This is a genomic window from Chryseobacterium joostei (assembly GCF_003815775.1).
GTDB classification, from domain to species: Bacteria; Bacteroidota; Bacteroidia; order Flavobacteriales; family Weeksellaceae; genus Chryseobacterium; species Chryseobacterium joostei.
Genome location: NZ_CP033926.1, coordinates 4208127 through 4265797, shown reverse-complemented (window position 1 = coordinate 4265797; position 57671 = coordinate 4208127). Strand labels below are relative to the sequence as shown.

At 35.9% G+C, this 57671-nt stretch carries 60 protein-coding genes (2 of these 60 cut by a window edge); 41 read left to right on the top strand and 19 right to left on the bottom strand.

The window, feature by feature from the left end; genetic code table 11:
* The 8 genes from EG359_RS19485 to EG359_RS19450 all read left to right on the top strand — a co-directional run.
* On the top strand, window positions 1-221 hold the end of the coding sequence (locus tag EG359_RS19485; protein ID WP_076356591.1) for a succinate CoA transferase. It extends 1291 nt beyond the left edge of the window; 221 of the gene's 1512 nt are visible here — the last part of the coding sequence; the start codon falls outside the window, past its left edge; its stop codon occupies window positions 219-221.
* A gap of 222 nt (window positions 222-443) precedes the next feature.
* Window positions 444-1718, top strand: a complete 1275-nt coding sequence (locus tag EG359_RS19480) for an acetyl-CoA hydrolase/transferase family protein (RefSeq protein ID WP_076356589.1) — start codon at window positions 444-446, stop codon at window positions 1716-1718.
* A 137-nt stretch (window positions 1719-1855) separates the two neighbouring features.
* On the top strand, window positions 1856-2647 hold the full coding sequence (locus EG359_RS19475) for a hypothetical protein (RefSeq protein WP_076356587.1): 792 nt from the start codon (window positions 1856-1858) through the stop codon (window positions 2645-2647).
* Between the two features lie 238 nt (window positions 2648-2885).
* On the top strand, window positions 2886-4016 hold the full coding sequence (gene hppD, locus EG359_RS19470; RefSeq protein ID WP_076356585.1) for a 4-hydroxyphenylpyruvate dioxygenase: 1131 nt from the start codon (window positions 2886-2888) through the stop codon (window positions 4014-4016).
* Window positions 4017-4086: 70 nt separating this feature from the next.
* On the top strand, window positions 4087-4548 hold the full coding sequence (locus EG359_RS19465) for a hypothetical protein (RefSeq protein ID WP_076356757.1): 462 nt from the start codon (window positions 4087-4089) through the stop codon (window positions 4546-4548).
* Window positions 4549-4602: 54 nt separating this feature from the next.
* Window positions 4603-5850 carry a fumarylacetoacetase gene (gene fahA, locus EG359_RS19460; protein ID WP_076356583.1) on the top strand — a complete coding sequence of 416 codons (1248 nt, stop codon included), beginning with the start codon at window positions 4603-4605 and terminating at the stop codon, window positions 5848-5850.
* A gap of 97 nt (window positions 5851-5947) precedes the next feature.
* Window positions 5948-6361 carry a GxxExxY protein gene (locus EG359_RS19455; protein ID WP_084180524.1) on the top strand — a complete coding sequence of 138 codons (414 nt, stop codon included), beginning with the start codon at window positions 5948-5950 and terminating at the stop codon, window positions 6359-6361.
* Between the two features lie 83 nt (window positions 6362-6444).
* Window positions 6445-7269 carry a flavin reductase family protein gene (locus EG359_RS19450; RefSeq protein WP_076356579.1) on the top strand — a complete coding sequence of 275 codons (825 nt, stop codon included), beginning with the start codon at window positions 6445-6447 and terminating at the stop codon, window positions 7267-7269.
* 60 nt (window positions 7270-7329) lie between these two features.
* Here EG359_RS19450 and EG359_RS19445 read toward each other — a convergent pair whose 3' ends face one another.
* Entirely contained in the window at window positions 7330-7839 is a 510-nt protein-coding gene (locus EG359_RS19445; protein WP_076356577.1) for a hypothetical protein, read from the bottom strand.
* A gap of 49 nt (window positions 7840-7888) precedes the next feature.
* Window positions 7889-8731 carry an alpha/beta hydrolase family protein gene (locus EG359_RS19440; RefSeq protein ID WP_076356575.1) on the bottom strand — a complete coding sequence of 281 codons (843 nt, stop codon included), beginning with the start codon at window positions 8729-8731 and terminating at the stop codon, window positions 7889-7891.
* 219 nt (window positions 8732-8950) lie between these two features.
* On the opposite strand from EG359_RS19440, the gene EG359_RS19435 reads away from it, so the two are divergent.
* From EG359_RS19435 to EG359_RS19420, 4 genes are all read left to right on the top strand, one after another.
* Window positions 8951-9724, top strand: coding sequence for a HipA family kinase (locus EG359_RS19435; RefSeq protein ID WP_076356573.1), 774 nt, complete (start codon window positions 8951-8953; stop codon window positions 9722-9724).
* Window positions 9711-10094 (top strand): DUF3037 domain-containing protein, encoded by a 384-nt coding sequence (locus EG359_RS19430; RefSeq protein WP_076356571.1) that lies wholly within the window; start codon window positions 9711-9713, stop codon window positions 10092-10094. Before EG359_RS19435 ends, EG359_RS19430 begins: the two co-directional genes overlap by 14 nt.
* A 23-nt stretch (window positions 10095-10117) precedes the next feature.
* On the top strand, window positions 10118-11155 hold the full coding sequence (locus EG359_RS19425; RefSeq protein WP_076356569.1) for an alpha/beta hydrolase: 1038 nt from the start codon (window positions 10118-10120) through the stop codon (window positions 11153-11155).
* 193 nt (window positions 11156-11348) lie between these two features.
* Window positions 11349-13190, top strand: a complete 1842-nt coding sequence (locus EG359_RS19420) for a carbon starvation CstA family protein (protein ID WP_174567037.1) — start codon at window positions 11349-11351, stop codon at window positions 13188-13190.
* Between the two features lie 76 nt (window positions 13191-13266).
* Here the strand turns inward: EG359_RS19420 and EG359_RS19415 are convergent, their stop codons facing one another.
* Both EG359_RS19415 and EG359_RS19410 read right to left on the bottom strand, forming a co-directional pair.
* On the bottom strand, window positions 13267-16059 hold the full coding sequence (locus EG359_RS19415) for a TonB-dependent receptor plug domain-containing protein (protein ID WP_076356567.1): 2793 nt from the start codon (window positions 16057-16059) through the stop codon (window positions 13267-13269).
* A 226-nt stretch (window positions 16060-16285) separates the two neighbouring features.
* A complete protein-coding gene (locus tag EG359_RS19410; RefSeq protein WP_076356565.1) occupies window positions 16286-18616 on the bottom strand; it encodes an ATP-dependent helicase in 2331 nt (776 codons plus the stop codon).
* Between the two features lie 251 nt (window positions 18617-18867).
* Between EG359_RS19410 and EG359_RS19405 the strand changes: the two genes are divergently transcribed.
* The 3 genes from EG359_RS19405 to secG all read left to right on the top strand — a co-directional run bounded on the left by EG359_RS19405 (window position 18868) and on the right by secG (window position 22859).
* Window positions 18868-20181 (top strand): M16 family metallopeptidase, encoded by a 1314-nt coding sequence (locus EG359_RS19405; protein ID WP_076356563.1) that lies wholly within the window; start codon window positions 18868-18870, stop codon window positions 20179-20181.
* A gap of 7 nt (window positions 20182-20188) precedes the next feature.
* Window positions 20189-22219 carry a M16 family metallopeptidase gene (locus EG359_RS19400; RefSeq protein ID WP_076356561.1) on the top strand — a complete coding sequence of 677 codons (2031 nt, stop codon included), beginning with the start codon at window positions 20189-20191 and terminating at the stop codon, window positions 22217-22219.
* A gap of 286 nt (window positions 22220-22505) precedes the next feature.
* On the top strand, window positions 22506-22859 hold the full coding sequence (gene secG / locus EG359_RS19395) for a preprotein translocase subunit SecG (RefSeq protein ID WP_076356559.1): 354 nt from the start codon (window positions 22506-22508) through the stop codon (window positions 22857-22859).
* A 71-nt stretch (window positions 22860-22930) separates the two neighbouring features.
* Here the strand turns inward: secG and EG359_RS19390 are convergent, their stop codons facing one another.
* Window positions 22931-23770, bottom strand: a complete 840-nt coding sequence (locus tag EG359_RS19390; RefSeq protein ID WP_123867526.1) for a glycosyltransferase family 2 protein — start codon at window positions 23768-23770, stop codon at window positions 22931-22933.
* Window positions 23766-24377, bottom strand: coding sequence for a recombination mediator RecR (recR, locus tag EG359_RS19385; protein WP_076356555.1), 612 nt, complete (start codon window positions 24375-24377; stop codon window positions 23766-23768). Before recR ends, EG359_RS19390 begins: the two co-directional genes overlap by 5 nt.
* Before the next feature lie 328 nt (window positions 24378-24705).
* On the opposite strand from recR, the gene EG359_RS19380 reads away from it, so the two are divergent.
* From EG359_RS19380 to EG359_RS19365, 4 genes are all read left to right on the top strand, one after another.
* Window positions 24706-25311 (top strand): LURP-one-related/scramblase family protein, encoded by a 606-nt coding sequence (locus tag EG359_RS19380; RefSeq protein ID WP_076356553.1) that lies wholly within the window; start codon window positions 24706-24708, stop codon window positions 25309-25311.
* 18 nt (window positions 25312-25329) lie between these two features.
* Window positions 25330-25821 (top strand): hypothetical protein, encoded by a 492-nt coding sequence (locus tag EG359_RS19375; RefSeq protein WP_076356552.1) that lies wholly within the window; start codon window positions 25330-25332, stop codon window positions 25819-25821.
* 150 nt (window positions 25822-25971) lie between these two features.
* Window positions 25972-27414 carry an aminoacyl-histidine dipeptidase gene (locus tag EG359_RS19370; RefSeq protein ID WP_076356551.1) on the top strand — a complete coding sequence of 481 codons (1443 nt, stop codon included), beginning with the start codon at window positions 25972-25974 and terminating at the stop codon, window positions 27412-27414.
* Between the two features lie 165 nt (window positions 27415-27579).
* Window positions 27580-28161 carry an LOG family protein gene (locus EG359_RS19365; RefSeq protein WP_076356549.1) on the top strand — a complete coding sequence of 194 codons (582 nt, stop codon included), beginning with the start codon at window positions 27580-27582 and terminating at the stop codon, window positions 28159-28161.
* 91 nt (window positions 28162-28252) lie between these two features.
* On the opposite strand, the gene EG359_RS19360 is transcribed toward EG359_RS19365, so the two are convergent.
* A complete protein-coding gene (locus EG359_RS19360; RefSeq protein ID WP_076356547.1) occupies window positions 28253-28582 on the bottom strand; it encodes a 2Fe-2S iron-sulfur cluster-binding family protein in 330 nt (109 codons plus the stop codon).
* A 12-nt stretch (window positions 28583-28594) separates the two neighbouring features.
* On the bottom strand, window positions 28595-29650 hold the full coding sequence (locus tag EG359_RS19355; protein ID WP_076356545.1) for an NAD(P)/FAD-dependent oxidoreductase: 1056 nt from the start codon (window positions 29648-29650) through the stop codon (window positions 28595-28597).
* 150 nt (window positions 29651-29800) lie between these two features.
* Here EG359_RS19355 and EG359_RS19350 point away from each other — a divergent pair, with 150 nt between their 5' ends.
* Entirely contained in the window at window positions 29801-30571 is a 771-nt protein-coding gene (locus EG359_RS19350; protein WP_076356543.1) for a DUF3108 domain-containing protein, read from the top strand.
* A gap of 288 nt (window positions 30572-30859) precedes the next feature.
* Here the strand turns inward: EG359_RS19350 and pheS are convergent, their stop codons facing one another.
* On the bottom strand, window positions 30860-31870 hold the full coding sequence (gene pheS, locus EG359_RS19340) for a phenylalanine--tRNA ligase subunit alpha (protein ID WP_076356541.1): 1011 nt from the start codon (window positions 31868-31870) through the stop codon (window positions 30860-30862).
* Window positions 31871-31997: 127 nt separating this feature from the next.
* Window positions 31998-32657, bottom strand: coding sequence for a YceI family protein (locus EG359_RS19335; RefSeq protein WP_076356539.1), 660 nt, complete (start codon window positions 32655-32657; stop codon window positions 31998-32000).
* Window positions 32658-32732: 75 nt separating this feature from the next.
* Between EG359_RS19335 and EG359_RS19330 the strand changes: the two genes are divergently transcribed.
* The gene (locus EG359_RS19330) at window positions 32733-33668 is read left to right on the top strand and encodes a sulfate/molybdate ABC transporter ATP-binding protein (protein WP_076356537.1); all 936 of its coding nucleotides are present in this window, start codon (window positions 32733-32735) and stop codon (window positions 33666-33668) included.
* A gap of 322 nt (window positions 33669-33990) precedes the next feature.
* Here the strand turns inward: EG359_RS19330 and EG359_RS19325 are convergent, their stop codons facing one another.
* Entirely contained in the window at window positions 33991-34335 is a 345-nt protein-coding gene (locus EG359_RS19325; protein WP_076356535.1) for a zinc ribbon domain-containing protein YjdM, read from the bottom strand.
* Window positions 34336-34488: 153 nt separating this feature from the next.
* Between EG359_RS19325 and EG359_RS19320 the strand changes: the two genes are divergently transcribed.
* The 17 genes from EG359_RS19320 to EG359_RS19240 all read left to right on the top strand — a co-directional run bounded on the left by EG359_RS19320 (window position 34489) and on the right by EG359_RS19240 (window position 49578).
* The gene (locus EG359_RS19320) at window positions 34489-35694 is read left to right on the top strand and encodes an RsmB/NOP family class I SAM-dependent RNA methyltransferase (protein ID WP_076356533.1); all 1206 of its coding nucleotides are present in this window, start codon (window positions 34489-34491) and stop codon (window positions 35692-35694) included.
* Between the two features lie 212 nt (window positions 35695-35906).
* On the top strand, window positions 35907-36170 hold the full coding sequence (locus tag EG359_RS19315) for an immunoglobulin domain-containing family protein (protein WP_123867450.1): 264 nt from the start codon (window positions 35907-35909) through the stop codon (window positions 36168-36170).
* 331 nt (window positions 36171-36501) lie between these two features.
* Window positions 36502-38169 (top strand): asparagine synthase B, encoded by a 1668-nt coding sequence (gene asnB, locus EG359_RS19310; RefSeq protein WP_076356529.1) that lies wholly within the window; start codon window positions 36502-36504, stop codon window positions 38167-38169.
* A 296-nt stretch (window positions 38170-38465) separates the two neighbouring features.
* A complete protein-coding gene (locus EG359_RS19305; protein ID WP_076356527.1) occupies window positions 38466-39308 on the top strand; it encodes a hypothetical protein in 843 nt (280 codons plus the stop codon).
* A 140-nt stretch (window positions 39309-39448) separates the two neighbouring features.
* Entirely contained in the window at window positions 39449-40852 is a 1404-nt protein-coding gene (locus EG359_RS19300; protein ID WP_076356525.1) for an MFS transporter, read from the top strand.
* A 136-nt stretch (window positions 40853-40988) separates the two neighbouring features.
* Entirely contained in the window at window positions 40989-41864 is an 876-nt protein-coding gene (locus tag EG359_RS19295; RefSeq protein WP_076356523.1) for a pirin family protein, read from the top strand.
* Window positions 41865-42022: 158 nt separating this feature from the next.
* The gene (locus tag EG359_RS19290) at window positions 42023-42334 is read left to right on the top strand and encodes a GNAT family N-acetyltransferase (protein ID WP_076356521.1); all 312 of its coding nucleotides are present in this window, start codon (window positions 42023-42025) and stop codon (window positions 42332-42334) included.
* Window positions 42335-42387: 53 nt separating this feature from the next.
* Window positions 42388-43287 carry a pirin family protein gene (locus tag EG359_RS19285; protein ID WP_076356519.1) on the top strand — a complete coding sequence of 300 codons (900 nt, stop codon included), beginning with the start codon at window positions 42388-42390 and terminating at the stop codon, window positions 43285-43287.
* A gap of 21 nt (window positions 43288-43308) precedes the next feature.
* On the top strand, window positions 43309-43848 hold the full coding sequence (locus tag EG359_RS19280) for an NADPH-dependent FMN reductase (RefSeq protein ID WP_076356517.1): 540 nt from the start codon (window positions 43309-43311) through the stop codon (window positions 43846-43848).
* Window positions 43841-44419, top strand: a complete 579-nt coding sequence (locus EG359_RS19275) for a TMEM175 family protein (protein ID WP_076356515.1) — start codon at window positions 43841-43843, stop codon at window positions 44417-44419. The genes EG359_RS19280 and EG359_RS19275 overlap by 8 nt, the downstream gene beginning before the upstream one ends.
* A gap of 1 nt (window position 44420) precedes the next feature.
* Window positions 44421-44639 (top strand): (4Fe-4S)-binding protein, encoded by a 219-nt coding sequence (locus EG359_RS19270; RefSeq protein WP_076356513.1) that lies wholly within the window; start codon window positions 44421-44423, stop codon window positions 44637-44639.
* Window positions 44639-45034 (top strand): OsmC family protein, encoded by a 396-nt coding sequence (locus EG359_RS19265; protein ID WP_076356511.1) that lies wholly within the window; start codon window positions 44639-44641, stop codon window positions 45032-45034. Before EG359_RS19270 ends, EG359_RS19265 begins: the two co-directional genes overlap by 1 nt.
* Window positions 45035-45037: 3 nt before the next feature.
* On the top strand, window positions 45038-45325 hold the full coding sequence (locus EG359_RS19260; protein WP_174567036.1) for a GNAT family N-acetyltransferase: 288 nt from the start codon (window positions 45038-45040) through the stop codon (window positions 45323-45325).
* Window positions 45326-45531: 206 nt separating this feature from the next.
* A complete protein-coding gene (locus EG359_RS19255; protein WP_076356509.1) occupies window positions 45532-47091 on the top strand; it encodes a sodium:solute symporter in 1560 nt (519 codons plus the stop codon).
* 28 nt (window positions 47092-47119) lie between these two features.
* Window positions 47120-47638: a hypothetical protein gene (locus tag EG359_RS19250; protein ID WP_076356508.1), complete on the top strand. Its 519-nt coding sequence runs from the start codon at window positions 47120-47122 to the stop codon at window positions 47636-47638.
* A gap of 110 nt (window positions 47639-47748) precedes the next feature.
* A complete protein-coding gene (locus tag EG359_RS19245) occupies window positions 47749-48600 on the top strand; it encodes a transketolase (protein WP_076356506.1) in 852 nt (283 codons plus the stop codon).
* A 33-nt stretch (window positions 48601-48633) separates the two neighbouring features.
* Complete coding sequence (locus EG359_RS19240) at window positions 48634-49578, top strand: transketolase family protein (protein WP_076356504.1); 945 nt, start codon at window positions 48634-48636, stop codon at window positions 49576-49578.
* A gap of 164 nt (window positions 49579-49742) precedes the next feature.
* Here EG359_RS19240 and EG359_RS19235 read toward each other — a convergent pair whose 3' ends face one another.
* The 8 genes from EG359_RS19235 to EG359_RS19205 all read right to left on the bottom strand — a co-directional run bounded on the left by EG359_RS19235 (window position 49743) and on the right by EG359_RS19205 (window position 54160).
* On the bottom strand, window positions 49743-50261 hold the full coding sequence (locus EG359_RS19235; protein ID WP_228435114.1) for a hypothetical protein: 519 nt from the start codon (window positions 50259-50261) through the stop codon (window positions 49743-49745).
* Window positions 50239-50718, bottom strand: a complete 480-nt coding sequence (locus tag EG359_RS19230; protein ID WP_076356502.1) for a hypothetical protein — start codon at window positions 50716-50718, stop codon at window positions 50239-50241. Before EG359_RS19230 ends, EG359_RS19235 begins: the two co-directional genes overlap by 23 nt.
* A gap of 248 nt (window positions 50719-50966) precedes the next feature.
* A complete protein-coding gene (locus tag EG359_RS19225; RefSeq protein WP_076356500.1) occupies window positions 50967-51503 on the bottom strand; it encodes a DMP19 family protein in 537 nt (178 codons plus the stop codon).
* Between the two features lie 39 nt (window positions 51504-51542).
* A complete protein-coding gene (locus tag EG359_RS19220; RefSeq protein WP_076356498.1) occupies window positions 51543-52076 on the bottom strand; it encodes a DUF4303 domain-containing protein in 534 nt (177 codons plus the stop codon).
* Window positions 52077-52174: 98 nt separating this feature from the next.
* Window positions 52175-52351 (bottom strand): hypothetical protein, encoded by a 177-nt coding sequence (locus EG359_RS22580; protein ID WP_164463086.1) that lies wholly within the window; start codon window positions 52349-52351, stop codon window positions 52175-52177.
* A 26-nt stretch (window positions 52352-52377) separates the two neighbouring features.
* Window positions 52378-53331, bottom strand: coding sequence for a DUF3829 domain-containing protein (locus EG359_RS19215; protein WP_076356496.1), 954 nt, complete (start codon window positions 53329-53331; stop codon window positions 52378-52380).
* Between the two features lie 28 nt (window positions 53332-53359).
* Complete coding sequence (locus EG359_RS19210; protein WP_076356749.1) at window positions 53360-53821, bottom strand: hypothetical protein; 462 nt, start codon at window positions 53819-53821, stop codon at window positions 53360-53362.
* A gap of 18 nt (window positions 53822-53839) precedes the next feature.
* Entirely contained in the window at window positions 53840-54160 is a 321-nt protein-coding gene (locus EG359_RS19205) for an import component protein (protein ID WP_076356494.1), read from the bottom strand.
* A gap of 239 nt (window positions 54161-54399) precedes the next feature.
* Here EG359_RS19205 and EG359_RS19200 point away from each other — a divergent pair, with 239 nt between their 5' ends.
* The 3 genes from EG359_RS19200 to EG359_RS19190 form a co-directional block, all read left to right on the top strand.
* Window positions 54400-56250 (top strand): helix-turn-helix transcriptional regulator, encoded by a 1851-nt coding sequence (locus EG359_RS19200; RefSeq protein ID WP_076356492.1) that lies wholly within the window; start codon window positions 54400-54402, stop codon window positions 56248-56250.
* A gap of 518 nt (window positions 56251-56768) precedes the next feature.
* Window positions 56769-56936 carry a hypothetical protein gene (locus tag EG359_RS19195; protein ID WP_164463085.1) on the top strand — a complete coding sequence of 56 codons (168 nt, stop codon included), beginning with the start codon at window positions 56769-56771 and terminating at the stop codon, window positions 56934-56936.
* A 128-nt stretch (window positions 56937-57064) separates the two neighbouring features.
* Window positions 57065-57671, top strand: the 5' portion of a protein-coding gene (locus tag EG359_RS19190) for a hypothetical protein (protein WP_123867448.1). Its footprint extends 257 nt past the window's final position; the window shows 607 of its 864 coding nt (coding positions 1-607); its start codon is at window positions 57065-57067; the stop codon falls past the right edge of the window.

Genomic DNA, 57671 nt, shown 5'->3' with positions numbered 1-57671 from the left:
TGGCTGACTTAAGAGGACTGGCCCCTAGAGAAAGAGCACAGAAGATTATTGACAACTGTGTTCATCCTGATTACAAGGAAGAATTGCAGTCTTATTTTGACAGAGCATGTGAAAGAGGTGGTCACACCCCCCATTTGCTGGAAGAAGCATTCAGCTGGCATTTGCGATTCTCCGAAACAGGAAGTATGAAACAGGCAACCGCTATTGAAGTTTCTAATTAAGAATATTATTACCCCTATGAAAAGGACTGAATGCGTTGCATTCAGTCCTTCCTTTTTTATACATTAATCTATTCAGGTGACATGATAAAAGTCTTCTGATATCTGCGAAATATTTAGAATACTTAAAGATTATAAAGATTATCTTTGATAGAAGATAGGTATTTTATGAGGTAAAAAAGATAATATTAACCCCTGTCATGAATATTATTAAAAAAGTAAAATATGCAAAATTACATAAGCGCAGAAGAAGCAATTTATACGATCAAAAGCGGTAACCGCGTATTTTTTCACGGTAGTGCATGTACTCCCAATTTCCTGATTGATGAAGTAGCAAGACAATCACACCGATTAGAAAATGTAGAAATGGTATCCATTACCCAACAAGGAAATGTAGAGATTGCAAAGCCCGAATACAAAGACAAATTCTTTATCAATTCTTTATTCGTTTCCACACCGGTACGTGATGCTGTAAACTCGGACAGAGGAGATTTTGTACCGGTATTTCTAAGTGAGATTCCGATTTTATTCAGAAAAAATATTCTTCCTCTGGACGTTGCACTGGTAACAGTTTCTCCACCAGACAGACATGGTTTTTGTACATTAGGAACATCAGTGGATATTGCAAGAGCAGCCGTTGATACAGCAAAAATAATTGTTGCCCTTGTTAACCCAAGAATGCCGAGAACCCACGGAGACGGAATGATCCATATCAGCAGAATTCATAAACTGGTTTGGCATGAAGAAGAACTTCCAACCGTGGATTACAGTTCAAAAGTAGGTCCTGAAGAAATGCTTGTAGGAAAAAATGTAGCAGACCTTATTGAGGATAAATCTACTCTTCAGATGGGTATAGGAACCATTCCTGATGCCGTTTTAAAATGTTTAAGCAACCACAAAGACCTGGGAATTCACACCGAAATGCTGAGCGACGGAGTGATTGATCTTATCCAAAATGATGTCATCAATAATAAATACAAAGGCTATAACGATAATAAAACCATTACCAGCTTCTGTTTTGGAACCAGAAAGCTCTATGATTATGTAGATGACAACACAGTCTTCGCATTCAGAGATGTAAGTGAAGTAAACTTTCCCATCAACATCATGAAGAACAAAAAATTGGTTGCCATTAACTCAGCCATTGAAATTGATCTTACAGGACAGGTATGTGCAGATTCTATTGGAACTTTACAATACAGCGGTATTGGAGGACAAATGGACTTTATGCGTGGTGCAGCACTGAGTGATGACGGAAAACCAATTATTGCCATAACAGCAAGAACCAAAAAGGGAATCTCAAGAATTGTCCCTTTCCTCAAGCAAGGAGCCGGCGTTGTAACCACTAGAGGACACATCCACTATGTTGTTACAGAGTACGGAACTGCCTATCTGTATGGAAAAAACCTACGTCAAAGAGCGCAGGAATTGATCAGCATTGCACACCCTGATGACAGAGAAATGCTTGAAAGAGCAGCCTTTGAAAGATTTAAGCACTGATAATCAACTGTTAATATTTTAAATATCTTTTTTTATTTAAAATTAAAAAACATATATTTAACTTTATCAAATAATTCACAAAAAAGCCTTAACATTTTGGCAGTATTTTTGATAAAACTCTTTCTAAAACAAGGAATTTGAAGACTATATATAATTCGATACGAGAAGAAATTGCAAAGCATTCTAAAGTAAGGAATTCTGTTTTGGGGAATGTGAGTGAATGGAAGAGAAGCCATTATATTATTCTTTCCGAAATTATTAAATACGAACTATCTGAATCAGAAGAACTTAAAGGAGGTAAAAAATTTGAAATTGGAAACACCATTTCGCATGTTACCTTACAACGATTTTTTGAAAATGACTATCAGGACAAAACCCACAGCGATCTTAGGTTTTTAAAAACACTAGACAAGATCTGTATCTTTTTAGGATACAAAGATCTTAATGATTATGTGCTTTCCGTAAGGGGTATACATCAACATCAACAAGAAGTAGATGAACATTCATTTATAATGCAAATGGTGTATGACTATTGTGCCACTGCTTTTGAATTCTGCAAACAATTTCCTAATCATAATACTGAACTTTTCAAAGAGTTAGTATTTGATGATTCTCCATTTCTGGAAAGAGTTTCTCAATTCAGTAAAGAGCTGTGTGACAAAGATTTTCATCTGGTAACCAAAAACAACCGTTCCAATTATGAAGTATTTGACCTTAACATTGTTACGGATGAACCGGACAAAAAAATACTGGAATCTCAAGAATTTTGGAATCTTTTATTTAAAGTAGGAGAAACAGGAGAAGAACACTTTGTTAATCAACTCAGCACACAGATCTATTTTATCCGAAAAATAGACAATACCTGGAAGATCTGGGATAATTACAATCCCGATGCAGGAACCTTAAATAGGAAAATAGAAACCACCTAAAAATAAGAAAGCCGCAGATTATCTCTGCGGCTTTCATGTTCGAAATATTTTTCTCTCACTTGTTTTTTGTAATACAAATGTAAGCGCTTGGTTTTAAACTAAAGAAACTTAAATATACTTAAGTAAACTCTTCTTGAACTTTATGTTAAATATATTCAATGAATCGGGCGTAATACTTTCGCAATGTCTAAGTTTTTTGTATTTTGCATACCAATAAAATAAAAGTAAAAGAGAAAATATGTCAACACTTACATTTGCCGAGAAAATTGCTCAAGCAGAGAATTTCTTACCGATTAACGGTACAGATTACATTGAGTTTTATGTAGGAAATGCAAAACAGGCTGCTCATTATTATAAAACCGCTTTCGGTTTTCAGTCTGTAGCTTATGCTGGTCCTGAAACAGGAGTAAGAGACCGTGCATCTTATGTGCTTCAACAAGGAAAAATCAGATTGGTACTTACTACAGGACTTACATCTGACTCTCCTATCAGCGAACACGTAAAAAAACATGGTGACGGAGTAAAAATTTTGGCACTTTGGGTAGATGACGCTTACGCAGCATTTGAAGAAACTACTAAAAGAGGTGGAAAGCCATATTTAGAGCCTGTAACTTTAACTGATGAGCACGGTGAAGTAAGAATGTCCGGAATTTATACTTACGGAGAAACAGTTCACATGTTTATTGAAAGAAAAAATTATAACGGAGCATTTATGCCTGGGTATGAGAAATGGGAAAGTAACTATAACCCTGAAGAAGCGGGCTTACTTTATGTAGACCACTGTGTAGGAAATGTAGACTGGAACAGAATGATCCCTACGGTAGAATGGTACGAGAAAGTAATGGGATTTGTAAATATCCTTTCTTTTGATGACAAGCAAATCAATACAGAATATTCTGCTTTGATGTCTAAAGTAATGTCAAACGGAAACGGATTTGCAAAATTCCCTATCAATGAGCCTGCAGAAGGTAAAAAGAAATCTCAGGTAGAAGAATATCTTGATTTCTACGAAGGTGAGGGTGTACAACACATTGCTGTTGCAACTAAAGATATTATCCATACTGTAACTGAATTGAAAAAGCGTGGTGTAGAGTTCCTTTCTGCTCCACCAGAGGCATACTATAGCATGGTTCCTGAAAGAGTAGGTCATATTGATGAAGATCTTAAAAAACTTCAGGACTTAGGTATACTTATTGATCATGATGAAGAAGGATATCTATTACAGATCTTTACTAAACCTGTAGAAGACCGTCCTACTCTATTCTTCGAAATTATTGAAAGACATGGCGCGCAAAGTTTTGGTGCCGGAAACTTCAAGGCTTTATTCGAAGCTCTGGAAAGAGAACAGGAAAGAAGAGGTAATCTTTAATTTTACATTAAGAATATAAGTTTTGTCAGAATTCAGAATTCTGGCAAAACTTTTTTATAAAACACAACATATGAAAAAAATTTTAATCGGAATTTTATTCTTTGGAACATTAGGCCTAAAGGCTCAATATGGATCACTGAACGCAATTCTGGACAGACTTGAAGCAAGAAGAGGCATCAATCAAAATCTTGAAAGTGTAAATATCGACAACAAAAAGTTTGTCTTCATAAAAGATGAGACAGACCATACAGAAAGAGATTTTATTGTTATCAAAGGAAACAATGCTACTTATGTAGAGGTTTTCGATGATAAAGCTACCGGCGAAAGCAGTTCCAATGTTTTTACAGGTGATATTGTCAGAAAAAAGAATATCGTTTCCTTAAGAGCAGATGTGCTTGAGGGTAAAAAAATCCCGATGCCTGTCACTAAAACTTTATTGCTGACCAAGCAGGACAATATTCTCTACCTCATCGATGTGAATACGAGAGACCGATGGATTGATGAAGAATCTTACTCGAAAAAGGCAAAATAAACATCTTGGGGAAATTTCTCAGGATGATATCTAATCTAATTTAAATCTAAACTTATGAAATCATTTGTAGACTATACCTCAAATTCGGATTTTTCTATACATAATATTCCTTTCGGAGTTGCAGTTTTCAACAAAGAATATATCGGATGCTGCACAAGAATCGGAGATCAGGTTATTGATCTTGCAACCCTTTATGATCTTGGTTATTTTGACGACATTGACGGATTGGACGACAATGTTTTTGAAGCCTACACCATTAATGAATTCATAGAATTGGGCAAACCTGTTACGAATGCTGTTCGTACAAAAATACAGACGTTACTGCAGGAAGGTTCTGCATTGTCTAAAGATCAAAAAACCATTGAAGATGCATTTTATGACCTTGACAAGGTAAAAATGATGATGCCTCTTCACATCCCAAATTACACAGACTTCTACAGCAGCATTGAGCATGCTACCAACGTAGGAAAAATGTTCCGTGATCCTGCAAATGCATTGTTACCAAACTGGAAGCATTTACCGGTAGGCTACCATGGTAGAGCTTCATCCATCGTTGTTTCAGGAACAGAAATTAATCGTCCAAAAGGACAGATGAAACCTGCTGATGCAGACAAACCTGTTTTCGGACCATGCAAGCAATTGGATTTTGAACTGGAAATGGCCTTTATCCTCAACACAAATACCGAGATGGGAGAAAGTATCTCTACAAAGGATGCTGAAGACGCCATCTTCGGAATGGTTATTTTCAACGACTGGTCTGCAAGAGATATACAATCTTGGGAGTATGTTCCACTAGGGCCATTCCTTGCGAAAAACTTCGGTTCATCCATTTCTCCTTGGGTAGTTACCCTTGAGGCCTTGGAACCATTCAAAACAGCTTCTCCTAAACAGGATCCTGAAGTTTTGGATTATTTAAAATTTGAAGGTGATAAAAACTATGATATCAACCTTGAAGTGTATATCCAACCTGAAAATGGTGACCAAAACCTAATCAGCGAAAGCAATTACAAACACATGTACTGGAATATGACCCAGCAACTGGCTCACCACACGATAAACGGATGTAACGTAGAGGTTGGTGATATGTATGCAAGTGGTACCATTTCAGGAAGTGATCCAAAATCTTTTGGTTCTATGCTTGAACTTACCTGGAGAGGACAAAATCCTATATCACTAAGCAATGGTGAGGAAAGAAAGTTCATTGAAGATAATGATACGGTTACCATGAAAGCCTGGGCTGAAAAAGATGGTATAAGAGTAGGTTTCGGTGAAGTTTCTGGTAAAATTATTCCAACACTTTAATAATTATAAAACACTTTAGTTTTTTAAGCTACATAATAATGGTAAAATTCAGTTCACTTTAGTTTTTGAAAATCTACGATTTTCATTTTCTTGCATTATGATTACTCAAAAATTGATTAATGAGCTTTCCTACAAAATCGTTAGGGCTTGTATAGAAGTTCATAAACTGGCTGGCCCCGGTTTATATGAAGAAGTCTATCATCAATGCTTAGAAAAAGAATTTAATCTATTAGGTTTAAAATACAAAAGTGAACTTGAAATACCATTTTTCTATAAAGGAAATCAAATAGATTGTAAGGTAAAATGTGACTTTTTAATTGAAGAATTAGTTGTTTTAGAACTAAAGGCGGTTGCAGAAATTCATCAAATTCATAAGGCGCAAACCATCAACTATATGAATCTTTTAAAAGCTCCTCGTTCAATACTAGTCAATTTCAATGTCACAAACCTTTATCATGAGGGCTGTGAATCTTTTGCATCTAAGGTATTTAAGGAACTTCCAAAAGAATGAAAATCATAGATTTTCAAACTTAAGTGTCCTTTCGGAAGCAATCAGAAGTAACTAAAAATAACTTAAGTGTTAAGTTTAAAAATATGAAAACAGTAATCCCCTCCGAGATAACCTCCGTACAGCTACAGACCATCATGCAGACAGCCGTTTCACCACGTCCTATTGCATTAGCTTCTACGGTGGATAAAGACGGTAATAATAATTTATCTCCATTCAGTTTTTTCAACATGTTCAGTACAGTTCCTCCGATCTTGATCTTTTCACCATCAAGGAGAGTACGTGACAATACAACGAAACATACTTTAGAAAATGTTTTGGAAGTTCCGGAGGTTGTAATTGGAACAGTAAATTTTCCAATTGTACAGCAGATTTCTCTGGCATCTACAGAATATGAGACTGGAGTAAATGAGTTTATAAAGTCTGGTCTCACTATGAAAGATGCAGATCTTGTGAAGCCAAAACTAATTGAAGAATGTCCTGTTAACTTTGAATGCAAGGTTTTAGAAGTAAAATCCTTGGGAGATCAGGGTGGAGCAGGAAATCTTGTGATTTGTGAGGTTCAGAAGATTCACATCAGGGAAGAATATCTGAATGAAGCAGGAAATCTTGACCAGAACAAGCTGGATATGGTAGCCCGACTAGGTGGCAACTGGTATTCCCGAAGTAATGAAAACAGCCTTTTTGAAGTTCCAAAACCTTTGGTAACAAAAGGAATTGGGTTTGATCTTCTTCCGGATGCTATTAAGTACAGTAAAGTATTCACAGGGAATGATCTTGGAATGCTTGCCAATACAGAGGTTTTACCTTCCGGTGATTTCCATGCTGATGAAAACATTCATACTGACGCCCAGAAATTACTTCTGGAAAGCAAAGTTGAAGAAGCGTGGGTTTTACTCACCATAAAATAATATAAAAAAGAAGCCTGACATTTCAGGCTTCTTTTTACTTTCTATACTTATTAAAAGATTTTATTTCTTTTCTGACTTTTCAGTACCTGTAATTTTTCCTTTTTCATTGAAATCTGAAATATTACCGTCCTTATCAATGGAAACATTCAAATTATCATTTTTAGAATCGTAATAAATGCTTGTAGCATATCCCGGACAGTCGTGCTGCTTACAACCTGTCAGCTTATAAATTCCATTTTCTGAAGAAATAGGACCCTCTACATTAAAATTCTTTACCATCTCATCATATTGAGCCCCGACAAGTTTTTTCAATCTTTCTGTGATTCCTTTATCTTCGAAGAATTTAATATCATGAGGATACTTATCCACATTTTTGGTAATAATATTCATTGTGCCTGAAGCAGAAGATGGCGTTGTTGCAACCGAATCTGTTTTGGGTGTGATTACGGAATCCTTAGGCGTTACTGTAGCCAAAGTATCGTTGCTTACAGAAGATTCTGCTTTTGTTTCTTTTTTACATGAAACAACACATAATGAAAGCGCAAATGCGCCTGCAATAATTTTTTTCATAAGTATACTGTTATGGTGGTTAATTTATATCAACGTAGTTTTAAACGTTTTATTTCAATTTTTCTTTTATAAAATCAATACATTTTTCGGTTACGCTATGTAAATCTTTTGGTAAATCAGAGCTTGTCCATGGCTCTTTCGCTCCGAAAGTATGGTTAGCATTTTCAATCAGAAACAGTTCAGAATTGGGATGAAGAAGATGAAGATGTTCTGCCTGTTTCACCTCTACTGCTTCGTCCTCTGTTCCATGAATAATCAGCATATGAGCTTTTGCCATTTCTGTTGCTCTTTCAACATCAAAGCGATGAAGGTTCTGCTCATAATTTTCATAAAACTGATAGTAATGAGGCATTTCCTGTTTTGTACGTCCATTCATGGCATAGTATACTCCATCTTTTTTCCAGTTTTCAAAAGCCTCTCCTTTCGGGAAACGGTCTAGTGTATCCACACTTGCCAATGTAATCAAGCCATTGATTCTTTCATCTTCAAAAGTTTTAATGATGGAAATTCCTCCTCCTCTACTGTGTCCTATCAAAACAATTTTTTCAATATCCACATGTGGGTCTTTAGTAAAATGGTCAATAACAGCACCAAGGTCAGAAAGCTCTTTAGAATAATTATTGTTACCAAAAGCTTCAAGATCTCCAAAGTTATAGGGATCATTCATCGTTGTTCCGTTATGCGAAAAATTAAACTTCACAAAGAAAAATCCTGCTTCAGCAAACTTTTCTGCCATCAGATTCCAGGCACCCCAGTCTTTGTAGCCTTTATATCCGTGAACAAATATCACTAAGGGAAGTTTTTGTAAGGTATCTTTATAAAAAGCATCAGCAAGAAAGCTTCTTGTTTCCTTATTTTCTATAGGTATATTCTTTTCATTAATCAAATTCATAGGTCAATAAATATCTTTTATATTTAAGGTGTTTGATCATGGAAATTTATGAAAAAAACTCTGTTTTTCCTTAATAACATCAATAACATCTTCTTTTATTTTAAAACCAATAGGATCCGAAGTGTATTTTTTGCAAGCAATACTTATTATTTCCTGTATAAAACGTGAGAAAAGGAATTCACTAAAAAGATTATTAAAAAATAACCTTATTTTTGCTTCATGCAGAATTTAAGAACAGTAACCGTAACGCGTTACATTCTGCCACTGAGGGAGGGAGGTTCACTTCCTGCTCTGGCAGAAGCTGATGATGATTTTAAATATGTCTTAAAATTCCGTGGGGCCGGCCATGGGGTAAAAATGCTGATCTCCGAACTTTTGGGAGGAAAGATTACAGAAGCCTTAGGATTAAAGATCCCTGAACTGGTTTTTGTAAATCTGGAAGCTGACTTCGGAAGAACAGAAGCTGATGAGGAAATTCAGGATCTATTAAAGTTTTCTGAGGGACTGAACCTGGGACTGCATTATCTTTCAGGTTCTATCACCTATGATCCAGGTGTAAGTGTTGATCCTCTTCTGGCTTCAAAAATCGTATGGCTTGATGCATTTATTACCAATATTGACCGTACGTTTAGAAATACCAATATGCTGATGTGGCATAAGGAACTTTGGATTATTGACAATGGAGCTTCGTTCTATTTTCACCATTCATGGCAGAATTTTGATGCAGCTGCAAAGACTCCATTCAAATATGTGAAAGACCATGTACTTCTTCCTAAAGCTAAAATGCTGGATGAAGCAGATAAGTTTGCTCATGAGATATTGAATGACGCCCTTTTCAGAGAAATTGTTAATTCAATCCCTGAAGACTGGTTACAATGGAATGACGCGGATGAAACTCCTGATGAAATCCGTGAGATTTATTTTCAGTTTCTGAAAACCCGATTAGAAAATTCTTCAATCTTTGTAAACGAAGCGAAAAATGCAAGAGGATAAAATATATGAATATGCGGTAATACGCCTGGTGCCTAAAGTTGAGAGAGAAGAGTTTTTCAATATAGGACTGGTTATGTTTTCTAAAAAGGAAAAATTCATTCGGGTTGAATTTTATTTATGTCCAGATAAATTCAAGCTGATGCACAGCAAACTAGATTACGAGGATATTATTCAAAACCTGGAAAGCTTTCAGAAAATTGCTCACGGAGAGAAAGATGGTGGACCCATTGCACAACTCGATATTCCTGAACGTTTTCGCTGGCTTACTGCTGTAAGAAGTGCTGTTGTACAAACTTCAAGACCTCATCCCGGAAAATCAAGAGATCTAAATATCACTTTTGGTAAACTTTTTGAGGAGTTAGTAAAATAACACACTTCTTAAAAAGTTCCACTATGAAATCATCTAAAAACAACATATCAATCTACAGGTTTTTTACAAACCTGTTTTTTGTTTTATTGTTAAGCCTTTCTCATTTATTTTTTTCACAGAACTTTTCACAGATATCCAACCAGACTCCCCCTGTAAAAAGTACATTACTTCCCGAAATAGCCAATTTATCTGAAAATATTATATATAAAACCAACAGAAAAGGAAATGCAGTACAACTGGACGTGTTCACTCCAAAAAACGCTCCTTCAGGTCAATTGCTTCCAGTGCTAATCTATGTTCACGGTGGTGGATGGATACAAGGAGATAAAATAATCCACTCTGATAATTATGTTGAAACTACCATTGCTAAACTGATGGCAAAGCAATATGCTGTGATCAGTATTAATTATACCCTTCTGAATGACAGTACTCATTTTCCTTTGCCAGTGGAAGATACCAAAGATGCTGTAAGATGGGTAAGAAAAAATGCAGGGCAATATCATTTTGACACGAATAATATTGGGTTGTTTGGTGCCTCAGCAGGAGCTCACCTTTCTTTGCTTGCGGCCTACACTCCGGACAATACTTATTTGGGTAATCCGGAACTTTCGTCTTATTCTGCCAAGGTAAATTATGTGATTGATCATTATGGTCCTGCAGATCTGAATAAGCTTTTCCACACAAAATTAGGAACAATACCGGTCGCTATGATTGGATTAATGTCAAAAAAGATTGTCAGTCTACAGCAGAATCTAGTGAAGGGACTTTCAGGGTATGCTCTCAAGAAAAACCAGGAAAGAGCCATTAATTATCTTGAAACCATATCTCCCGTTAATTTTGTTTCTGGAGGTGTACCTACTTTAATTGTTCAGGGAAATAATGATAAAATTGTTCCTTTAAACCAATCTAAAAAGCTTCACAGAAAATTAAACAGAGCCAAAATACAGAACTCTCTGATCATCGTAGACGGAGGAATACATGGCTTTGGCACTACTGATAAAGCTTATCTGGATCAACTTACGGATCAGATGGTAGATTTCATTCTTTCACAGAAAAAATAATATACATCACATTGTTTCAATAATCTATAAAATATTGAAAATCAAATTAATAAACAAAACAATAAAGGAAATTTGCTAGATTGATATACATATTGATATTTTTTAATTGAGAATTAATTACCTTGGCTATTATTTAAATTATTAATAATAAAAAAGCCTATAATTTAATTATTTATCAATAAAAATAAGTAATATGGAATCTTTAAACAATATCAATGCACTTACTCTCATATTTGTATCTGTCCTTATTTTTGCGATAGCTTACCGCTTTTATGGTATTTTTATTGCGAATAAAGTTCTCCGACTTAATGACGGGAATATGACTCCCGCCGTAGAATTTGCAGATGGTAAAGATTATGTTGCCACCAATAAAAATGTACTTTTCGGGCATCATTTTGCGGCTATTGCTGCAGCAGGACCTTTGGTTGGGCCTGTTCTTGCGGCACAATTCGGATATCTTCCCGGTGCATTATGGATATTGATAGGCTGTGTTCTGGGAGGCGGAGTACACGATATGATTGTACTCTTTGCTTCAGTAAGACATAAGGGGCAGAGTCTTGCCACTATTGCTTCCAAAGAAATAGGAAAAGCAACAGGAACTGTAGCAGGTTTTGCCATCCTTTTCATTCTGATCCTTACGCTGGCAGGTTTATCATTGGCTTGCATCAATGCGATGCATGAAGCTTCATGGTCTCTTTTTACAGTAATCATCACCATGCCCATTGCCATCATCATGGGACTCATCATGCGCTATAAAAAGAACAGTGTCCTGTTTGCAAGTATTCTTGGAGGTATTCTTTTGGTTGCAGGGATTATCGGGGGACACAGCCTGATGCAGAATGCTACGATAAATAATCTATTTTCCTGGGATATTAAAACGATTTCCATTGCGATCCCTCTGTATGGTTTTATTGCTTCTGTATTACCGGTATGGCTTCTTTTGGTGCCAAGAGATTATCTTTCGACTTATTTAAAGATAGGAACTATTATTATGCTGGCTATTGGAGTAATTGTTATTCACCCTACGATACAGATGCCGGCTATTACAGCTTTTGTAAATGGTGGTGGCCCTATTATTGGTGGTCCGGTACTTCCTTTTATATTCATTGTTATTGCCTGTGGAGCCATTTCCGGTTTCCATGCTGTGATTGCCACGGGAACAACTCCGAAAATGCTTACTAAAGAAAGAGAAATTCTTTTTGTAGGATATGGAGCCATGCTGGTGGAAGGCTTTGTAGCATTGATGGCGCTTATTGCTGCCTGTACCCTAATGCCTGGTGATTATTTTGCAATCAATACTCCCAAAGAAGCTTATGATTCGTTTCTTGCAGCACATCCTTCATTACACGGAGTAGATATTGATTATTATTCACAGAAAATAGGTATTGATCTATATGGCAGAACCGGAGGTGCAGTATCTCTGGCGGTGGGAATGGCTCATATATTCAATAAGATTCCGTATATGGATCAGCTGACAGCCTATTGGTATAATTTTGCAATTATGTTTGAAGCAGTGTTTATTCTTACCGCCATTGATGCAGGAACAAGGGTTGGACGCTTTTTTTTACAGGAAATGCTAGGCTCTGTTGTTCCAAAATTCAATGATAAAAATTGGATTCCGGGAATTATTATCAGCAGTCTTCTTTTCACATTTGCATGGGGATATCTGGTGTACACCGGAAATGTAAACAGTATCTGGCCGTTATTTGGAATTAGTAATCAGCTACTGGCTGCCTGTGGGCTTATCGTCTGTACAACCATGCTGATAAGAATGAAAAGAGGTAAATATGCTTTCTGTTCGGCTATTCCTGGAGTTTTCATGGCGGGGATAACATTCTGGGCAGGTTATATTCAGGTGACCGCCATCTATATTCCTAAAGGACAGTATTTACTGGCAGCTTTAGCGGCAACAGCAATGATTCTTATGCTTATTGTATTTATAGGTGCTTTCAGAAAGTGGTATCAACTGCTTAAGATCAATACAACCGAAATTGACCATTATGGTGAAGCGGTAAAAGAACTGGTAGAAAGATAAAATTCATTATAATATAAAAAAACGGGCCTCAAATTTGAGATCCGTTTTTTTTTTTTTTTTAGAAGTATATAAAGTATTAAAAATTGAAGTTAAGTCTGGAGAACACATACCTTCCGTTCTGACCAAACTGTGAGGTAGAACGTGAGTATACAAACTGATCATTATTACTGGACGCAGGAAGATTTTTAGTTGGATAGATATCAAACAGATTGTTTACTCCTAACGTCAATCCTATGTTTTTTGTAAACTGATAGGCTACAGAAAGATCAGTAATGATCTTATCCCCTATTTTCTGGTGTTCATTAAATTCTATAATTCCATCTCCATTAGCATCCAGAACATCTGCTCCTGTTACTTTTCCAAAATAGGTATTTCTTAGATAGAAACTAGCACTCTTCCAAGTCAGTGTATGAGAAAGACTGGCTTTTACTCTTGGCACTGCTTCTTCCAGATAAACTCTTGATTTTTCGGAGAAATAAATCTTTTCTAAATCCGGAGACTGCAATAATCCTGAGGAATGAATATTCCCAACCTGTTTGGTCTGGTTAAGGTTAATCGCAAAGTTATTATCCAGCTTTATATCGGTAAATCTTGCAGTGTGAGAAATAACCACATCTACCCCTTTCGTTTCAGTATCAATGGCATTGGTAAAGAATTGAGCTGCATTGATATTTAATTTATCATAAATCAGTTTTGCTGCATCCGGAACACCTGCCTTTAAGAATTGATCTGTAAGGAGAATTCTGTTATTAATTCTTGTAAAGTAACCATCCGCAGTGAACGTTAAATTCACGGATGGAATTTTATAGGTAAATCCTACACTTGCAGATTTTGAAGTTTCCTGCTTCAGTTTTGGCATTCCTAATGCTCCTGCAACCTCAGAATCATTGCTAAATGTTCCCACATCCAAAAGCACTCCACTAGGAAGCTGTGGCGAAGTTACAAACAACGAAGAGGTCACGTTATAATAAATCTGGTGAATAGATGGTGCTCTAAATCCTGTAGAACCCGCCAGTCTCACATTAAAATTAGGAGCTACCTTGATTCTTGAAGCCAATTTATAATTGAAGGTAGAACCAAAATCTGAATAATTTTCATATCTCGCTGCTGCATCTACCAAAAGCCAGTTGGTGAAGTTAAATTCAACATCTGCATAGGCAGCTACTGATTGTCTGTTTTTGTTCACTGCATTTTCCGGTCTAAATCCGTTAAATACCTGCGAACCTCCCGGAAGTGCTGCTCCAAAGAAATCGGTAGGTCTTTTCGCTGGATCTCCATCCCATATATTTCCGTATTGGTCATAGGTAGTGTATGAAGCTTCTTCTCCTTCTGTCATTTTAAAGTTTTCAAAGCGATGCTCTCCTCCAAATGCAACATTCAATCCTTCAAATGCATCATATTTTTTAGAGAAATCTAAATTGATTGTATTTTGAGTAAACCTCAGTCCACCAGCATCAAATTCACTTGGTGAAGCAAATCTTAGAGAAGTATTTCCGGTATTTCCAATGTTATAGGTAAAAGAGTTTTGTCCAAAAGTATTACTGAAGTCAATATGCCATCCGTCCCATTTTCCTTTAATTCCTGCAGCCAATGAAATATCCTGAATATCTGTTCCAATCTGTGGAAGGTAACCATTAGGATACAATCCTGTAAAGGTTCTGCTTTCCCTCGGTCTTCTGTAAAACCCTCCGGAAGTACCATGTCTTAAGCTATAGCCGCCGAAAGTATAAACTTTCCAATCATCACTGATTGGAACCTCAGCATTGATGAAAAGCTGATGATTATTAAGCTTGGACTGCCCAACCTGCATGTTAAAATCCTTTCTCGTTTGTCCCCTGTAAGCTAATTCCTGATCGGTAACATCGAAATTCAATAAAGACTGAAGCCCTTTTTGAATAACATTTCCTGCCCCGTCTTTTATATCCTGAATGGTAGTTGCCCCTTGTATTCCTGCCAATTGAGCAGAACTAAAATAGTTAACTCCCTGCGCATACTGGTGAACATAATCAATAATCTGTTGTGAGTTAGGAGTATCTTTAATATCGCTGAAAAGAGATGAAAGGTTCACTCCATCATTCAGAGCACGTTGTTCAATAGCATTATAGGCATTGTAAATTGCTCCTTTTTCAGTTCCTGCTCTGTACGTAGGATTTCTGAACTGTGAAGACCAGGTGATATTAAAGAAACCACCTTTCGTACCTATTTTATTTCCATAATTCAGATCCAGCTGAATATTCTGTCCGTCAAAATTTCCTGTATGATCATTGGCTGTAGGTGTTAGATTTCCTCCATAGCCAATCTGACCTGTCAGTTTTCCGGTATCTCTTTTAAGTTCAAGGTTCATTACTCCGGCAATAGCGTCTGATCCGTATTGTGCTGCAGCTCCATCCCTAAGGACTTCTATTCTGTTTAAGGCAAAGGATGGAATGGCATTCAGGTCAGTTCCTACTGTTCCTCTTCCTGGTGTTCCGTTCACATTCACCAATGCTGAAGTATGTCTTCTTTTCCCGTTAACCAATACCAATACCTGATCCGGCCCCAATCCTCTCAACTGAGCAGGATCCAAATGGTCTGTACCATCCGAATTGGTCTGAACCGTAGAAGTAAAAGAGGGTGCAATGGCATTCAATATTTGTCCGATATTGGATTGTGGAAGAATTACAGAAGCCTCCTTTAGATTGAATACATCCACAGGAACCGGACTGTCTATTTTAGATCTTGCCCCGGCTCTTGAGCCCAATAATACAACTTCTTCTACACTATTGATTTTGTCTTTATTTGTTTTTATACTGTCTTTTTCCTGGCCGTAGGTAAATACTCCAAGAAAAAATAAAACAGAAGCGGAAAGAATAGTTTTCTTATTTTTCATATAGTTTACTCAATTAATTGAACATTTATGTTTTTTTACAGAGCGCAAATGTAAAACTTATTTATTAGTCCACAAAATCAATAGACTTTGTTTTTATAAAAAATATTTATTGTTTATTTCTATCCCTTATTAAAAATACTATTTTTAAAGTAAACCTTATAGATTTTAACAAAAAAAAGCGAACCCCAAAAATTGAGTTCGCTTCTATTCTTATATTATTTTCAGCTTAGATCTTTGTCAGTTTAGCATATTTCAGGATAAGGTTTTTCTCTCCCTCGTGTATGAAGACAACTTTTGCCTTGATATTTTGAGGATCTGTTCCATCCAGAAAGGAGACTTCTCCAATTCCGAAACGATCATGTCTCACCTTATCTCCAACTTCAATATCCTGAGAGGAAGCTCCACTTGGATTAATGATTTTTGCCGTGCTTACAGGTTTTAGTTTTCTCTGTTCAGGAGCGGGTGCCGAATTATCTCCCCGGTCAATGGTCTTTTTCTCAACTCTTTTGAAAGCTTTCTGCTCAGATGGATGCTCATCAAAAATATTGGATCTCACCCCAGAATTGTTGATAAATCTTTTTTCCAGTACAGGATTAAGGAACTCAATATATTCATCATCAATCTCGCTTAGAAATCTTGATGGTTCTGCATCTGTAATTTTTCCCCACTGGAAACGTGACACTGCGTAGGAGAAAAACACTTGCTTTTCTGCCCTTGTCAAAGCTACATAGAACAGTCTTCTTTCTTCTTCAAGATCTTCTCTTGTTGCAGAACTCATAAAGCTTGGGAAAAGATTCTCCTCAAGACCAACCAAATGTACCACTGGGAACTCCAATCCTTTTGAAAGGTGAATGGTCATCAATGAAACCATATCATCTTCAAGGTTTTTATCCTGTGTATCTGCTGAAAGTGCAATGTTTTCAAGGAAGTTGGACAAACTTGGATCTCCATCTTCCAACTGCATTTGTTCTTCAATAAACCCTTGCATAGAGTTCATCAATTCCTGAACGTTTTCTACCCTTGAAATTCCCTCCGGCGTCTGATCATCCTTTAAAAACTTGATTAAGCCACTACGTTTTGCCACTTCCATAGCAACGCTGTAGGCAGTTTCGGTCTTTAATAGTACCTGAAACGCTTTAATCATAGACCAGAAATCATTTAGTTTGTTTAAAACACCATTATTTAAGCCCAACTGAGGAGCATACATCGGTAAATTATCCAAGACCTTTGAGATGGAAACGTTTTGTGCATCTGCAAAAACAATCAGTTTATTCTGCGTGGTTTCTCCAATTCCTCTTGTGGGATAATTAATGATTCTCATCAATGCCTCAGAGTCATTTTCATTGATTAAAAGGCGTAGATATCCTATTAAATCCTTAACCTCTTTTCTTTGGTAAAATGAAAGTCCTCCGTATACCTTGTAAGGAATATTTTTACGTCTCAAGGCATCTTCAAATGCTCTGGTCTGAGAGTTTGTTCTGTATAAAATAGCAAAATCGCTGTATTTTCTCTGATCACGGTTACGAAGTTCCCAGATATTTCCGGCTACGAAATTGGCCTCATCAGCATCTGATAGAGAACGGTATATTTTAATTTTGTCTCCCTCTTCATTATCACTGAAGACATTTTTCTTAAACTGCTGTAAGTTTTTCGCAATAACAACATTGGCTGCATTTACGATATTCTGGGTAGAACGGTAGTTTTGTTCCAAGGATACTGTAATAGCATCCGGATAATCCTTTTTAAAATTCAGGATGTTATAAATATTCGCACCACGGAATGAGTAAATAGATTGTGCATCATCTCCCACCACACAAATATTCTCAAATTTTGAAGCCAATGCTTTTACAATAAGATACTGAGAATGGTTTGTATCCTGGTACTCATCTACCATGATATACCTAAATCTATCCTGATATTTTGCAAGCACTTCAGGGAAACGGGTCAGTAATTCATTGGTTTTTAACAAAAGATCATCAAAATCCATAGAGCCGTTTCTGAAACATGCATCTACGTATCTCTGATAAATCTGTCCGATAAATTTCATGTTTGCCTTTTCATCCGCTTCCATGAGTTCAGGATTGTTGAAATAGGCCTTTACAGTAATCAAATTGTTTTTGTAGGTTGAAATTCTAGCCTGAACTTTTTTAGGTTTGTAAAGGTCAGCATCAATGTTCATGTCTTTCAGTACCTTTTTAATTACATTCAATGCATCCTGCTGATCATAAATGGTAAAATTGGAAGGATAGCCAAGATAATGAGCTTCAATCCTTAGAATTCTTGCAAAAACAGAGTGAAAAGTTCCCATCCAAAGACTTCTTGCATTGCTGTCACCCACTACCTTCGCAATACGCTCTTTCATTTCACGGGCTGCTTTATTGGTAAAGGTAAGTGCAAGGATATTGAAAGGGTCTATTCCGTTGTGTATTAAATGGGCTATACGCATGGTAAGCACACGTGTTTTACCGGAACCGGCTCCCGCAAGCACCATCAAAGGTCCTTGTAAAGAGGTAACGGCTTCATATTGTGATTCGTTGAGTCCTTTCAAATAATCCATACTGCAAAAAAATTTTGGGAACACAAAATTAATGTATTCAAAGGAGAATTCAAATTTTGATTGTAGAAGTTAAACATTAGAAGCTAAATATTAGGAGAGCCAGCTATTGAAACAGAGGTGTTTTTTCATTTGAAAATAAAATTCATCAATATATTATTTCTAACTTCTACCCTCTATATCTAACTTCTGGTGCATAGGTATGTAACATTTAATTCACTTTTCCTACTAATTGATAAACAATTTCAAACTTTATGAAAAAACGACTTATTTCTGCTGCTGCCGTAGCTTTCTTCGGGCTTATGCTGAATGCACAGCAAATAAAATTCGAAGAATATGATCTTCCCAATGGTCTTCATGTAATTCTTCATCAGGATAATTCAGCTCCGGTAGTAACAACAGGAGTAATGTATCATGTAGGTGCAAAGGATGAAGTAAAGGGAAGAACCGGTTTTGCACACTTCTTTGAACACCTTTTATTTGAGGGAACCCCTAATATTAAGAGAGGTGAATGGTTTAAGATCGTTTCTTCAAATGGAGGCGACAATAATGCCAATACAACCAACGACAGAACCTATTACTATGAAACTTTCCCATCCAACAACGAACAACTTGGACTTTGGATGGAGTCTGAAAGAATGCGCCATGCCGAGATCAATCAGGTTGGTGTAGATACACAAAGAGAAGTGGTAAAAGAGGAGAAAAGACTGAGAATGGACAACCAACCTTATGGAAATCTTTTTTCAACCATTCAAAAGAATTTGTTTACCAATCACCCTTATAACTGGCCTACCATAGGTTCTATGGAGGATCTGAATGCGGCTAAGCTTGAAGAATTTCAGGCTTTTTATAAGAAATTCTATGTTCCTAACAACGCAACTTTAGTAGTAGCAGGAGACATTAAACCTGAACAGACTAAAAAGTGGATTGCAGAATATTATGGAGCTATTCCAAAAGGAACTGTTTATCCAAAGGATTTCCCTAAAGATGCTCCTATTACTCAGGAAAAAGAAGTTACGGCAACTGATCCGAACATTCAGCTTCCTGCCTATGTTTTTGCTTACAGAACCCCTGCCAATAAAGAAAAAGATGCGTATGTGCTAGATATGCTTTCGTCTTATCTAAGTAATGGCAAATCTTCTGTTTTGTACAAAAAACTGGTAGATCAGGATAAAAAAGCACTTCAGGTAGCTGCTTTCAATCAGGGACTTGAAGATTACAGTATTTTTGCATTCTTTGCGATTCCAATGGGACAGACAACTAAGCAGACTTTACAGACTGATATTGATGCTGAGATCAAAAAACTTCAGAATACTTTAATTTCGGATGAAGATTATCAGAAGATCCAAAACCAGTTTGAAAATCAGTTTGTCAATCAAAATTCAAGCATTCAGGGTATCGCTGCTTCTTTGGCAACCAACCATGTATTGATGGGAAATACAAATCTTATCAATAAAGAAATTGACATTTACAGGTCTATTACAAAGCAAGATCTGCAAAATGCAGCTAAAAAGTATCTGAATTCTAACCAAAGAATCATCATCAACTACGTTCCTGAGAAAAAATAATTTACCCATGAAAAAGCAATTCACCTATATAGCAGCGGCATTTTTATTTGCAGGAATGCTTTCCGCACAAAAAATAGATATTAATGCAATGCCAAAACCAGGACCTACTCCTGCCGTTAACATTGCTAAACCAAAAACCTTTCAGCTAAGCAACGGGCTTACTGTAATGGTTGTTGAAAACAATAAACTACCAAGGGTAAACACCACTCTTACCATGGACAGGCCTCCTTACTATGAAGGAAATATAGCCGGAGTAAGCCAGATTATGGCAGAACAGCTTGATAATGGTACTACAAATCTTAGTAAAGATGAGTTTAATAAAAAGGTTGACTTTTTAGGAGCCAATCTAAGTTTTTCCTCTAATGGTGCATCTTCCAACTCACTTTCAAAATATTTCCCTGAAGTATTGGGGCTGATGGCTGATGCTATCGTTAATCCAAAATTCTCTGCAGAAGAGCTTCAAAATGCAAAGGAAAGAACCATTGAAGGCTTAAAAGCTGACGAGAAAAATGCATCTTCCATTGCTGAAAGAGTCTCCAATGCTTTGAAATATGGTAAAAACACTTCACGAGGAGAGTTTGAAACGGTAGAATCCATCAATAAGATCCAATTGGCAGATATCCAGAATATTTACAATAAATACTACGCTCCGGAAAATGCCTATTTAGTAATTGTAGGAGATGTAAAATTTGATCAGATCAAACCTTTGGTTGAAAAATCATTTGGAAACTGGAAGAAATCAAATACGAAGTTTGCAGCTTTAGAACCTGCTTCCAATGTTTCCAAAACAGAAATTAACGTGGTGGATGTTCCCTCTGCAGTACAATCTGTATTAGAAGTAGGAAACCTGAATACTTTGAACATGAAAGATCCAAACTACTTCCCTGCTACTATTGCCAACTATATTTTAGGGGGTGGCGGTGAAGCCAGACTTTTCATGAACCTTAGAGAGAAAAATGGATTTACATACGGTGCCTATTCCAGTATGCAGCCAAGTAAATATTCTCCTAATTTTTCGGCAGAAACAAGCGTAAGAAATGAGGTTACAGACAAGGCGATTAAGGAATTAATGAATGAACTTAATGCGATTTCTACGGTAAAACCTGAAGAACTTGAGAATGCTAAAGCAAGACTAAAAGGCGCTTTCATTATGTCTCTGGAAAAGCCCGGAATCGTTGCCAAGTTTGCTTTGGATCAAAAGGTGCAGGATCTTCCGGCAGATTTCTATACCAACTATTTAAAATCTATTGACAAGGTAACTGCAGCAGATGTATCTAATGCGGTAAAAGCAACGATCTTCCCTAACCAAAGCAGAATCTTCGTTGCCGGTAAGGCTTCTGATATTGCTGAAGGACTGGAAAAACTAGGTTACCCTGTAAAATACTTTGATAAGGAAGCAAATCCAGTTTCAAAACCTGCAGCACAAAAGGTGGATGCCAATGTAACCATTGGCTCTGTAGTGGATAAATACATTAATGCCGTTGGAGGATTGGCAGCCGTTCAAAAAGTAACCTCCGTTACTGCTGATGCCACTACCAAAGTACAAGGTATGGATATGAGCATAAAACTGATTGAGGGAAAAGGAGGAAAAATGATGATGGAAATGAAAATGATGGGTAATACTCTTCAGAAGATCGTTTTTGATGGTAAAGATGGATATGCAGAAGCACAGGGACAAAAAATTCCGCTGAATGAGCAGCAAAAATCTTTGATGGCTGAATCTGACCCTTTCCCGGAACTTAATTTTGCAAAAAAAACAGATTTAAAACTAGCCGGTATTGAAAAATACAACAATGAAGATTCTTATGTTGTAAAAGGCCCAAAACAAACCTACTATTACAGCGTAAAGACAGGTCTTAAAACGGGTGAAATAAAAGCGGGTGAAGGAGGTTCCATTCCTACAAGCTTTGCTGACTACAAGGATGTATCTGGTGTAAAGCTTCCATTTACCATTATTCAGAACATGGGTGGTATGGATATCAATCTGTCAGTACAATCCTATCAGCTAAATCAGGCTAAGGATTCTGACTTTAAATAAAAAACAAATCATTTTTATAAAAAAAGACTATCTCACTTTTGGGATAGTCTTTTTTATTTTCTGATCTCTTCGTGATTTTAATGAATTTTGAAATTCAAACTCAATCTTCATAAAAATAATTTAGTGGTAAATTCCCAACACTCTTATGAGCCTATCCATCTATTTTAAGCATTAAATCTTTATTTTATTTTTAATTTTTAGTAGTTGATCCACATTTCCCAACATCTTTTTTTGTCATTCAGTAAAAAAACATTAAATTTGCCCATTCAAAAAGATATCAGAATTAATGGATACTATATTTACACTATTGATGGTTCTTATTATGGTTGCCAGTGTTTTATTGGTGATTATTGTTATGGCTCAAAACCCAAAAGGTGGAGGTCTTTCCAGTACTTTCGGAGGGGCATCATCTGCTCAGTTTGGAGTACAAAGAACCAATGATTTCATGGAAAAAGCAACATGGACCCTAGGCGGAACTATCATCGTTCTTATCCTTTTAAGCGTTGTTATTACGGGAAAACCATCACAAGTGGCTCCGGGACAACAACCAGTAAAAAAAGAAGTTCCGGCTAAGCAATCGGCTCCTGCTTCTTCTAAAACAGCTACACCGGTTCAGGCACCAGCTACACCCGCAAAATAAGAAGATTATTTTTCTACATACAACAAAAGCAACTCAATTTGAGTTGCTTTTTTATTTGATATTTAAGTTCTTTATTTCAATTTAATTTTCTCAATCTGGTAGCGAAGCTTTAGACCTGCCTTCAGAAAGGAATATTGCATGGGCTTATCATCTTTATAATACTTATCAATAAAGATCTGCATGGCACCATAGAAACGTTTCAGATAAACATCATTCTTTACGGTGCTCTCTCCTTTATGATGAAGAATAGAGACCTTACCATAATAATAGTTCTTATATCCTTTTCTTAACAGGGTGTAGCAAAGATCAATGTCTTCCCCATACATAAAATAGGATTCATCCAAGCCTCCAATATTTTTGTAAACTTCTTTTTTTATCAGTAAAAAAGCACCTGTAATTACATCTACATCAGCAATCTCCTCTTCTCCAATATCATTTCTATAATAGGATTTGGAATTATTCTTTTTTAAATTGGTAAACAACTTTTCAAAGGAATTGAACATATCCGGTACAGAACGTTTACTTTCGGGCAGGAAATTTCCTTCTACATCATGCATTCTTACGCCAAGACATCCAAATTCAGGCTTGGCATCAGCAAAATCCAGAAGTTCTTTCATATAAAAACCTTCTAATTCTGTATCTGGGTTTAAAAGCAGCAGATATTCACCTTTCGCTTCCTGTATTGCCTGGTTATTCGCTTTTGAAAAACCACCATTATTTTTTGAAGAAATAAATTGTACATCAGGAAATTCGGGGATAAGATCACCCCAGGAGCTGTCTGTAGAAGCATTATCAATTACAATCACCTCATATTCTGCCTTTTCTATATATTTCTGAATAGATAAAAGGCAATTCCTGAGTAACTGGGTAACATTATAATTAACAATAATAATTGACAGCTTCATACTAATCCTTTTCGTTATACGGTAACCTGTTGATGATGGATCTTCCCAATGAAATTTCATCAGCATATTCAAGCTCATCCCCTACCGAGATTCCTCTGGCAATACTTGAAAAGTTCACCTTGAAGTTCTTAAACTTCTTATAAATATAATAAGCTGTTGTATCTCCCTCCATAGTAGCACTTAATGCAAAAATAAATTCCTTTACTTTCCCGTCATTCAGCTTTCTTTCAATACTTGGAATGTTCAGCTGGCCGGGTCCTATTCCCTCCATTGGGGAAATTTTCCCGCCAAGAATAAGATATTTCCCTGTATACTTTCCTGTATTTTCAATGGCAATAACATCACGTACATCTTCAACGATACAGATTAGTTCACCATTTCTTTTTTCATTACTACAAATTTCGCAGATCTCAAAATCAGAGAAATTGTGACATTCTTTGCAGTATTTTATTTCGTTGACAAGGTTAATGAGTGAATTTCCAAGACTTACCGCTCTGGAACTGGGTTGCTTCAATAAATGTAATGCTAATCTTAAAGCTGTTTTTCTTCCAATTCCAGGCAAGCCCGAAATCTCATCAACTGCCTTTGCCAAAACTTTACTTGGGTAATCCATAGCTACAAAAATAAGGATTATTTGAGGAAAAATGGTAAATTATGGATCGCTAGTTTTGGGAATCAGATGGATATTTTGAATTCTAAATTCAAATTAATTATAGTTAATTCACTTTGCTTATCATTTTTCAGTAAAAAAATCAGAATTCACCCTTGAGATTAAAATTAAAGGAAGTTGTATTTCTTAATCTTTTATCGTTTGATTTTATATCTAGTTATGTACAATGTCTCATTATGAGCTTTTATTATTTTAACATAATATCCTTATCTTCCATAACTCTAAAAAAACCGTTATCTTTGCGGCTTAAATATGAAAAAAATAAACTAACATGGTACTTAAAAATTTAAACTATCCTCTGGATTTTAAATTCAAAATTTCTACACTGGCAAGTGACTTCAACATTACGGATAAAAATGGAAATTATGTAGCGTATGTACGTCAGAAAATGTTCAAGTTGAAAGAGGATGTTGTTGTTTTCAATGACGAAAGTAAAACTAAGGAACTTTTTAGAATCAGAGCTAATAAATGGATTGATTTTAATGCATCTTATTCTTTGAATGACATTGTTGACAATAAAAACTATGGTAGATTGGCAAGAAAAGGGATGCGTTCTCTTTGGAAATCAAGCTATGATATTCTGGATGCTAATGACCAGCCTAAATTCAAGGTACAGGAAGACAATGCTTGGGTAAGATTCTGGGATAGCTTCGTGGGTGAACTTCCTATCATCGGAATGTTTACCGGATATTTCCTTAATCCATCTTATACAGTAACTGGTATTGACGGAAAAGCTTACTTTAAACTGAAAAAAATGCCTTCATTCTTTGGAAGAAGATTTCAATTGGATAGATTAATTGATATTGACGATGAGGAAGAAAGCTTAGTAATCCTTTCATTATTAATGATGACTCTTCTTGAAAGAGCAAGAGGCTAAAAATAAAATCACAAACACATGAAACACCTAATCATTCTCTTTTCTGCACTTCTATTGGTAGCTTGTAAAAAAGATAAGGAAACAGTTTCCGGTTCTACTCCGGCAGATTCTACAAACACCGTTAAGGATTCTGCTGCCACCAATATTTCATCAGGAAAAATCTTAATTGAAAACATTTCATTTCCAGAAGAAATTAAGGAATGCTCATGCTATTTTGCAAGAAACAAAGCTGATTTTGAAGCAGAAAAATACATCTATGCCGATGACGCTGGTAAAACAGCCTACATGAAACTGGATGGTAAAAGATTGGCTATGAATCTTATTTCCTCAAGTGATATGGAAGTGGATGAAGAGCTTACCAAGGAAATAGAAAGTAATGATTACAAAATCTCTGTAAAAGGGAAAAAGATCAAAGGTGAAGAAGCTCTTCTATTTGAAGGTACTCTTACCATTGAAAAACCTGACGGATCAGTCATTACAACACCGATCTACGGAGAATGTGGATGTTAATAAGTCACATTATAAAAAAGTCATAGGGGGTAAAAAAACGAATTAACCGATGAGTTATTTTGCCGTTTTATCCTCCAAACACATACAAAAGTGCTTCTGTATTTCACAGAAGCATTTTTTATTTCGTAAATTTGAGAAAAATAAATTTCAATGGAATTATCTAATATAGAACCGCAGATAATCTGGAAAAACTTCTCCAAATTAAATGCAGTTCCAAGACCATCAAAAAAAGAGGAAAAAGTAATTGCTTTCATCAAGGGATTTGGTGAGAACCTAGGATTGGAAACTACTGTAGATGAAGTAGGAAACGTAATTATTAAAAAACCTGCCACTGCAGGAATGGAAAACCGTAAGTCTATTGTACTTCAGTCACATTTAGACATGGTTTGCCAGAAAAACAATGACGTTAACTTCGATTTTGAAACAGAAGGAATCAAGATGGAAATTGATGGCGACTGGGTAAAGGCAAAAGGAACAACTCTAGGAGCTGATAACGGTTTAGGAGTAGCTACTATTATGTCTATCCTTGAAAGTTCAGATATTCCACACCCTGCATTGGAGGCTTTATTCACTATTGATGAAGAAACAGGAATGACCGGAGCTATAGGTTTAAAACCAGGACAGCTTACAGGAGAAATTCTATTAAACCTGGATACGGAAGAAGATGATGAAATCGACATAGGCTGTGCCGGAGGTGTAGATGTTACCATCACTCAAAATTATGCTGTAGAAGCTCCAAAAGGACAAATTGTAAGAATTGAAGTAAAAGGCCTACAAGGAGGACACTCCGGAATGGATATCCACAAAGGTTTCGGAAATTCAAATATCATCCTTGGAAGACTTCTTTACGTTGGATTGGAAAAACAAAATCTTGAAATCGTTTCTATAGACGGTGGAGGTTTAAGAAATGCTATTCCTAGAGAAGGAGTAGCTGTTGTTTCAGTAAGAAATGCAGGTGAATTTATTGAAGCGGCTACCATTCTTAAAAAAGAAATTCTGGAAGAGTTTGCTTCTGTAGAACCTGGACTTCAAATTAATATTGAAAACTCCACATCATCTGATAAAGCTGTTTCTGAAGCAGATTCTAATAAAATCATTCTCACATTAAAAGCTCTTCACAACGGAGTTTACAGAATGAGTCCGGATGTAGCCAACCTTGTAGAAGCGTCTAACAACGTGGCAAGAGTTGAACTAAAAGGTGGTGAGCTTAAAATCTTAAACCTTACAAGATCATCCGTAGATTCTTCTAAATATTCTACAGCAGAGCAATTAAAATCTGTAGCAGAATTAGCAGGAATGAATGTAGTATTCAGCGGTTCTTACCCAGGATGGAAACCAAAACCAGGTTCTGAAATTGTACAGGTTATGGAAAAAATCTATACAGAGAAGTTTAATGAAAAACCTCATGTAGTAGCTTGCCATGCAGGACTTGAATGCGGTATCATCGGAGCCAATTATCCTGAAATGGAAATGGTAAGCTTTGGCCCAACCATCAGAGGAGCACACTCTCCTGACGAAAAAGCAAATATCCCGTCTGCTCAGAAATTCTGGAGTTTCCTAAAGGATATCTTAGCCAATATTCCTCAGAAATAGAACATTAAAATAACTATATTAAATATCCAAAGTCTTATGACTTTGGATATTTTTAATTTAAACCAATAAACCAAGTAAGACCTTATAGATTAACAATACATAACATCTAAAAAAATCTAAATGTATTTTCTTATCTTCTTTGGCCTTAAAAAAAACATATAAATTATGAAGAGTATTACAGTATTCTGCGGATCAAGCTTTGGTGCAGAGGAAATCTACAGAGAACAGGCATTCTTATTAGGACAAACTTTAGCAAAACAAAACATACAGCTTATTTATGGCGGTGCAGATGTAGGTCTCATGGGAGCCGTAGCAGATGGAACTTTAAGTGAAAACGGAAAAGTAACCGGAGTGCTCCCCCACTTTTTACAATCAAAGGAAATTGCCCATAAAAACCTGACCGAGCTTATTCTCGTGGAAACCATGCACGAAAGAAAAACCAAGATGAATGATCTATGCGATGGCGTTATCGTTCTTCCGGGCGGCTATGGAACATTGGAGGAATTCTTTGAAATGATCACCTGGGCACAGCTTGGTCTTCACAAAAAACCAATCGGGGTTTTAAACATTGATGGTTTTTATAATGATCTGATGAGTCTGGTTCAAAATATGGTGGATAAAGGATTCTTAAAGCAAGTGAATAGAGACATGCTTCTGATCAGTGAGAATATTGACGACTTATTAGAAAAGATGAGGAATTATGAGCCACCTACCGTTGGAAAGTGGATTTCTAAGGAAGAAGTTTAAAACCTATATTATTTAATATAAATAGTAACTACAAAACAAAACCCGTCCGAAAAATTCGAACGGGTTTCTTATTAAGATTAAAAAATATTTTCTAAGGATAAGGAGCAATTTCCACTTCAAGTCCTTCCATTGCATCGGCAATATGTAACTGGCATCCTAGTCTGCTATTATCTTTCACGTGGAAAGCTTCTGCAAGCATAGCATCTTCTTCATCTCCCATTGGCTCTAGCCCTGGATCATTAATTACATATACCTGGCAGGAAGCACACATCGCCATTCCTCCACATACACCAATAGTACCCTCTTCAGCCAATTCATAAGAACGGATGATCTCCATTAGGTTCATGGACATATCCGTAGGAGCTACAACATCGTGAATTACACCTTCTCTATCGGTGATTTTAATATTAACGTCTGACATAATTCTGCAAAATTAGTCAATTTTTTTCACAACAGCCTTCTCTGCTTCCTTACGGCTTCCATCAAACCCGTCTACTCCACTTACTGTTGTATATTTTAATACGAACTTTTTACCCGGATTAAGTCTGTTGTATACACTCTGACACATCAAGGTAGCCTCGTGGAAACCACAAAGAATCAACTTCAGCTTTCCAGGATATGTATTGATATCTCCGATAGCGTAAATACCATCAATGTTCGTCTGATAATCAAGAGCATTGTTTACTACGATTGCATTTTTCTCGATATTTAATCCCCAGTTTCCGATCTCACCCAATTTTGGTGTTAATCCGAATAAAGGAATAAAATAATCTGTTTCAATATCGTAAGCTTCCTGTCCTTCACTTTCTACAGTAATTGCTTCTACCTTTCCGTCACCTTTGATACCGGTAACTTCTGCAGGAGTAATTAATTTAATTTTCCCCTGGTTTTTCAGCTCCTGAACTTTCTCTACAGAATCCAAAGCTCCTCTGAACTCATTTCTTCTGTGGATCAAAGTTACCTCACTTGCCACATTGGAAAGGAAAACGCTCCAGTCTAGTGCAGAATCTCCACCTCCGGCAATAACAACTCTTTTATTTCTGAAATGTTCAGGTTCTTTAACGAAATATTCCAGCCCTTTTTCTTCATAGTCAGCTACATTATCAAAAGTAGGTTTTCTAGGTTCAAAAGTACCCAATCCTCCTGCAATAGCAATAGCCTTACACCTGTGAACCGTTCCCTTGTTTGTAATCACCTCAAACCACTCATCATCAACCTTTGTATAAGAAACAGCGGTTTCCCCTAAAGTAAACCCAGGTTGGAACTGCTTGATCTGCTCCATCAAATTATCCACCAATTCTCCAGCATTCACCGAAGGATACCCTGGAATATCGAAAATAGGCTTTTTAGGATAAAGTTCAGCCAATTGCCCTCCCGGCTGTGGAAGTGCATCAATAATGTGACACTTCATTTTTAAAAGACCAGCTTCAAAAACTGCAAAAAGTCCTGTAGGACCTGCACCTATGATCAATATATCAGTGGTTATCATAATTTAGATAATTTAATTATACATGTAACTGCAAATTTACTAATTTTAATGCGAAGCATATTTAATTGATTCTAAATAAAAACCTGAGATTTGTCAAATATCTATCATTTAAGATATTAAATTTGGCAATGTTTTTGTAAATGTCTTATTATGAAGAAAATTTTAACCCTTATTGCAGTACTTATATTCTTTTTAGGCTCTGCCCAGATTGATAACATCGCAGACGGCGAATCCATTTCTCTCAGGATCCATTACGGCTTCCTGAATGCCGGAACCGCCAACCTTACCACTAAAAAGACTACCTACAAAGGGATACCCCACTTATATGTAAAAGGTACAGGGGCAACTACAGGTGCCGTAAAGGCTTTCTTCAAAGTAGAAGATCTATATGAAAGCTTCATCAATACAGCAACCGGATTACCAAGTTTCTATGTAAGAAATGTACGCGAGGGAAGCTATCGTCAGCACCTTGAGACAGCTTTTAATCATGATAATAACACGTTGATTTTAACGGATAAAAAGACCCCTGCTAATGGTTCTAAGGTAATAAAATCGGTGAAAGGAGTTCAGGATATGCTTTCCTGTTTCTATTATCTGAGAAGCAAAAGCTCCGAAGAGTTGAAAGTAGGAACCATTATCAATATGAACGTATGGATTGACGATGAAATGTTCCCTTTTCAGCTAAAGGTAACAGGAACTGAAAATCTGAAAACCAAGTTCGGGACCATCAGTAGCTTAAAAATTATTCCGTCTGTCAAAAGCGGACGAGTATTTAAGGAAAAAGAAGGAGTAACTATGTGGGTTTCCAATGATGCCAATCATATTCCTTTGCTTTTAAAGGCAGAACTGGCTGTTGGTTCTTTAAAGGCTAGTATTGATGATTATAAAAATGTAAAATATCCTTTAAAGTTTACTAAATAAAATAGATAACTAAGTTCTTTAGTTGATGAATGTCTGTAGTTTTTACAGACATTTTTTTATTTGGAATGTAACATATTAGGAACACCAGTTGTCTTTATTATAGAGGCAGACAAAGAGCTGCAGCGTGTCAATACTTCATTTGAGGTACCTAACGGATTCGAAATGGAAGTAGGGACATAAGAAACAGACACGTGTAAATTTTTCAATAAGATCAGTTTTTAATTACGTTTTGTTTCTTAGGTCAGTAATTAAAAACAAAAACCTCCGGAGCTCCGGAGGTTTGATTTTTTATAGAGACTTGAATTGCTCCAAGGTTCTGATATCATTTTCAAAGAACATTCTGATGTCACTCATTTGGTAAAGAAGCATTGTAATTCTTTCAATACCCATTCCGAATGCATATCCTGAATATTTCTCAGAGTCAATATTTACATTTTTCAATACAGCAGGGTCTACCATTCCACAACCCATGATTTCTAACCAACCTGTACCTTTAGTAATTCTGTAATCTGTTTCAGAGTTTAATCCCCAGTATACATCAATCTCAGCACTTGGCTCAGTGAACGGGAAATAGGATGGTCTCATTCTGATCTTGGATTTTCCGAAAAGCTCAGTGGTAAAGAACTGGATCGTTTGCTTTAAGTCTGCGAAACTTACATTTTCATCAATGTATAATCCCTCTATTTGGTGGAAAATACAGTGAGAACGTGAAGAGATTGCTTCATTTCTGAATACTCTTCCCGGAGATAAAATTCTGATAGGAGGCTGATTTTCTTCCATATAACGGGTTTGTACGGAAGAAGTGTGCGTTCTCAAAAGAATATCCGGGTTCTGTTCAATAAAGAAAGTATCCTGCATATCTCTTGCCGGATGGTATTCCGGAAGGTTCAATGCCGTAAAATTATGCCAGTCATCTTCAATCTCAGGGCCATCTGCTACTGCAAAGCCAATAGATTTGAAGATTTCAATAATTCTGTTTTTAACCAGGTTGATTGGATGTCTTGATCCCAATTCCAATGGAAAGGCAGGTCTTGTAAGATCTTCTTTTTCTACAACAATAGAAGATTCAGAAGCATTTTTCAAATCTTCTAATTTACCGGCAACAGCCTGTTTCAAGGAGTTAATCTTTTGCCCGAATTCTTTCTTCTGGTCGTTAGGAACTTCTTTTAATGTTTCGTAAAAATCATTTAGAACCCCTTTCTTACCATTATACTTGATTCGGAAATTTTCGATTTCCTCTTTAGATGCAGTATTGAAGCCGTTTACTTCGATCAGTAGTTCTTCTATCTTTTCTATCATTATTTTACCCTTTCAAAATGTTTTGCAAAAATACGACTTTTAAGTTTAATAATAAGTGAGTCATAAAAAAATCTGCCTCTTTTTCGGGAGGCAGACTTCAATCACTTATTTCACTTAAATAAAAAAATTATTTCTTTTCTAAAGCTTTAACGCTGATCTGAAGAGTAACCTCATCCTTAATCACACCGTTTTCAGCAGGAGCCTGGAACTTCACGCCAAACTCTTCTCTTTTTACATCCTTAGGCTCAGTAGCAACGCTTACTTCTCCATCTTTCACAGAAACATTCGCTTTAAACTGAACAGGCTTGGTAATTCCTTTAATGGTTAAGTTACCATCCAAAAGAGTATTATAATCACCTTCGGTAGTAGGAGTAACCTTTGTGATTTCAAAAGAAGCTGTTGGAAATTTTTCAACTTCAAAGAAATCACCACTCTTAAGATGACCGTTTAATTTTCCCATATCTTCCGGACTGTCTTTTAAGTCCACAGAAGTTAATGAGTTCATATCAGCAACAAATTTACCGCTTTCAAGTTTTCCATCCTTCACCGTAACATCTCCACTTTCGAACTTAATATTTCCAAAATGGCTTGTATTTTCAGATTTAAATACTTTGTATCCTTTCCATTCAACCTTACTGTTTAGTGTATCCAAAGTGTACTGGCTACCATCCTTGGTAGTCGTCACCTCATTACTTTCACTGGTAAGCGGTTTATCTTTTTTACAAGAAACCATTACAGCAGCAATAAATAAAGCAGGAATAGCTAACGAAAACAGTTTTTTTCTCATTTTTGATTTATTTTTATTACTTCCGCTAATATAATAAAAAAAATTGTGTTTTCATAAAAACCTTACATTTGTAATATGCTATTAGAAATAAACAATTTATTTTTCTCTCACTCCAAGGAAAAACCCCTGTTTCAAAACCTTAATTTAAGGTTTGAAGCCGGCAGAATTATTGCCCTGGCAGGAGAAAGCGGATGCGGAAAATCAACACTTCTCGGTTTAATCTACGGGCTTCTTGACTGGGAAAGTGGAGAAATAATTTTTGATGGAAACAAGCTTTTGGGCCCCAAAGGAAATCTTGTTCCGGGTGAAGCTGAAATGAAATTTGTAGCACAGAATTTTGACCTGATGCCCTATGCTACCGTTGCCGAAAATGTAGGAAAATTTATTTCAAACATTAATTTAGCAAAAAAAAGAGAAACCGTTATGGAACTTCTGGAAGTGGTAGGCCTTCAGGAGTTTGCTGATGTACTTCCAAAATACTTAAGTGGCGGTCAGCAACAAAGAGTTGCCATTGCCAGAGCACTTTCTGTACTGCCCAAACTTCTTATTTTAGATGAACCATTTAGTAATCTGGATTTCCCGAGAAAAATTGAACTTAGGGAAAGACTTTTCAGATATGTAAAGCAACATCAGATATCTCTTATCATTTCCACTCATGAGCTTCAGGATATCATGCCTTGGCTGGACCAGGTTGTTATTCTTCAAAATGGAAGATTAATTCAGAACGACAGCCCTGAAGAAACCTACCGAAACCCCTACAACGTCTATGTCGCCAAACTATTCGGTGAAGTCAATATTTTCAGTGAAACTGAAGTCATAGATTTTGAACTTTCAAAACCTACATATTATCCTAAAGAAATAAAAATCTCCGAAACCGGTCTGGAAGCAGAAATTCTTGAAAGCAGATTTGCAGGAAACTATTATTGGAATAAAATTAAAGTAAGAAACAAGGAACTGATCATCTATACAGAGGAGAAGCTGAACAACCCTGTGAATGTTTCATTTATTTAGGAGTAAAACAACAAAAAGACAAAGTCGGAAAGGCTGATTGGCTCTTAGTTCCAGTTATCTTCCATCAACATAACTTATACATTTTCAACATGCTGTGGATAAAAAAAATACAAACATAAGAATTGGTTCTAAAACTTTTTCTTACATTTGTATCTCTACAGCTTAAGGAAATTTTTGGTTAATTCTCTTTCTGCCGTCTAGACGGACATCAGCAATCTTGCGATTAAGTCTATTGAAAGATTACACTGTCCAATCTTTTCCTTTTTTTATGAACTGTCCTTTACAATTTAATGCCAAAGCCAGTCTTTAAAATAAGTTATTTTTATGCTTTCTTCACAAATTCAGACTTTAAAGCCATTGCTCCGAAGCCATCTATTTTACAATCGATATTGTGATCACTTCCAGGTCTTAAACGAATATTTTTCACTTTAGTACCCGCTTTTACCGGTTTTGGTGCTCCCTTTACAGGAAGATCCTTTACTACCACTACAGAATCACCATCCTGAAGTTCATTTCCGTTAGAGTCCAATATTTTACCCTCGCTTGCTGCTTCTGATGCTGTTTCCTCAGGATTCCATTCGTAGAAGCACTGAGAGCACACCATCATATTATCACTTGGATAGGTAAACTCGGAACTACATTTCGGACAAAGTACTATATCACTCATATTTTAATTTTTTGCAAAGGTAGAGCTTTTTGGACGTTGAAGTCAAGCCTCTGATGTTAGAAATTAGAAAGCGGGAACACAACCTTAAAACACAAAATCTAAACTCTCAACTTAAATTCGTATTTTTGCAGATTCAAACAGCGAAGCAAATTTATGGAACTTATTCACAGAAACTTGGCAATCGGAATTCACGATGCCTTACTAGAAACATTTTTTGAAAAAAACAAATATGCCGATAAAGTTATTGAAAGACTTTTGAAAGCAAACAGAAAATGGGGAAGCCAGGACAGAGCCGTTGTTTCTGAGATTTTCTACAATATTATCCGTTGGAAAAAACGCCTTGAGTATTATATGGGTGAAGGGATAAAGCCCAGCAATATTTATAAACTTATCCTTGCTTATCTTCTTTGGAGCAAGACTAATTATAAAAAGTTTGAAGAATTTGACGGAATTAAGATTGCGGACATTCTTACCAAGCTTAAGAAGAATACTGTTCCTACAAAGGCAATAGAACATTCTATTCCAGACTGGTTGGCTGAAACACTAGAAAAAGAACTGGGAGCCAACTGGGAAAGAGAAATGATTGCCCTAAATGAACAGGCACCAACAGTTTTAAGATCCAATTCCTTAAAAACAACTACAAAGGAACTTATTTCTGATCTTTCGGACGAAGGAGTTGTTTCTTTCTCTATCCAAAATTATCCTGACGCAGTACAGCTTGAGGAGAAAAAGAATGTTTTCCTTACTACCGCTTTTAAAGAGGGATTATTTGAAGTTCAGGATGCCTCTTCACAGAAAATCGGGTATTTCCTTGACGTTAAAGAAGGACAGAGAGTTGTAGACGCATGTGCAGGAGCAGGAGGAAAAACTCTTCATTTGGCTGCTTTAATGAAAAATAAAGGTCAGATTGTAGCATTGGATATTTTTGAGTGGAAATTGGCAGAATTGAAGCGTCGTGCAAAAAGAGCCGGTGCTCACAACATTGAAACGCGTATGATTTCCGACAACAAGGTTATTAAACGTCTTCATGAAAAGGCAGACAGACTACTTATTGATGCTCCATGTTCTGGTCTTGGGGTTTTGAAAAGAAATCCGGACAGTAAATGGAAAATTGATCAGGACTTTATCGACAGAATTAAAAAGGAACAACAACAGATTCTTCAGGATTATTCTAAAATGCTGAAAATAGGTGGAAAGATGGTATATGCAACATGTTCTATCCTACCGTCTGAAAACAATAAGCAGGTAGAGGAATTCCTTAAAAATAACCCGGGTTATAAAATGATCAAGGATGATAAAGTAATGCCTAGCGAAGGGTATGACGGATTCTACATGGCATTGATCGAAAGAATTTCTTAATACATTTTTAAAATATAAAGATAAAAACTACTCTAAAGGGTAGTTTTTTCTGTTTTTTAAACTAATTTTTAAAAATACAGTGTAACATTTTACACCCATTCTCTACTAACTCTATAGATTAAACCGTTTTGCTGCAGGTGGCTACTTTTATTAATTGAAATAGTACTTCTGCAACCTCATCCATTATGTATAAAAGAAATATAATCAACTTTTTGGCAATTTTTCTATTCTGCCTGTATTCAGCACAGGCCAAGGGAGAATACCATGTCATTTCTTATAATGGAAAGCCATTACCTACTGTAACTTGGCAGAAAACCGATAATAATCTTACCTCTTATTCATTTTTTAAGCTTGAAAATATCATTTCAGTAGACGAACATCATACTACGTTCATGTATGAAGAAATAGACCCTACCGTCAAAGTTTCACAAAAGGTAAAAATTTCAGTGTATGGAACATTGCAGACGCTTTACTAAAGGTCCTATAAAAACAAAACCTTCTTGCATGAGAATTGCAAGAAGGTAAAAACACAAATGATGAAAAAAAATTATTTCGAGCCACAAAGAAAGGGCTAAAATTCATATAATAAATTACCATATATTAATAAATATGTCATTTTTATTTCGTATGGAGATTGTATTTATTTTAGCCCAACGAAAAAAATTAACCAAAAAACATACTTACCACCTGAAATAGTTAATATTTTTCTTTTAAAAACAAAATTTAATTAAAAATATTAATTAATAGCATTTTTTAATTGTTATTTATAAACAACACCTATACTTTTGTTTCATAAATAATAAAAATATGTGTGGAATTGTATGTCTATTTGACGCCAAGCAGAAAACCGAAGTACTAAGACCCCAGGTTTTGGAAATGTCAAAAAAGATCCGTCACAGAGGACCGGATTGGAGTGGGGTTTTTCAGGATGAAAAAGTAGTGTTCTCTCACGAAAGACTTGCTATTGTAGATCCTACTTCAGGAAAGCAGCCTCTATTTACAAAAGATAAAAAGATCGTACTAGCCGTAAACGGTGAAATCTATAACCATAGAGAACTAAAAGAAGAATTTCCTGAATATGAGTTTCAGACGCAATCTGACTGTGAGGTAATCCTGGCTCTTTATCAAAAGTATGGAAAAGGCTTCGTTGAAAAACTAAACGGAATTTTTGCATTCTCCTTATATGATACTGAAAAAGATGTTTATCTCATTGCCCGTGATCACATGGGAATCTGCCCGTTATATCAGGGATGGGATAAGAACGGAAACTATTATGTAGCTTCTGAGTTGAAAGCACTGGAAGGAGTCTGCAAAAAAATTGAAACTTTTTTACCCGGACATTTGGTTTACAGCAAAGATGGCAGTGAACTACAACAATGGTACACAAGAGACTGGGACAGCTTTGATCATGTAAAAGACAATGAAACTGACATCTCAAAAATAAGAAAAGGTCTTGAAGATGCTGTTCACAGACAATTGATGAGTGATGTCCCTTATGGAGTATTACTTTCCGGAGGCTTAGATTCTTCTGTTATCTCAGCAATTACTGCAAAGTTTGCAAGACAGAGAATTGAAAGTGGAGACACTCAGGAAGCATGGTACCCAAGACTTCACAGTTTTGCTGTAGGATTGGTAGGATCTCCGGACCTTGTTGCTGCCCAAAAAGCAGCAGAGCATATCGGATCTGTTCACCATGAAGTAAACTTTACTGTTCAGGAAGGCTTGGATGCGGTACGAGATGTAATCTATCATTTGGAAACTTATGATGTAACCACCATTAGAGCCTCTACCCCAATGTATCTTTTGGCAAGAGTAATCAAGTCAATGGGAATCAAGATGGTACTTTCCGGAGAGGGTTCAGATGAATTGTTTGGAGGTTATCTATACTTCCACAAAGCGCCTAACGCTAAGGAATTCCATGATGAAACAGTAAGAAAGCTAGGAAAACTTCACCTTTATGATTGTTTAAGAGCCAACAAGGCATTAATGAGCTGGGGAATAGAAGGCAGGGTTCCTTTCCTAGACAAGGAATTCATGGATATTGCCATGACCATTAACCCAAAAGACAAAATGATCAATGTTTCTGAGGGGAAAATTGAAAAATGGGTATTAAGAAAAGCCTTTGAAGATCTTCTTCCCGCATCTATTGCCTGGAGACAAAAAGAGCAGTTTTCAGATGGTGTAGGCTACTCATGGATAGACACTCTAAAAGAGGTTGCAGAGAAAGAGGTTTCTGACGAGATGATGACGAATGCAAGATTCAGATTCCCGCTAAACACACCACAGAACAAGGAGGAATACCGATACAGAACGATTTTTGAAGAGCATTTCCCAAGTGAGACCGCTGCAGCTACGGTTCCATCTGTTCCATCTGTTGCGTGCTCTACTCCTATTGCTTTGGAATGGGATGAAGCATTCAAAAAAATGAACGACCCGAGTGGAAGAGCAGTGAAAGTGCATGAAACATCATACTAAGAGTTTGAGGTTTTGGGATCTTTGTCTAAATCAATTATGAAAGGTCAATTCGCTGCCTTTGTGAATTTTTAATAGAAGACGATCATTCTTGATTCACTTGTGAAGCAATATTCACTATTGGCATTTAATTTCTAAAATTGAATGTATCTGATTTGTAATATCCCACCTCGGCTTTCTAAAATCCACACAAAATTTATCAATCCTGTAGCAATACAGGATTTTCTTTTGAATTAACAGCAATAATATCGACATAATTTAGCTGACAATCAAAAATAATATCTAATAAATAATTATATTTGGAAAACGAAAATATCAATTATAAAAAAATGAGAAGAAACCTTACTGTTTTATTTGCCTTATTATCCATAAGTTTTGCTTTTGGACAGGGAAAATACGGCAAATACCTGAACTCAAAAAAGCTTGCTTTGGCTTATAAAAGTGTGAAAGATGCTGATAAAGATGACTATTATCAACAATTTTACTGGCTGGTAAAGGCTGAACAACTTAAAACTTATCCTCATCTTAAGGACATCAAACCTATAGTTCTGTATCAATTTGTAAAAAAAGTGAATCCTCAGAATCCAACAAAAAAACTGGATGACAGAAGTAAGGAATTAAGAGCAACTGCAGAATTATCTTTAAATCAATATTTTAAAAACAAGAATTTTGAAAACAATTCTGTTTTAATGTATAACCTTGAAACTTATGTAGACCCTTCAAAAGGACAATTCTATACTAAGGTGGATCCTGAAAAGATCAAGGAACTGGTTCCAAAGGAATTGTTTGCATTCAACTCTATTAACAGAAACATGGGCGAAGAGAAAACTTACTATCTTTGGGTTGACAAGAAGAAAGATGATCTGAACATTATAGATATCATTCCTAATGAAAAAGAAGATAAGGCATTCTACACAAGATTAAAACAATATCTTCCAAACTATAAGTTTTCAAAATTTGTTCCATCTGTAAAAAAAGGGAACAAATCAGATAAAACAGACGTGGAGTATTACTACATCATGCCATTTGAGCAGAATACCGATAACATTGAATATAAAACAAAGGATTTCAAAAATTTCACTTTAAGCCAGTATAGAAAAGCCGGTGACGAATGGAAAGGAGTAGAAAAACCTAGAAAATAAATTAAAAAGTCCTGTGATATTTCGCAGGACTTTTTTAATTTTATATAGATTTCTTTATCTAAGAATCAAATTGCTTAAAGCAAGCATTTTTTTCAAATAAAATAAGCCTGGATTTTTTTGAATATTCCAGCCTGTACAACATGACAGAAACAAGCCCTCAACCTACATCAATAAAGAAAATTTTGCCACTGATTCTGGCCACAGCTATTTTTATGCAAATGCTGGACTCTACCATTCTGAATACTTCCCTGCCCTCCATTGCAAAGGATCTTCATGAATCTCCATTAAATATGCAGAATGCGATCATCAGCTACGTTCTGACACTGGCTGTTTTTATGCCAGCAAGTGGTTTTTTGGCAGATAGATTTGGAACAAAAAAGATCTTCATATTTTCCTTGGTTTTATTCAGCCTTGGTTCTTTGTTTTGTTCATTGTCTCAAAATCTCACTCATTTGGTTATTTCAAGGGTAATTCAGGGTGTTGGGGGAAGTTTAATGACTCCGGTTGGAAAACTGGCCCTCATTAAAACATTTGACAAAAGTGAACTTCTTAAAGCCATGAATTTCGCCATTATCCCTGCTCTTATTGGCCCTGTATTAGGTCCACTGGTTGGTGGGTATATGGTAGATTATTTTTCCTGGCACTGGATATTTCTCATTAATATTCCTATGGGTATTCTGGGGATTATTTTAGGCTTAAAATTTATGCCCAATTATAAATCTGATGATGTTGATTTTGATTTGAAAGGCTTCTTAATCTTTGCTGCAGCTTCTCTCCTACTTTCTATTTCATTGGAACTTTTCGGAGATATACAAAATATTACGCCGGTGCTTCTTGTATTTATTTTAGGTTTCCTGTTTCTTTATTATTACTATAAGCATGCAAAAAGAGGAGGCAATCCTATCTTTCCATTAAACTTATTTCAAGTTAGAACCTTCCGTGTTGGAATTGTGGGAAACCTGGCCACCAGACTTGGAATCAGTTCTGTTCCACTACTCCTTCCGTTGATGATACAGATTGCCTATAAACAATCGGCAGTAACTTCGGGATGGATTATTGCTCCAATGGCTTTAACGGCTATATTCGGGAAATCATCGGTTATTAAAATTCTGGACAAATACGGTTATCGACAAACCCTGATGGTGAATACATTTATCATCGGAACCCTGATCTGTCTATTGGCGATTCCTGATATCCACACCTCTTTATATTGGTTTGTCCCTATTATTGCGGTGTTGGGATTCTTTAATTCCATTCAGTTTACCTCCATGAATACAATTTCCATTGCGGATCTTAGAAACTTCCAGACCAGCAGCGGAAATTCTTTAATATCCGTAAATCAGCAGCTTGCCATTGGGTTTGGTATCGCATTCGGATTGATTGTATTAAAATTATTTGAAAATACAGATCTAATTCAGGGCGAGATGCACAATGCTTTCCGATATACATTTCTCACGATAGGAATACTGACTATTTTATCCGGATTTGTCTTTAGAAGACTACATATCTCGGATGGTAAAAATATGAAGTCGAAAGAAGAATAAGTTTAAAATCACAAAACAGAAAAGACTGCTGACAATGCAAAATACGTTGCCAGCTTGTCTCTATACGAACTTATCACAGATCAATGTTTCTGACTTATAACTATGGTACTTTTGTTCATATAAAATCAACAATATTATGGCAACTAAAAAAGTAGAAATAGTAGTATCTCCAAGACCTGCACACTTCGTAGGTGATGGTTTTAGAGTTCATAATTTTATTCCAGGCGTACAGGGACTAGACATGAAAAGAATGGACCCGTTCATTATGCTTGATTATAATTCAAAATTTCATTTCAACGGTTCAGAAATACCAAGAGGCGTAGGAGTTCATCCACACAGAGGTTTTGAAACGGTAACAATAGCATATAGCGGTAAAGTAGAACATCATGACAGTGCCGGTGGCGGCGGTGTTATTGGTGAAGGTGATGTACAATGGATGACTGCAGCAAAAGGTGTTCTTCACAAGGAATATCATGAAACAGAATGGGCAAAAGAAGGAGGAATTTTTCAGATGGTTCAGCTTTGGGTAAATCTTCCTGCAAAAGATAAAATGAGTACTCCCAAATACCAGGCTATTGAAAACTCCAAAATGGAAAAAGTGGATTTGGGAGAAAATGGATTTGTAGAGGTCATTGCCGGAGAATATAACGGACATAACGGCCCTGCCGATACTTTTACACCGGTTCACATGATGAATGCAAAGCTTAAGGCTGGAGGAAAGGCTGAATTTAATTTTCCGGCTCACTTCAATACGGCAGCCCTGGTTATTGAGGGTAATATCATCATCAACGGAGATGAAAACATTAAGGGAGATCATTTTGCCCTATTTAAAAATGAGGGAGAAACGTTCACTATTGAAGCGAAAGAAGATTCTATAGTTTTAATCATCAGCGGAGAGCCAATTAATGAACCGATCTATCCTCACGGGCCTTTTGTAATGAACTCAAGAGAGGAAATCATGCAGGCATTTGAGGACTTTAATACCGGAAAGTTTGGCTATCTGGAGGATTAGTAAAATTAAATTTTCCGTAATCTTTGATTGTTCCTTTTTTATTAACTTTATATAATGATGTTGGGTTAAATGTAAAGGGACAGGATTTATATTCTATTAAAAAATAATTAATAAAATCCTGTTCCTTTATAAAACCCATCACTTTTAATACGAAAATTATGAAACCAGAATTTGAAAACATACCCCTTAACAAAACCGATAAAAGATTTGAAATAAACTTCAATGGACACTTTGCTTTTATTGATTATCGTGAAACCACGCATCAGATTGCTTTAATTCATACTGAAGCGGAACCAGAGCTGGCAGGAACAGGTGCAGCCGCAGCCGTAGTGGAAAAAACCCTGCATTATATTGAAGAAAGCGGTAAAAAGCTTCTTCCGTTCTGTCCATACGTTTTTGCCTTTATCAAAAAGCATCCCGAATGGAAACGTATTGTAGATGAAAAATTTGAAGGATATGATAAACTTTAAATTCTTCTCAGGAACATTCATTTAAATAAAATTTTAAAAAGCATTACATCATTATGTCAAATATTGGACTTATCATTGAAGAAAAAGCAGCAGATATAGGTAATTTCCTCGTAGGAAGGTTACTTCCATTCCGTGAAAAAAGAGCAGTCGGACCTTTTGTTTTTATTGATCACATGGGACCTTCTGAACTAAAGGACTACCAAAACCTTGATGTTCCTCCACATCCGCATATCGGATTATCTACATTAACGTACCTGCTTGAAGGATCTATTTTCCACAGAGACAGTATCGGAAGTGCTGTAGAAATAAAACCGGGGGCGGTAAACTGGATGACTGCCGGAAAAGGCGTTGTGCATTCAGAAAGAACTCCTGAATACCTTAGACATAGTGACAAAAGACTTCACGGATTTCAAATCTGGGTAGGTCTCCCAAAGCACCTTGAACAATCTGAACCTACTTTCCATCATATTGAGGAGAACGACATTCCTGTTTGGGAGGAGGAAGGAATTCAATATAAGCTTATTGCAGGGGAAGCATTCGGAAGAACATCTCCTGTTCCGGTACACAGCAAGCTATTTTTCCTTGAGATCAAAACAAAGGAGCCAAAAAAGATCAGCATTGGAAAAGATCTTTATGGGGAAGCAGCCATGTATGTTTTGGACGGAACGGTAACCACGGAAGGAAATTCTTATGGTTCAAAACAACTTATGATTGCAAAAGATACCAAGCTGTGTGAGTTTGAAATGAGCGAAAATGGTACTGTTTATCTATTTGGGGGAGAACCTTTCGATGAAGAACGTTTTATCTTCTGGAACTTTGTAAATTCTGACAAGGAAATGATTGATCAGGCCAAGGTAAACTGGAACGATCAGAATCATGATGCATTTCCGTTAGTCCCGGGAGACGAACATGAATATGTTCCACTACCAAAGGCGATTTTAAACAGAAAATAAACCCAGACTACGATAAAAACCATGAAAATATTAGCGTTTGCAGGAAGCACCTCATCTACTTCAATTAACAGAGAACTCGTAAAGTTTGTGTTGAAAGATTTTCAGAATGAAGAAATCAATCTGATTGACCTTAACGATTTCACGATGCCTGTTTTTTCCGTAGACCTTGAAAAGAAAGGATTTCCGGATGAAGCCCATCATTTTTTAAAGGTGATTGAAGAATGCGATGTCATTATCTGTTCACTGGCTGAGCATAACAGATCTTACAGTGCAGCATTTAAAAATGTTTTCGATTGGTCATCACGGATCAATGTAAAGGTATTTCAGAACAAGCCTATGCTTCTTATGAGTACTTCACCCGGAGGCTATGGTGGCGGAAATGTTATGAATACGGCAAAAACATTTTTCCCACAGTTTGCAGCAGATATTAAGGATACTTTTTCATTACCTAAGTTTTATGAGAATTTTGACCTTGAAAGCGGGGTGATTAATCCTGATATGCTCAGCGAACTGAAATCAAAGATTGAAAACTTTAAAAACCAGATTAAAACCAATGACTAAGGGAAGACTGGAGGCGTTCAGTGATGGTGTTTTAGCGATCATCATCACAATTATGGTCCTGGAATTGAAGGTTCCCGAAGGAGCTAGCTGGGGAAGCCTGAAGCCGCTTCTTCCAAAGTTTTTGGCCTATATTTTCAGTTTTATCTATGTGGGAATATATTGGAACAATCACCATCATTTGTTTCAAACGGTAAAAAAAGTAAACGGCAGTATTCTTTGGGCTAACCTGCATCTTTTGTTTTGGTTATCCCTGATGCCTGTTGCCACAGAATGGATAGGAACAACCGGTTTTGCAAAAAATCCTGTTGCCACTTATGGTATAGGGCTTATCATGTGCGCCATTGCCTACACCATTCTGGAGAATCTTATTATCCGCAATGAGGGTGAAAATTCAAAGCTAAAAGAGGCTATAAATTTTAAAGCAAAAGAGTATATCTCTATTATATTTTACGTCCTTGGAATCGCTACTTCATTTTTTTATCCTTATATTGCCATAGGTTTTTATTATCTCGTGGCTCTCATATGGCTGATTCCGGACAGAAGAATCGAAAAATCATTAAAAGAAAATTAATATGGAAACACACGAATATCCTAACGGCGACATTACTGTCATCTGGCAGCCTCAAAAGTGTATCCACTCGGCTGTATGTGTAAAGCTACTTCCCAACGTCTATAATCCAAAAGACAGACCTTGGATAAAAGCAGGAAATGCTACTCCTGAAGAACTAAAAAAACAAATAGACCAATGCCCTTCCGGAGCATTAAGTTATAAATTCAATACAGAAAGATAATGGCGGTAACGGTAAAAGCAAGTTTAGGAAAAACAAAATATTATACTGAGGTAACAGCCGGTGAAAACACCATCATTACTGATGAACCTATAGATAAAGGCGGACAGAATAAGGGGTTCAATCCCATGGAAATTCTGGCAACATCCTTGGCAAGCTGTACGGCAGCAACCCTTAGAATGTACATTGAAAGAAAAGAATGGGATGTGGAAAACATCAACGTAGAAGTGGAACTCGAAAATTTCCCGTTAACCAAAAGAGCTATTTTTAGCAGAAACATCAGTTTTGAAGGAATTCTGGATGATGAGCAGATGAAAAGACTGCACACCATCGCAGACGCCTGTCCTGTTCATAAAATATTAACAAACGATATAGAAATACTAACTAAATTCTCATAAAATATGATCGAAGTAAAACAAAACAACGACGAGAAACACGGAAGTTTTGAAGCTTTCATAGATGGAAGACGCGCAGGAATGATGACATATACCTGGGCAGGAGAAGAAAGATTTATTATAGACCATACCGAGGTGGAAGAAGCCTACAACGGAAAAGGTGTAGGTAAGGAAATGCTTTTGGCTGCTGTAGCTTTTGCCAGAAAGAACGGGAAGAAGATTATTCCTCTCTGTCCTTTTGCTAAGGCTAGTTTCCAGAAAAGTGAGGAACTTCAGGATGTTTTGGTGAATTAATCACTACTTTCCACCCTTACAATACAAACCTTTTAGACTATAGATCTGGAAGGTTTTTCTTTTAAAATTAAACTTAGAAACAGTACATTTTCCCTATTTTCCCTTACGTGATTGATATGGTCTGGTCTATAAAAATGGACTCTAGGGTAAATTCAGTATTCACGATGGTTCTTTTTTATATATTTGCTAAAATTTAAAAATTAAGCATGAATCCAGGAACTATCCTTTTGCTATTTGTATTTATCTACTTTATCGGCCTTTTGGTGATTTCTTATTTCACCAGCCGAAACTCTGATAATCAGTCATTTTTTATTGGTAACAAAAAGAGTAAATGGTGGCTCGTTGCATTCGGGATGATAGGAACCAGCTTAAGTGGAGTGACCTTTATTTCAGTTCCGGGAACAGTCGGAAAAATGACCGGCTCTGAGTATATCTACGGCGGCTTTGAATATTATATGATGGTGATTGGCTTTTTCATCGGCTATTTTATTGTTGCTGCCATATTGCTTCCCCTGTATTATAAGATGAATCTAACCTCTATTTATACTTACTTAGGAAGAAGATTCAATGTAGAGGCGCATAAGATTGGTTCCATATTCTTTATTATTTCCAGAGCCATTGGAGCTACTGCGAGATTATATCTGGTTGTCAATGTTTTGCAGATATTCCTGCTGGAAGGTCTTGGAGTTCCATTTTGGGTAACTTCCCTTGTACTTCTGCTGATGGTACTTCTCTATACTTTCGAGGGTGGAGTAAAAACCATTGTCATTACAGATACTTTACAAACTTCTTTTATGATCATCAGTTTGGTAGCCTGTATTGTTTACATTCTATCCAATCTAAACTTATCTTTTGGTGAGGCATATACCATTTTGGAACAGAAAAATTATACTCATTTCATTAATTTTGATCCAAATTCCAAGACATTTTTCCTAAAAACAATTCTGGGGGGAATCTTTATTACCATCGCCATGACAGGATTGGATCAGGAAATGATGCAGAAAAACATTTCTGTGGATAACCTTAAGAATTCAAAGAAAAATATGCTAACCTTTGCAGGAACACTTCTTTTGGTTAATTTGGCTTTCTTATTCTTAGGAGGCCTACTCTATCTTTTTGCCCTGCAACATGGCGCAGAATACGGAACAACAGGAACTGATCCTGTGAGTAATATTTTTGGTTTCAAAGATGCTGCAGGTAATATTAAAAACATCATGGGAGATGATCTTTTTCCAGCCTTATCCCTTCAAGGATATTTCCCGATGACCATTTCCGTTATTTTTATTATCGGATTAATTTCAGCATTATTTCCATCTGCTGATGGTGCATTAACTGCTGTGACAAGCTCATATTGTGTAGATTTATTAAACCTTAATGAAGATAAAACCAAAACTGAAAAAGAGAAAAAACGTCTTCGTATGAAGGTACACTTGACCTTTACTGTGGTTTTCTTTATCCTGATCATGGTTTTCAAGGCATTAAATGATAAATCTATTGTTTATCTGATTATGGAGATTGCCGGATATACTTATGGACCGCTTCTGGGACTGTTTGCCTTTGGAATTTTCACCAAGTTTCAGATTTCCAAGAAGTATTCTATACTTACTGTTACCATTTTGGCTCCAATAATAACTTACTTTATCAACTTTGCGGTTACCAATTATACAGACTACAGAATTGGAGTTGAGCTAATTGTTCTTAACGGATTGCTTACATTCATCGGCTTATGGCTGGTGAAAAACAAGCAGCACCTAAGGATTGTTTAATGAATACAATCAACAAAAATAAAAAACCATGAAAAAAATTATTTCATTTTTCGTTTTCGTTTTGGCCTTTGGCTTTATGAAGGCTCAGGAAAACTTTGAAGTCTCTACTTTAAGAATTGGGTCGTATAAGGTTTTTATGCCAAAAGCTGAAGCTGAAAAAATTGCTGGAATTAAACTGAAGAATTCAGACGGAGAGAAAAAAACTATTGTAAAATATACAGGCGAGACTATTCAGCTTGATATTTATGATAATTATATCAATGAAGCCAATCCAAGTGTTCCGTCTATTACCTACATCACAACAAGCAGTAAAAAATTTAAAACCAAGAGCGGAATTGGGGTAGGCAGCACAAAGGATGACCTTATTAATGCCTATAGAAATTATCCTAACTTCAGTGTGAATGAGGATTGGGATGACAATGGCAAACCTGTGAAGAATGCCGGATATTTTAATCTGGAAGACAGGCAGGCTGGAACACAATTAAGCTTTAAATTTGTTAATAATATTGTTACTGAAATTTCAGTTTACCTTAACGAAGGCTGTTAAAAGCAGGAAAATATTCAAATTAGTAAAAATCCGGGTTTTTAGATCCGGATTTTTGCATTTCCATAAGCCAGTAAAAAATTGTAAATTCGCGTGCAAATAAATCAGATATAATGAGTAAAAGTATTGAAGAGTTAAAATCTCTTACTACGCAGATCAGAAGAGACATTTTAAGAATGGTTCACGCTGTAAATTCAGGACACCCGGGCGGAAGCTTAGGTTGTACAGAGTACTTCACAGCACTTTACGGAAAGGTAATGAACTATAATCTTCCTTTCACTATGGAGGGGAAAAATGAAGATCATTTTTATCTATCAAACGGGCACATTTCACCGGTATTCTACTCTACTTTGGCAAGATTTGACTTCTTCCCGGTAGCTGAATTAAGCACTTTCAGAAAGCTTGATTCAAGATTACAGGGGCACCCTACTACTCACGAAGGTCTTCCAGGAATCAGAATCGCTTCAGGTTCTCTAGGACAAGGACTTTCTGTAGCTCTTGGTGTAGCTGAAGGTAAAAAATTGGATGGAGATCAGTCTCTTGTTTATTCTCTTCACGGAGATGGTGAGCTTCAGGAAGGTCAAATCTGGGAAGCATTAATGTATGCTGCTGCTAAAAAAGTAGACAACATCATTTCTACAATTGACTACAACGGACGTCAAATTGATGGAGATACTGATGACGTACTAAGCCTAGGAAATCTTCATGCTAAACTTGAAGCTTTCGGATGGATTGTTTTGGAAGAGAAAAACGGTAACGATCTTGAAGCTGTAATTGGTATCCTTGAGAGAGCAAAAACAGAAACAGGAAAAGGAAAACCAGTTGCAATTATTCTTCATACAGAAATGGGTGCCGGAGTAGACTTTATGATGGGATCTCACGCTTGGCATGGTAAAGCTCCAAATGATGAGCAATTGGAAACAGCATTCAAGCAATTGTATTTAGAAGCTCCTGCTGACTACTAATATCTTAAACAATCTCGATTAATAAAAATAAAAATGAAATATACATATACAGAAAAAAAGGACACTCGTTCAGGATTTGGAGCCGGATTAGCGGAACTTGCTGACAAAAACCCTAATGTAGTAGCACTTTGTGCAGACCTTATCGGTTCTTTGAAAATGGAAAAATTCATTGAGAAGGCTCCTGAAAGATTCTATCAGGTGGGTATTGCAGAAGCAAACATGATGGGACTTGCTGCAGGTCTTAGCATCACAGGAAAAATTCCTTTTACAGGTACTTTTGCTAACTTCTCTACTTCTAGAGTATATGACCAGATTCGTCAATCTATTGCTTATTCTGGTAAGAATGTAAAAATCTGCGCATCTCACGCAGGTCTTACTTTAGGAGAAGATGGGGCTACTCACCAGGTATTGGAAGATATCGGTATGATGAAAATGCTTCCTGGTATGACGGTAATCAACCCTTGTGACTACAACCAGACAAAAGCAGCAACTCTTGCTATTGCTGATCACGATGGTCCTGTATATTTAAGATTCGGTAGACCAACTGTTCCTGTATTCATGCCTGAAGATATGCCTTTTGAAATTGGAAAAGGAATCCTGCTTCAGGAAGGTACAGATGTAACTATTGTTGCAACAGGACACCTTGTTTGGGAATCTCTTGTAGCTGCTGATGAGCTTGAGAAAGAAGGTATTTCTTGTGAAGTGATCAATATCCACACTATTAAGCCTCTTGATGAAGAGATCATTTTAAAGTCTGTTGAAAAAACAGGTAAAATTGTAACTGCTGAAGAACACAACTACCTTGGTGGTTTAGGTGAGTCTGTTGCAGGAATGCTTGCAAGAAAAAGACCTACAAGACAAGAGTTTGTAGCAGTAAATGATACTTTCGGAGAATCTGCAACGCCAGCTGAATTGATGAAAAAGTATAAAATTGATGCTGAAGCAGTGAAAGAAGCTGTAAAGAGAATTTTAGCGTAATCAATTAGCCTAATCATATAAACCCCGGCTGTTTCTTTGAAACAGCCGGGGTTTTGTTTAAGAATTTAACCACTACCTCAAATCTTTGATTTGCTACCTCTCAAGTGAAGGGTAATGGTTGTACTTATAATTGCCATGGTTGTAGTTCCTATCCTACTTGCTTATTATTGATCAGATTGATTCAGTGGAATTCCTACGGCAATCAGAACAGGACATAATATTTCCTTTATGTATTCCTCTTCTCTTCTGATTGAAGCCTTAGAACCCGAAAAGTAATTACTGATTCTGTAATTTTTCACAAACTGATTTCGCTTCTTTCCGATGGCATAATGATATGCTCCACTTTCATCACTAATGAAATAGGTCATTTCATCAAAGTCCATGATCTTCATGGCAATAAATCTTTTTTTATAAATACATTTCTGGGATTTGTCAAAGATATACTTCACAGGTACTTTAAAGAAAAGGTCAAAAAGCAAGTATATCATATAGATCACCCATATTCCAAAAACGATTTTAAAGTTGGCTCCGGACATTTTATCCATAAAGTAATAGATGATCACCATAAAGGCGATTACCCCCAATGCCAGCCACCACAACAAAGTTCTCAGGAAGTTGTAATTGGGCATAAAGCTTATTTCACTTCCGTTTTCCTCAAATTTATACCGGTCTGTTACGTTCATTACCCGGTTCGTTGATGTTCATGATATCCTCTGTCTCATTCACCATCTTTTGGATCCCTCTTTGATTCAGAGCCTGCCCTATGGTAAGATGTTTTTCTTTACCATCTACTTCGAAGTAAATAGAAAGTATCACATTTGTGGTAAATAAGCCCAAATATTTGGTTGACAGCACATCAAAATTAGTAAAATCCTGAATATTATAAGTTTTAGAAGGAACAAAAATGGTATGCTTTCCGGTAATTGTTTTTCTATCCATATCAATAATGAACTTCTTCGTAAAGAAATTGATAATAATAAGAACAACCGTTGCAATAACAATAAGGCTTAAGATTCTGACATTATTAAAAATAAAAGCTGCAAATGCAAGCAGAAGAATAGAAAGTACAGTAATAAATACTGGTTGATTTTTAAAGATGTACTGGTTTCCTTCTTTTTTATAAAATTTATATGAACTCATAATAGATTGGTTTTATATTTTTGATTGGGTATTTTTTGTTCTATTAAGGGATTGGCCTTTACTGATAACGACTCGCAATTTTATCTTCACTAATCGTTTTCAATCTATTAAGATCTGTTTTGAAATAAGTATCGTGAATAGAAAAATAAGCATCTATTTTCACATTTGTCTGTTCTGATGAATTTTTCCAGCACTCAAGAAACTCCGGTTCAACCAGCTCATAATCTGAAAATATTTAAAATTTTAATTTATCTGTCTATTTTTCGGCCTACCAATTTTTCTAATTCCGAAAACATTTCTTCAATAGGTAAAACTTTCAGATCCGGATGATTTTTCAGCCATTGGGAATGTAATTCTATCAGGTCTTCCTCCAGGCTAAAAAATGAACTATTTTTTAATTTATCTCGGGTTTTATTGGGGCCAAAGTATTGGCTTTTAAAATACTTTTCAAGTTCTCCCTCTTCCAATTGCTCTACTTTTAAGCATTGCTCCTGAAATAGCTCAAGGTGTTTTTTTGCCCCCATTTTCGCCAAGCCTTCTTCAATGGTCTTGTTAAGCTCTGGTGACCATCCTGAATTCCAGACAAACTGAGAAAAGTTTCCGTTTGAATATTGTGCCAGGTAGTAATCAACATAGTAGCTTATTACCGCATCCTCATGCATATTTTCTTCATCAATACCCTCTTCGTTTAGGAGATTTACAACAGAAATATTAGAGAGAATCAAATCATAGGGATCACTGCTATTGTGAGATGTCTCTGAGACAATTATTTTATCTTGCTTCATATTATTATATATTGAAATGTGTTTTTTTATCTCATATTTTTAATTGCCCCAGGTTTCCATCCACTCCAGATATTCACCTTTATATTCATTATCATTAAGTCTGATAATAATATCTTTCAGATCTTGTTTTTCAAATTCATAATCTGAAACGGTAAAAATCAGGAAAATATTCTTGCCTGTAATATTCTTGAAGAAATTCTCATTTTTCAGTTTTTCCAATACTTCGATACATGTAGAATAAAGCTTACCCTGAAATTCATTAAACCATTCATCATTATCTTCATTTCTATCCAGTTCTTGTCTTAATTGGGTACAAATATTATTGAATTCGTCATTTGCCCCTTGCATTTCGTATGCCCATTCCGCTGGTTCATATTTATAATATACAGCATCATCTTCATCAATATTCTGAAGAGCTTCCAGAGTATTGGAAGATGGGCATACCGTCATTGCTCCCTCATCACTGTACAATGCAAAACTGTAGATATCTTCAGTACCGTGCTTTTTATACATTTCTAAAAAAGCATTTTTCGCAGCTGTTTCTATTTGCTGTTTTAAAATATCAAAATCCATATTCCTCCTCTTTTTTAAAATGGGCGGTAAAAGTACGCCTATCCTTTTGAATCAGAACATTATATTCTATAAAGGTATAGCCAGATTCACGATTATGACTACCTATTTTTATTATATAGTATCCATCCGGGAATCAAAATAGCAGCCCCAGCAAGCATGGGAGCCAATTCTCCGTATTTGAACAACCAGGAAGTTTCTCTGGATGGTCCTATTTTAATAACCACTACAAGGCAAAAACCTATAATAATGAGAATAATTCCCAATATTTTTTTCATAATATTAATTTTTAATTGTTAGTAAATCAGTCTACAAAATTGTTGTAACGGTCCAAAACAAAACCCGCTTCCCTTTCAAGATCATCAAGATCATTATTAAGTTCTTTGCTATTTTCGTTCAGACTGCGTTGCACAATTCTCATTTTACCAAGAAAATCATTAACAGAATTATTAAAAGCTATATAACTTTTCTCTTTTTGCTCTTCAGATGATGGAATTTTTTCATCAACATTTCGTGTGTATAGCTTTTCCATCTGTATGTATTGCTGGGAAAATTTTTGCTTATAGGCATTCAGATCTGTAATATCATAGGATTCATCAACGATTTTCTGAGCCAGCTCCATCGTTTCTCTTGATTGGATAATCTGCTCTTTCAATGGATGATCCTTAAGGACTTCCACCTCTGCCTTGCCAGCCCTTGGGGTAAGTTTTGTAAACAATTCATTGGCTGAATTACGATTTTCCTGAATAAGTTTTTTTGCCTTTTCACTAATTTCAGTGACTTTCTTTCCCTTGTCGTCTTTCCAATCTTCGGCATCATTGTACACTTCAAGTTCTTTCTTTAATGTCTGTAGCTGTGAGGCTGTGTCTTTCATCCTATCAACAAGTACCTGAAAATTTTTTCCCAAGACATTGGGAGCCTTTACCTCCTGCCCTGCCCACATCATTACAGTAGGCGTAAATATTGGAGAGACACCGGGATATTGTGGATTTGCGGCTGCACTCTTTACATATTCATCCATCTGCATCAATGAATTCTGAAAGTTTTTAATAAATTCTGAGTGGGCATCATCCATCTTCACCATTTTATTGTTAAAAGAAATAATATCCCTGTTCTCATCCCCTGAATTAACACTAAAAGGATCTACATATCCGGTATCATTCTGAGAAAGCTTTTCTTTAATTTTTTCCAGCTTATCACAAGATACAGCAGAAAAAGTAAGAACAAGCATTCCTACAACAATCAATGATTTTTTCATAATCTAATATTAAAAGTTAAATAGGTGTTTAAATATACATTTTATTAAGATCTTCCAGTTCATTTACAACCTCTTGCATGGTTTTCTTCCTAAAAGACTGGGAGACTACCGGACGCTTAAACCGAGATACATTTTTAAAATTGGCGTACAGATTACACCCCAAAGGAATAATTCCATATCGAAATGTTTGCAATTCAAATCCCTCAAATTCAGTTAAGTTATAGATTCCCTTTCGGCTGTTCAATCCTGAGTTCTTAATAATAAGTTGTCTGGAGATTGGATCAAAATAAATCTTAGGTGGAATAAAAGAAATCACCGTCAATATCAATGAAAAGATCAGTATAACAATTCCGGTCTTCAAATAACCGGTATACAGGATCACTATTATTGAAATGAAAACCCACAGCAAGATAAGAATTTGTGGAAATGAGATATATTGCTTTACGCAATAGCCCTCATTCTCTTTTTTTAAATGTTTAAAATTTTCCATAATCATTCAGAAAACTTATTATCCTATAAATGAAAATTTATCTTCAAACATTTTTCCAATTATAGGTAAAGGTTTTTCTATTTCATTGGCGGCATTAATAATTCCAACAATGGCAAGTATCAAAGGTAAAAACCCCAATATCCCTAAAATTTCCAGGTTGGTAACGATAAATAAAATGTTGATGATAATAGATAAAGCAATGGAAAAAATTACCAATCCTAAAGACTGCTTCAAATGATACTTCAAAAGGCTGTTAGGTTTTTCTTTTCCCAAAATAAAGGAAACTAGCCATCCGAAAACGGTAATGTACGATACGATAGATAATGTTTTATTGTCCATAATAATTCAATTTTTAGTTAATATTTCTCGTTTTGTTAATGAGTCAAAATTGCAACAGAATAACTCCTCTTCAATTTTTTATGCTACTACAAAACAACCTCAACTCAAAAAACAAGCGTCTACAAAATGTCTACAATTCAAAATAAAAACCTGTATAACAGTAAATTACATAATAATTAAAATTTCATTTTTTTGTAATAGCAATTGATGAATATCTGCGATTTTTGTACTTTCACCTTATGAAACTGAAGTACTCTTTTTTATACTTTATCTTTTTCCTATCTGCTCTGTGTCCGGCACAGAATACTTTCTTTGATGATCTTAAAAACCAATTGAGCAAAGACAATATTTCAGTTGCCGAAAAATTTAAAATCTATAATGAACTTACAGAATACTACAGAGTCAGTGACCAATATTCTACTGCAGAAAAATATGTTCAACAGCAACTAAAACTGGCTAAAAATGAACGCAATTATACTGAAGAAGTAAAGGCACTGGTTCAGGACGGCATTATCAAACTCAATCGATCCGAATACAACAAGGTTCCCCAGATCATGGATGCTGCCAATACAGCTGCTCATAAAACCAATGATAAAATAGCCCCTTTATATGCTGCTTACTTGAACATCTATTATAATAATACTTTAGGAAACTCTGAAAATACCATTAAACTTATCCAAAACACTCTTCCATCGGTTGAAAAACAACCCTCAGAGATTCTCCTGACCGCAAAGCTCAATTATCTTTTATATGGAATTTATTCTGAACTGAATGATGCTGAAAACGCAACGAAATATGCACAAAAAGCAGTAGAGCTTGCTCAAAAATCCGGAAATAAAAATATGCTGAGTTCATCCTATTCTGCATTGGCAGTCTGCTACTCATTCCGTTATGATAAAACCGGTAATATAAAGGACCTGAAACTTGTTATAGAAATGTGTAAAAAAGCTGTTGCTCTTTATGATCAGTTTCCGGGGCATGTTTCGGCCCATGCTCATGCCATGGCCCTTCTTAATCTTGCCAACTACTATCTAAGCTACCCAACCATCACTCCGGAAATCCGAAAGGAAATTCAGGATAAGGCTAATGAAATCTTAACCCTTACAAAGCATACTACCTATAACCAAAGTCTTCAGGCAGGCGCTCTCGGAATTTTGAGTAACCTTGCCAGTCGGGACCAAAACGATACTTTATCTGAGCAATATCTTTTAAAAGCGGAACAAATTCTTCTTACACAACAGCCTGTATATTATCACGTCATGATTAATATAGTATCTGATCTTGCAAAACTGTACGTAAAGCAAAAAAACTATCAAAAAGCTTACGAGTACCAAACCAAGGTAACAGAGTACAACAATCTTCTTTATAATGAGGGACAGGCAGAAACTACAAAAAGACTGGAAGCACAGTACCAAACTAAAAAAAGGGAATCTGAGCTGAAAGTTCTTACAGAAAAAACTTCCAGTTTAAAGAAAGAAAAGCTTTTATATATTGGATTAGGAATTATAGGTTTAATCGGAGCATTTTTTATGTTCAGGTCCTATCATTACAAATTGAGATACTCCATAGAAAGAGAGAAAAAACTGAATACAGAAAAGCATGATGCCGAAATTCAGGTAAAGCTACAGGCAGAAGAACAAGCCAGATTAAAAGCGGAACAGGAATTACTTACTTTACAACAGCAAAAGCTTCAAAGTGAGGTGTTGGCTAGCCAGCTTCATATTCAACATAAGAATGAGGTTCTTCAACTGCTTCAAACAAAATTATCCGATGCCGACGTCAATATTCATACGGTTGTAAAGGAGGAAAATCGTGTAGATAATGACTTTGAAAGGATTAAATTCACCATTCAGGAGCTGCATCCCGACTTCTTTAAGAATATTAATGACAGGGCAAAACAAAAACTTACTCCCTTGGATCTAAAATACTGTGCCTACGTCTACCTTGGAATGGATACCAAACAGATAGCCAATCTTCTAAGTGTAGAGCCTAAAAGTGTAAGAATGACGAAATACAGACTGAAAAAAAAGTTTGGATTGGATGAAAATACAGCTTTGGATGTATTTTTTCAAAGTGTATTTTCTAATTAAGCATATACATTGTAGTAACTTTTTTCTAAAGACAAAAATCAAAAATTTTATATTACTTTTTACTGGTATCTCAATTTTCTTTTTTAGATAAATTATCTGGCTTTGATGCACATTAGACAAAATCCAATATTGTGTACAATAGAAAATATTACAGCTCTATCCCATTTGAATAATATTTCATTTATATACAATGAGATAATCCATTTTGCTTTGATCAAAAACATTTCCTTTTTATTAAATTCTTTTACAAATTCCTTAAGATAAGGATGTACATTTTTGTAAAAATTTCACTGCAAAAAACAAAGAAATCTACATACAATCTGCAAATTAGATCACGCTAAAGTGATCTAATTATTTTTAGTTTTGAAACATCAACGTTGATAAAATAATCTTCTATTTAGATTGTATGTGTACAGTACAAAATAAATATGCGGAGTATTAACCCAATGCCAGGGAATTCTATGGCACAAATGATTTATTAAATTAAAAAATTTATTAACATGAAAAAATTAATTGGAATGAAGAGAAACTTCTCTTCTTTAGAAAACAAAAAAATGAAAAATCTTCAAATGATTAAAGGAGGAGACGGTACAGCAGTAAACTATGTAGTTACTAATCGTGGAGAATGCTATGACAAAGAAACCTATCTAGATCATGAGTATGTATCAACATTAGAAATTTGCTAAAACATATTAGTCTAATCACTTGTAAGGGGAGGAGCAATCCTCCTTTTATATTTGAATATACAAGAGAAAACTCTTATAATAAATTGACGATACAGATGGAAAGAAAAGTACAATTAAAACCATGCCTCATGACATCCACTCTATATCTGCTTTTGGCAGGTATCCTCATTTTATCCTGTAAAAGCAAAAACCATAATTACATAGTTTATTACAATAGGGTAAATGAAATTGACAGTATTTATAGAATGGCTAATCAGCCTGAAGAAGCTATAAAGCAATACAGAAAGTTATTCAAAAGATACAGCCCAAAAAATCAGGAGCGTATTAAGGAATATGAAACCTACATCACACTTGCTGAAAAGTATCATCAAAGTTTTGGTGGAAAAAAAAGCCTTTATAAACTTATTCCCTTGCTTGCTCCCTATGAGGGTTCCTATAAAAAGTATTTTGGCTTATACCAAAAATACGGAATAGATAGCAGTGAGGTAAAGCAAAAAATTACCGACTGGAAAAAAGGGTTGAATAAAAGATTAGTGGATTCTTTTACCATTGCTTTCATAAGGGATCAGGCAGAAGGCAGGAAAAACCCTCAAATAATGATTAAAAATGATAAAATAAACGCTCAATTAATAAAATGGACCTTTGATAACTACGGCTACCCATCACTGCAAAAAATAGGGCTTATTGGGAATAATGGTGTATTCATGCCAATGCATCCCCTATTCAGTCATATGG

What these genes read in the sequence shown, in the direction of transcription:
- EG359_RS19365 (WP_076356549.1), top strand. Translation starts at nt 27,580, where the DNA reads ATGAAGAGTATTACAGTATTCTGCGGATCAAGCTTTGGTGCAGAGGAA.
- EG359_RS19440 (WP_076356575.1), bottom strand. Translation starts at nt 8,731, where the DNA reads ATGAATTTGATTAATGAAAAGAATATACCTATAGAAAATAAGGAAACA.
- EG359_RS19420 (WP_174567037.1), top strand. Translation starts at nt 11,349, where the DNA reads ATGGAATCTTTAAACAATATCAATGCACTTACTCTCATATTTGTATCT.
- EG359_RS19465 (WP_076356757.1), top strand. Translation starts at nt 4,087, where the DNA reads ATGAAAAAAATTTTAATCGGAATTTTATTCTTTGGAACATTAGGCCTA.
- EG359_RS19265 (WP_076356511.1), top strand. Translation starts at nt 44,639, where the DNA reads ATGGCGGTAACGGTAAAAGCAAGTTTAGGAAAAACAAAATATTATACT.
- EG359_RS19280 (WP_076356517.1), top strand. Translation starts at nt 43,309, where the DNA reads ATGAAAATATTAGCGTTTGCAGGAAGCACCTCATCTACTTCAATTAAC.
- EG359_RS19195 (WP_164463085.1), top strand. Translation starts at nt 56,769, where the DNA reads ATGAAGAGAAACTTCTCTTCTTTAGAAAACAAAAAAATGAAAAATCTT.
- EG359_RS19430 (WP_076356571.1), top strand. Translation starts at nt 9,711, where the DNA reads ATGCAAGAGGATAAAATATATGAATATGCGGTAATACGCCTGGTGCCT.
- EG359_RS19210 (WP_076356749.1), bottom strand. Translation starts at nt 53,821, where the DNA reads ATGGAAAATTTTAAACATTTAAAAAAAGAGAATGAGGGCTATTGCGTA.
- EG359_RS19220 (WP_076356498.1), bottom strand. Translation starts at nt 52,076, where the DNA reads ATGGATTTTGATATTTTAAAACAGCAAATAGAAACAGCTGCGAAAAAT.
- EG359_RS19270 (WP_076356513.1), top strand. Translation starts at nt 44,421, where the DNA reads ATGGAAACACACGAATATCCTAACGGCGACATTACTGTCATCTGGCAG.
- EG359_RS19320 (WP_076356533.1), top strand. Translation starts at nt 34,489, where the DNA reads ATGGAACTTATTCACAGAAACTTGGCAATCGGAATTCACGATGCCTTA.
- EG359_RS19300 (WP_076356525.1), top strand. Translation starts at nt 39,449, where the DNA reads ATGACAGAAACAAGCCCTCAACCTACATCAATAAAGAAAATTTTGCCA.
- EG359_RS19455 (WP_084180524.1), top strand. Translation starts at nt 5,948, where the DNA reads ATGATTACTCAAAAATTGATTAATGAGCTTTCCTACAAAATCGTTAGG.
- EG359_RS19425 (WP_076356569.1), top strand. Translation starts at nt 10,118, where the DNA reads ATGAAATCATCTAAAAACAACATATCAATCTACAGGTTTTTTACAAAC.
- EG359_RS19400 (WP_076356561.1), top strand. Translation starts at nt 20,189, where the DNA reads ATGAAAAAGCAATTCACCTATATAGCAGCGGCATTTTTATTTGCAGGA.
- EG359_RS19230 (WP_076356502.1), bottom strand. Translation starts at nt 50,718, where the DNA reads ATGAGTTCATATAAATTTTATAAAAAAGAAGGAAACCAGTACATCTTT.
- pheS (WP_076356541.1), bottom strand. Translation starts at nt 31,870, where the DNA reads ATGATAGAAAAGATAGAAGAACTACTGATCGAAGTAAACGGCTTCAAT.
- EG359_RS19325 (WP_076356535.1), bottom strand. Translation starts at nt 34,335, where the DNA reads ATGAGTGATATAGTACTTTGTCCGAAATGTAGTTCCGAGTTTACCTAT.
- EG359_RS19380 (WP_076356553.1), top strand. Translation starts at nt 24,706, where the DNA reads ATGGTACTTAAAAATTTAAACTATCCTCTGGATTTTAAATTCAAAATT.
- EG359_RS19375 (WP_076356552.1), top strand. Translation starts at nt 25,330, where the DNA reads ATGAAACACCTAATCATTCTCTTTTCTGCACTTCTATTGGTAGCTTGT.
- EG359_RS19410 (WP_076356565.1), bottom strand. Translation starts at nt 18,616, where the DNA reads ATGGATTATTTGAAAGGACTCAACGAATCACAATATGAAGCCGTTACC.
- EG359_RS19350 (WP_076356543.1), top strand. Translation starts at nt 29,801, where the DNA reads ATGAAGAAAATTTTAACCCTTATTGCAGTACTTATATTCTTTTTAGGC.
- EG359_RS19405 (WP_076356563.1), top strand. Translation starts at nt 18,868, where the DNA reads ATGAAAAAACGACTTATTTCTGCTGCTGCCGTAGCTTTCTTCGGGCTT.
- EG359_RS19435 (WP_076356573.1), top strand. Translation starts at nt 8,951, where the DNA reads ATGCAGAATTTAAGAACAGTAACCGTAACGCGTTACATTCTGCCACTG.
- EG359_RS19240 (WP_076356504.1), top strand. Translation starts at nt 48,634, where the DNA reads ATGAAATATACATATACAGAAAAAAAGGACACTCGTTCAGGATTTGGA.
- EG359_RS19370 (WP_076356551.1), top strand. Translation starts at nt 25,972, where the DNA reads ATGGAATTATCTAATATAGAACCGCAGATAATCTGGAAAAACTTCTCC.
- EG359_RS19260 (WP_174567036.1), top strand. Translation starts at nt 45,038, where the DNA reads ATGATCGAAGTAAAACAAAACAACGACGAGAAACACGGAAGTTTTGAA.
- EG359_RS19245 (WP_076356506.1), top strand. Translation starts at nt 47,749, where the DNA reads ATGAGTAAAAGTATTGAAGAGTTAAAATCTCTTACTACGCAGATCAGA.
- EG359_RS19445 (WP_076356577.1), bottom strand. Translation starts at nt 7,839, where the DNA reads ATGAAAAAAATTATTGCAGGCGCATTTGCGCTTTCATTATGTGTTGTT.
- EG359_RS19235 (WP_228435114.1), bottom strand. Translation starts at nt 50,261, where the DNA reads ATGAACGTAACAGACCGGTATAAATTTGAGGAAAACGGAAGTGAAATA.
- EG359_RS19275 (WP_076356515.1), top strand. Translation starts at nt 43,841, where the DNA reads ATGACTAAGGGAAGACTGGAGGCGTTCAGTGATGGTGTTTTAGCGATC.
- EG359_RS22580 (WP_164463086.1), bottom strand. Translation starts at nt 52,351, where the DNA reads ATGAAAAAAATATTGGGAATTATTCTCATTATTATAGGTTTTTGCCTT.
- EG359_RS19355 (WP_076356545.1), bottom strand. Translation starts at nt 29,650, where the DNA reads ATGATAACCACTGATATATTGATCATAGGTGCAGGTCCTACAGGACTT.
- EG359_RS19330 (WP_076356537.1), top strand. Translation starts at nt 32,733, where the DNA reads ATGCTATTAGAAATAAACAATTTATTTTTCTCTCACTCCAAGGAAAAA.
- EG359_RS19295 (WP_076356523.1), top strand. Translation starts at nt 40,989, where the DNA reads ATGGCAACTAAAAAAGTAGAAATAGTAGTATCTCCAAGACCTGCACAC.
- EG359_RS19200 (WP_076356492.1), top strand. Translation starts at nt 54,400, where the DNA reads ATGAAACTGAAGTACTCTTTTTTATACTTTATCTTTTTCCTATCTGCT.
- EG359_RS19415 (WP_076356567.1), bottom strand. Translation starts at nt 16,059, where the DNA reads ATGAAAAATAAGAAAACTATTCTTTCCGCTTCTGTTTTATTTTTTCTT.
- EG359_RS19255 (WP_076356509.1), top strand. Translation starts at nt 45,532, where the DNA reads ATGAATCCAGGAACTATCCTTTTGCTATTTGTATTTATCTACTTTATC.
- EG359_RS19290 (WP_076356521.1), top strand. Translation starts at nt 42,023, where the DNA reads ATGAAACCAGAATTTGAAAACATACCCCTTAACAAAACCGATAAAAGA.
- EG359_RS19285 (WP_076356519.1), top strand. Translation starts at nt 42,388, where the DNA reads ATGTCAAATATTGGACTTATCATTGAAGAAAAAGCAGCAGATATAGGT.
- EG359_RS19225 (WP_076356500.1), bottom strand. Translation starts at nt 51,503, where the DNA reads ATGAAGCAAGATAAAATAATTGTCTCAGAGACATCTCACAATAGCAGT.
- EG359_RS19335 (WP_076356539.1), bottom strand. Translation starts at nt 32,657, where the DNA reads ATGAGAAAAAAACTGTTTTCGTTAGCTATTCCTGCTTTATTTATTGCT.
- EG359_RS19480 (WP_076356589.1), top strand. Translation starts at nt 444, where the DNA reads ATGCAAAATTACATAAGCGCAGAAGAAGCAATTTATACGATCAAAAGC.
- EG359_RS19450 (WP_076356579.1), top strand. Translation starts at nt 6,445, where the DNA reads ATGAAAACAGTAATCCCCTCCGAGATAACCTCCGTACAGCTACAGACC.
- EG359_RS19360 (WP_076356547.1), bottom strand. Translation starts at nt 28,582, where the DNA reads ATGTCAGACGTTAATATTAAAATCACCGATAGAGAAGGTGTAATTCAC.
- EG359_RS19250 (WP_076356508.1), top strand. Translation starts at nt 47,120, where the DNA reads ATGAAAAAAATTATTTCATTTTTCGTTTTCGTTTTGGCCTTTGGCTTT.
- hppD (WP_076356585.1), top strand. Translation starts at nt 2,886, where the DNA reads ATGTCAACACTTACATTTGCCGAGAAAATTGCTCAAGCAGAGAATTTC.
- fahA (WP_076356583.1), top strand. Translation starts at nt 4,603, where the DNA reads ATGAAATCATTTGTAGACTATACCTCAAATTCGGATTTTTCTATACAT.
- recR (WP_076356555.1), bottom strand. Translation starts at nt 24,377, where the DNA reads ATGGATTACCCAAGTAAAGTTTTGGCAAAGGCAGTTGATGAGATTTCG.
- asnB (WP_076356529.1), top strand. Translation starts at nt 36,502, where the DNA reads ATGTGTGGAATTGTATGTCTATTTGACGCCAAGCAGAAAACCGAAGTA.
- EG359_RS19215 (WP_076356496.1), bottom strand. Translation starts at nt 53,331, where the DNA reads ATGAAAAAATCATTGATTGTTGTAGGAATGCTTGTTCTTACTTTTTCT.
- EG359_RS19205 (WP_076356494.1), bottom strand. Translation starts at nt 54,160, where the DNA reads ATGGACAATAAAACATTATCTATCGTATCGTACATTACCGTTTTCGGA.
- secG (WP_076356559.1), top strand. Translation starts at nt 22,506, where the DNA reads ATGGATACTATATTTACACTATTGATGGTTCTTATTATGGTTGCCAGT.